The organism is Hydrogenophaga sp., assembly GCF_965657535.1.
GTDB lineage: Bacteria > Pseudomonadota > Gammaproteobacteria > Burkholderiales > Burkholderiaceae_C > Hydrogenophaga.
This window is the reverse complement of sequence record NZ_CBFHOP010000004.1, coordinates 336,437-392,686: the sequence shown is the minus strand read 5'-3', so window position 1 is coordinate 392,686 and position 56,250 is coordinate 336,437. Positions and strand designations below refer to the sequence as shown.

Sequence of the window (56,250 nt, the reverse complement as noted above, 5' to 3'; positions counted from 1 at the left end):
CGACCACGGTCTTGGTCGGGTCTGCCGCAGCCACACCGAGCGCGGCGGGAATGGTCCAGCCCAGCGGGCCGGCCTGGCCGCAGTTGATCCACTGACGCGGGCCGTATACGTGCAGGAACTGAGCGCCGGCGATCTGGGACAGGCCGATGGTGGACACGTAGACGGTGTCGCGCCCAAAGGCGGTGTTCATCTCTTCGTAAACACGCTGCGGCTTGATCGGGACGTTGTCGTAATGCGTCTTGCGCTGCATGAGCTTCTTGCGCTCGGCGCAGCGCTCGGCCCAGGTGCTGTAGTCCTTCAGGGCACCAGCGGCCTTGCGCTCGCGCGCCACCTGCACAAACAGCTCCAGCGCGATCTTCGCGTCCGAGACGATGCCAAGCTCGGGGTTGAACACGCGGCCAATCTGCGTGGGCTCAATGTCCACATGCACAAAGGTGCGGCCCTGCGTGTACACCTCCACCGAGCCGGTGTGGCGGTTCGCCCAGCGGTTGCCGATGCCGAGCACGAAGTCGCTCGCCAGCATGGTGGCGTTGCCGTAGCGGTGGCTGGTCTGCAAGCCACACATGCCGGCCATGAGGGGGTGGTCGTCGGGGATCGCGCCCCAGGCCATGAGCGTGGGGATCACCGGCACGCCGGTGAGCTCGGCCAGCTCGACCAGCAGGTCGGACGCGTCGGCGTTGATGATTCCGCCACCGGCCACGATCAGCGGCTTTTCCGAGGCGGTGAGCAGGTCCAGCGCCTTTTCAATCTGCTTGCGCGTGGCGGCTGGCTTGTAGACCGGCAGTGGTTCGTAGGTATCGATATCGAACTCGATTTCGGCCATCTGCACGTCAATCGGCAGGTCGATCAGCACCGGGCCGGGGCGGCCCGAGCGCATGAGGTGAAAGGCCTGCTGGAACACACGGGGCACCAGCGCGGGTTCGCGCACCGTCACGCTCCATTTGGTCACCGGCTTGCTGATGGCCTCAATGTCCACCGCCTGGAAGTCTTCCTTGTACAGCCGGGCACGCGGCGCCTGGCCGGTGATGCAGAGAATCGGTATCGAATCGGCGCTGGCCGAATACAGGCCAGTGATCATGTCGGTACCGGCCGGGCCGCTGGTGCCGATGCACACCCCGATGTTGCCGGCGCGCGCCCGGGTGTAGCCCTCGGCCATGTGCGAAGCACCTTCCACATGCCGGGCCAGCACATGCGCAATCGTCTGGCGTTCACGCAGCTGGGCATACAGCGGGTTGATGGCGGCGCCGGGCACGCCGAAGGCTTGCGTGATGCCTTCTTTTTCCATCACGAGCACGGCGGCCATCGCGGCTTTCATCTTGGGCATGGGGGGTTCCTTGGTGGGTTGCAGTCACGGTTTGATGTCACTGGGTACGGATGCTAGGGAACCCCCGCCGGTTTGAGAATGGCACCCCGCGTACGTTGATTCGATACTTTGGATATGGAATCCACCGGCATGGCTTAACATGCGCTCATGGACCGCTTCAAGGAAATAGAAGCCTTTGTGCAAGTGATGGAACACGGCAGCCTGGCTGCTGCGGCACTGCACGCAGGCATTACCCCGGTGATGATGGGAAGGCGCATGGACGCGCTGGAAAAACGCCTGGGCACGCGGCTGATTCACCGCTCCACGCGAAGGCTGGTGCTGACCGAACAGGGCGCCAGTTTTCTGGACGAGTGCCGCGCGCTGCTGGCGCAATGGGCACAGGCCGAGGCCAGTGTGTCGGCGCAGAAACACAGCGCCAGCGGGCACCTGATCGTGTCGGCACCCGCCGCCTTTGGTCGGCTGCACGTGGCGCCACACGCAGCGGGCTTCCTCAAGGCCAACCCGGAGGTCAAGCTGTCGTTCAACCTGACCGACCGCGTGGTCGACTTGGTTCGTGAGGGCTACGACATGGGCCTGCGCATCGGTGGCGTGATCGACCCGAACTTCGTGGCGATCAAGCTGGCGGTGAACCAGCGGGTGGTTTGCGGCACACCGGCCTACTTCCGCAAACACGGCAAGCCGCAGTCGCTGGAAGATCTGAAAACCCATAACTGCCTGGCCTTCAACTTGCAAGGCGGGCAGCAGCGCGGCTGGTACTTTCAGGACGGTGGCAAGACGGTGACGGTGCGTGTGGAAGGCAACCTGGACTGCAACGACGGCGAGTTGCTGCACCGCTGGGTGAGCGATGGGCTGGGCCTGGGCTGGCGCAGCACCTGGGAAATACAGGCGCAGCTGCAACGCGGCGAACTGGTGACCGTGCTGGATGAATACGCCCTGCCCGCCTACGACATATTGGCCGTGTACCCGCAGCAAAGGCACCTGCCGGCCAAGGTGCGGTTTTTCATTGAGCATCTGAAAAAGGTCTATTCCAAGCCCAACTATTGGTTGAAATGACATGAACTCCCTGCTGATCCACAACGCCACCTGCATCGCCACCTTCGACCACACCGACCCTTTGCTTGGCCGCGAACTAAAGGACGCCTCGCTATTCGTGCGCGACAACGTGATCGAGTGGATCGGCCCCACCGCCGAGCTGCCGCGTGCGCTGCTCGAATCGGCCGGCGAGACCATCGATGCGCGCGGCCATCTGGTCACGCCGGGCTTGGTGAACACGCACCACCATATGTACCAGTCGCTCACGCGGGCGATACCTGGCGTGCAGGACGCCGAGCTGTTCTCATGGCTGCAAGGGCTGTACCCGATCTGGGCCGGCCTCACACCCGAAATGGTGCAGGTCTCGACCCAGGTGGCCATGGCCGAGCTGCTGCTGAGCGGCTGCACCACCAGCAGCGATCACCTCTACATCTACCCCAACGGCGTGCAGCTGGAGGACAGCATCGAAGCGGCGCAGCAAATCGGCATGCGCTTTGTGGCCACGCGGGGCAGCATGAGCGTGGGGCAGTCGCAGGGTGGCCTGCCGCCCGACAGCGTGGTGGAGCGCGAAGACGCGATCCTGAAAGACAGCCAGCGCCTGATCGAGACCTGGCACAGCGCGGCGCACGGCGCCATGGTGCAGGTGGCGCTGGCGCCTTGCTCGCCGTTTTCGGTGAGCCCTGCGCTCATGAAACAGAGCGCCGAGCTGGCGCGCAGCTTCAAGGGGCAAGGCGTGCGCCTGCACACCCACCTGGCCGAAAACGACCACGACATCGCCTACAGCCGCGAAAAGTTCAACATGACCCCGGCGCAGTACGCCCAGGAGCTGGGCTGGCTGGGCGAGGACGTGTGGCATGCACACTGCGTAAAGCTGGACGACGAGGGCATTTCGCTCTTTGCCGCCAGCCGCACCGGCGTGGCGCACTGCCCCTGCAGCAACATGCGCCTGGCCTCCGGCATCGCTCCTATCCGCCGCATGCTCAGCGCCGGTGTGCCGGTGGGCCTGGGGGTGGACGGCAGCGCCAGCAACGACGCCGCGCACTTGGTGAACGAAGCGCGACAGGCGATGCTGCTGGCCCGAGTGGGCCGCGCGCTGATGCCGCCCGAAACGCGCCATGGAAAAACTTTCTTCGGCTGCGACCTCGGCCCGGCCGAGATGACCGCGCGCGATGCGCTGCACATCGCCACACGCGGCGGCGCGCAGGTGCTGGGGCGAAAGGACATCGGCCATCTGGCCGTGGGCATGTGCGCCGACCTGGCGCTGTTCGACCTGCGCACGCTGGGCTTTGCCGGCGGCGCGGTGCACGATCCGGTGGCCAGCCTGCTGCTGTGCGCCAGCCCGCAAGCCGCTTTCACCGTGGTCAACGGCCGGGTGGTGGTGCGTGAAGGGCAGCTCACCACCCAGGGCCTGGGCCCGCTGGTGGAGCGCCACAACCTGCTGGCGGTGCAACTGGCCGAAGGGGCGCGCAGCGCCTGACTCAAAGCGCCATCATGGCGTCAGCGGCTCCACCACCTGGCCCTGAATACGGGCGCGCTGGTGCTGACCGTCCAAGCCCAACGCCAACCAGTCCATGGTCTCCACGCGGGCCACCACCACCGCCAGGTGGTGCGCCGGCCGGTCACCCGGCAAATCGGGTGGTGCACCACCGCCAACCAGTGAGCGCCCCGGCGCTTGGTTGGTCAAATAATCTCCCGCCGACGCAGACTGCCCCACCCGCGCCCAGGCAGCGTCCACTTCCGGCCCGCTGGTCAGCACCTGCAGGCGCGCCGACACCCGCAACTGCCAACGCAGCTGGGGGCTCCAGAACACCAGCGTGGCTTGCGGCTGGGCCTGCAGCTCAGCCACCTTGGGGCTGCGCCCATCGGTGAAAAACACCAACTCGTCCGTTGGCTGGCGGGCCTGCCGCAGCACCACCGTGCGCGCGTTGGGGTGCTGGTCCAGGCCCAAGGTGGCCAGCACGGGGGTGCGCCAGGCGTGGTGCCGGTCTTGTGTGGCGCGGGCCAGTTCTTGCCAGATGCGGTGGACAAGCGGGTCGCCACGGGTCCTGTCGGTGCTGGGGGGAATGAACGGTTGGGGCATGGGGCGGGACATCGATTCTGCTGATCAGGTTCACGGCTTCACCGCCGGTTGTTGTGTTTTCGGGTGCGTTCCATGAAGTCGTTGGGTTTTGTCTTGACCCAGGCCACGAAACGCGCCACCTCGGGGTGTGCCAGCAGTGCTTCGGCGGTGTTGTAGGTTCGGGCCAGCTCTGTTTCGCTGAGCAAAGCATGCACCTGCCGGTGGCAGATGCGGTGCAAAAACAAGGTCTCGCGCCCGCCCTTGGACTTCGGTACCAGGTGGTGTGCGTCGCGCTGCGAAGCGGGTATGGCACGGCCGCACAAAGGACATGGCGGCTCGGCGGGCAAGGGCTGGTGCATGGCACGCGCGGCCATCAAAAGGCGGTTGATACGACCCATGGGGCGGTAAATTAGCGCAACGGCTGCGCGCCCGTGGGCTCGCCGCGCCAAAGCCCCACAGGTGGGCACTGAGCACCCCAGCGGCCGCACGCCGCCACCACCTTTGTGGCAACCTCAAAGCCATGAACGCTTTGCACCCCAAGAAACTGCTGCGCACCAAATGGACCGCTGTGCAGCCCGTGGCACGCAACAAGCATTTCTTGGTGGTGAAGGTGATTGAACCCGACCCACCCGCCACAGCAACCGAATGGGTGGAACTCGAAGCGGTGTATTCGGGCACGGTCACGCGCATCGCGTGGAAGACCTTGCGCGACACCACGCTGTGGCGCCAAGGCTGGGTATAGCCGCGTCTGGCGAGCGCAAGTTGGGCGTTTCAAACACCACCCAACCGGCGGCTCACCCAGCGCTGCAGCCGGGGCCGCAGCGGCAAAAAGGCCCGGTAAGCCAAGTCAAGCGCCCAGCGCATGGGCGGCCGTCCAAACAGCTGCCCGAGCCAGCGCCAACCCTGCAGCTCGCGCCACAAGCGGGCAAATGCCGCGCCACCTTCAAACAACTGCCCTGCAGCGTCGCGCACATGAAACCGCGCCATGGCCGCGGTGCAAGACAGGCCAGGCCCCAGGTCGGCGGGCGCGCTCACGTCCACCCAGCTCAGCCGGTCGCCACCGGGGCGCTGCTGGTAATAGGCAATTTCTCTGCGGCACAGCGGGCAACTGCCGTCGAAATACACGCGCAACGGCGCGTGGTCCGGGACCAGGGCGTGGGTGGTGGGCGAGACGAATGACATGGGGAGATGTTGCCCCACAAGCCATACCAGGGTGCAGCGCGTGGGCAAGCCTGGGGGCCAGTCAGCGTACCGCCAGCACTTTCAGCAGCCAGCCGTTCAAGTCCGCTATTTCCTGGGGGCACACCGCGTGCTCCATGCTGTAACTGAACCACTCTACGTGGTAGCCCAGGGCTTGCAGGGTGTCCCGGGCGGCCACTCCGCGCTCCATAGCGACCACCGGGTCGTGCTGACCGTGGGCCAGGAAAATGGGGGTGTTCTGGTTGGCCGGGCTACGCTCGGCAGCGGTCTGCTCGGCCAGCGGCAAATAGCCCGACAGCGCCACCAGGCCCGCCAGCCGCTGCGGCGCCCGCAAACCGCTGAGCAAGGTCATGGCGCAGCCCTGTGAAAAGCCCATCAGTACCGTGCGCTCGGACGGCACACCGCGTGCGGCCTCGCGGTCCAGCAGCTGCTGCACGATGCCCTGCGAAGCACGCAAACCGGCACCGTCTTCGCGCCGCGCCACGGCCGGGTTGGCGCTGGGCGGGTGGATGTCGTACCAGGCGCGCATGTCATAGCCGCCGTTGATGGTGACCGGGCGCACCGGTGCGCTCGGAAAAACAAAGCGCACCGGGCCCACGGCGCTCAGGTCGAGCTCCTGGGCAATGGGCACAAAGTCGCTGCCGTCGGCCCCCAGCCCGTGCAACACCACGATGCTGGCCACGGGCTGGGCGGTGGGGTCGCCACCGGCGACAAGTTCCATGATGTCGAGGGTTTGGGTATTCATGGCTGGCAGCATAGCGGCAACCGGCTTGCACCGGCACAAACTGCGGCGGGCACCTCTGCATTGCGCCCCTGCTGCACGCCGCCTGTATTGACTCCCATCAACGGACCCCACGGCTGGGCTGGGCTCTCTAACCCACGGCAGGAAAAACCCTCTGCCCCAACGGCCGCGATGTTGTTAGATTCGCGCCATATCACCACCGATCGAGACACATCCATGCCCACCGTGCCCAACGACCTCCTGGCCCTTCAGCGCCTCTACCACTGGGAAAAAGCAGCACCCAACAAAGTGGCTCTCACCCAGCCCATGGGCGATGGCGCGGTGCAAGACTTCACCTGGGCGCAGATTGGCGACCAGGTGCGCCGCATGGCCACTTACTTGCAATCCCAAGGCTGGGAGCCCGGCTCCAAGGTGGCGATCCTGTCCAAAAACTGCGCCTGGTGGATGATGAGCGACCTCGCCATCTGGATGGCGGGTTACGTGTCTGTTCCGCTGTATCCGACGCTGGCGCCCGACACGGTGCGCCAGATTCTGGAGCACAGCGGGTCTAAAGCCTGCTTCGTGGGCAAGCTTGACGGCTGGGAAGGCATGAAACCCGGCGTGCCGGCTGGCCTGCCTTGCATCAGTTACCCGCTGTCACCGCCAGATGCCCTGAAGTCTTACGAAAGCTGGGACGCCATATGTGCCCGTTGCCAGCCTTTGCGTGGCGACCCGGTACGCGCTGCCGACGACCTGGCCACCCTCATCTACACCTCGGGCACCACCGGCATGCCCAAAGGCGTGATGCATTCATTTGGCAACTTTGCCTGGGCACTCGACTCCGGCCTGAAGCGCATTCCCATGACCGGTGAAGACCGCATGCTGTCCTATTTGCCGCTGGCGCATGTGGTGGAACGCATGCTGGTCGAACACGGCTGGCTGCGCACCGGCATGCATGTGTATTTCGCCGAATCCCTGGACACGTTCACCGCCGACCTGCAGCGTGCGCGCCCCACCATCTTCTTCTCGGTGCCACGTCTGTGGGTCAAATTCCAGCAGGGTATCCACCACAAAATGCCGCCCGCCAAGCTCAACCGCCTGTTGGGCATCCCCATTCTGGGCGGCATCGTTCGCAAGAAGGTCATGAAGGCACTGGGCCTCGATCAGTGCAAGTTTGCAGCCGGCGGCGCCGCACCCATGCCGCTGGCGCTGCTGCAGTGGTACAGCAAACTGGGTTTGCACATCAACGAGGGCTACGGCATGACCGAAAACCTCGCGCTGTCGCACATCACCGAACCTGACAAAAACCAGCAAGGCTCGGTGGGCCCGGTGTACGACGGCGTGCAGCACCGCATCGATCCCGCAACCGGCGAGGTGCAAATGCACAGTGAGGCACTGATGCAGGGCTACTACAAGGAACCCGAAAAAACCCGGGAAACTTTCACCGAAGACGGCTGGCTCAAAACCGGTGACAAGGGCCACATCGACGCGCAGGGCAACCTGCACATCACCGGCCGGGTGAAAGACCTGTTCAAGACCGGCAAGGGCAAATATGTGGCGCCCGCGCCCATTGAAGACAAGCTCGTGATGCACGAAGCGGTGGAAGCCTGCGTGGTGTCGGGCGCCAACCTGGGCCAGCCCCTGGGCATCGTGATGCTCAACGCGGAATTTGTGGTCCGCGCGAGCGAACCGGCAGGTCGCAGCGAACTGGAAAGCTCGCTGGCGAGCCACCTGCAACAGATCAACGCCACGCTCGACCCGCACGAACGGCTGCAATGCCTGGTCGTGGTCACCACCGCCTGGACGGTAGACAACGACGTGATCACCCCAACCTTCAAGGTCAAGCGCAACCGCATTGAAGACCTGTACGCCAAAAACTACGAAAACTGGGAAGCCGCCGGCAAGCAGGTGATCTGGCAAAACGGCTGACCCGGAGAGCCAGCAACGCAGGGAAGCGCGAACGCATCTGGCCTTGCCCTACCTTGCCCTACCATTAGCGGCATGCACATACTTCTCACTGGTGCTGCCGGCTTCATCGGCATGCACACCGCCCAACGCCTGCTCGCACGCGGCGACACCGTAGTAGGTATTGACAACCTCAACGACTACTACGACGTCGCGCTCAAACAGGCCCGCCTGGCCACCTTGCAGCCCCAGCCAGGCTTTCAGTTCGTGCAAATCGATGTGGGTGACCGCGCCGCCATGGCGCAACTCTTCAACAGTCAGCGCTTTGACGGCGTGGTGCACCTCGCCGCCCAGGCGGGCGTGCGCTACTCCATCAGCCATCCCATGGCGTATCTGGACAGCAACCTGACCGGCTTTGGTCATGTGCTCGAAGGCTGCCGAGCGCAACAAGTGCAACACCTGGTCTACGCTTCAAGCTCCAGTGTGTACGGCGGTAACACCAAAATGCCATTCGCCGAAACCGACCCGGTGGACCATCCAGTGAGCCTGTACGCCGCCACGAAAAAGGCCAACGAGCTGATGGCGCACACCTACAGCCACCTGTACCGCGTGCCCACCACCGGCTTGCGGTTTTTCACCGTTTACGGCCCTTGGGGACGGCCGGACATGGCCTATTTTTCTTTCACACGCGCCGTGCTCGCGGGGCAGCCCATCCAGGTGTTCAACCACGGCCAGATGAAGCGTGATTTCACCTACATCGACGACATCGTCGAGGGCGTGCTGCGTGTGCTGGACAAGCCCGCCTCGCCCGAAACGCCGGGCGTTGCGCCTTACCGAATTTTCAATATCGGCAACAGCGGCCCCGTGCCCCTGCTCGACTTCATTGGCTGCATTGAGCAGGCCCTGGGACGAACGGCGACAAAGGAATTTTTGCCCATGCAGGACGGCGACGTACCGGCCACATACGCCGACACCAACGCCCTGCGGGAATGGGTGGGCTTTGCGCCCTCCACGCCCTTGGCGACCGGCATTGAGCGCTTTGTGCGCTGGTACCAAAGCTATTACAGCGCCTGACCGGCAGCCCGGCAGCTGTCAGCGTTCGGCTGGCGCTGATGTCAAGCGGTCCAGCACGCCGCTGGCGCCCTGTTCACACAACTGCATGACACGCTCGAAGCCCTCGTCGTTCCCGTAATACGGGTCGGGCACTTCGCCCGCCTCTGCAATGGCAGCGAATTCCAGGAAAAGATGCAATTTGTGTTGATGATCAGCCGGGCAAAGTCGCTGCAGATTGACCAGATTGCTGCGGTCCATGGCCAAAATCAGGTCGAACCGCTCAAAGTCCTTTGGCACGACACCCCGTGCCCGCTCGCGCGCAATGTGCGAATACCCCCGGGCTGTGGCCACCGCGATGGCGCGGCGGTCGGGCTTTTCGCCTTGATGCCCAGCGTAGGTGCCTGCGGAATCCACCGCAAAGGCGTGCTCCAAGCGCCGCTGCGCCAACAGCGCCTGCAACGCGCTGGAGGCCAACGGCGAGCGGCAAATGTTGCCCATGCAAACCACAAGAATTCGAAACATGCTTTTAAGGATAGCAAACGAGCCCAGAGCAGAAACCCTGTGACCCCATGCCAGGCTCGCATCAAAGGCGCCAACGACAAAGCCCGCCAGAGGCGGGCTTTGTCGTTTACCGAAGTGCCAGCCGAAGGGATGACACCACCGCAGTGCGCTCAGATCAGGAATTCTTCGATGCTTTTGCCCGAAGCCAGGACCGCACGCACCCACTCAGGCTTGCGGCCTGGACCACCAGCCCAGAGCTCACCAGCGGGGCCCCGGTATTTGGCCGGCGCGCTCGACTTGGATTTGGCAGCTTTTTTGCCGCTGGCACCTGCGCCGCCGAGATCGGCAACCGTGATGCCAAATTGCTTCATTTTTCCTTTGATATCGGCAATCACGGCGGAAAGCTCGTCTTTGCGTGCCTGTTCAGCTTGCGCCATCAGCGATTGCGCTTGCGCCATGAGTTCGGAGTAAGTTGCCATTGCGTGTCCTTTTTTGGTCGGATTGGTATCTATATTGCGTACATCCCAACGATGTAGCCAATATTCTAATACCTATACACAGATCCGTGACCAAGACTGAAGTTCCTCCGGCAATTCCGCATGTAATTCTATTGCATTACCTGTGATGGGGTGTGCCAATCGCAATCGCCAGGCGTGCAGGAACATCCGCCTCAAACCCAGCCGGGACAATTGGCGGTTGAGTTCAAAATCTCCATATTTATCATCCCCCGCGATCGGATAGCCAGCGCTGGAAAGATGGACACGAATTTGATGGGTTCGCCCAGTCTTGATGGTCACTTCCAGTAAACTAAAACTATCAGCCAGTCCCGCGGCCAAGCCCGCCGGGGCCGCAACCCTCCCTACCACACGCACCAGGGTCACCGAATGCATGCCATCCGGATCGTCTTTGCTGGTCACACGCACACGCCGCTCTCCATCCGGTAGCAGGTATTTATGAAGCGGCTGGTCCAGCACCTTGAGCTTGGCGGGCCAAGTGCCTTTGACCAGCGTCAAATAGGTTTTACCGGTTTCGCGCTCGCGAAATTGGTCTTGTAGCGCCTTGAGGGCACTCTTCTTTTTGGCAATCAGCAGCAACCCACTGGTTTCACGGTCAAGTCGGTGCACCAATTCGAGCAGCCGGGCCTGTGGCCGCGCTTGCCGCATTTGCTCGATCACCCCAAAACTCACGCCACTGCCACCGTGCACGGCCACACCTGCGGGTTTGTCGATGGCCATGAAAGCATCGTCTTCAAACACCACCGGAAATTCGCGCGGTGGCGCCGGGTTGGCGGCCTTTTCTTCGGCGCGCTCAGACAGGCGAATGGGCGGAATACGCAGCACATCACCCGAGGCAACACGGTCATCAGCCCCGACGCGGCCTTTGTTTCGGCGCACCTCACCCGATCGAATAATTCGGTAAATGTGGGTTTTGGGGACACCTTTGAGCTCGCGAATCAGAAAATTGTCGAGCCGCTGGCCGGCCGACTCTTCATCGACCGTGATGTGACGGACTGCCGCCGGGGGCAAGGCACTTGGCATGGGCAATGGAATAAGGCCACCACGGCGGCGGGAGCTGACTATAATGTCACGCACCCGTCGCGTGCTGTAAGTGATTGATTTCCCTTGATTTTAGGGCAGTCATGGCAAGCAGTCGCCCCAGCGCCCAGCGCCTGGAGCCCGATGGGTATAAGTTGCCACCCGCAGCACCCGGGTCCGGCGCCTGATGCCTGATGTATTCCCAAGCGAATCCAGGCACAGGACCGGTCAGGTTGAAGCTGTGGGAGAACACGCTACAGAAACTGCGAACCCGAATACGGAATACCCCAATCAGCCAGCCTGCAAAAAAGGCTGGTTGAGGACGAAGTGAAGTCAGAGAGACAACCGCCAGACCCATGTCATTGACAGCCACCTGGCCATCCCTGTTCACCCACCTCCACGCGCCTACGCCTTGACCCGGCGGTTCGACGTGGCACCTACTGGTGCCCGCTTGCGTTGAACGCCCTACCCGAATCGCGGGTCATCGGCTCTCCGGCAATTCCTCCCCTCGTTCGCTTTTCCCGCGTGTTCACGGCAGGTTGGCGCTACGGGCCTGGCCCGCAGCGTCCTTGTGTGTTTGAACGAAGGAAAACGCATCATGAAACGCATGCTGATCAATGCCACGCAGGCTGAAGAACGCCGATTGGCCATTGTGGACGGGCAAAAACTGCTCGACTACGAAATCGAAATCGAAGGGCGCGAACAGCGCAAGGGCAACATCTACAAGGCCGTGGTCACCCGCGTCGAGCCTTCGCTGGAAGCCTGTTTTGTGGACTATGGCGAAGAACGCCACGGCTTTTTGCCGTTCAAAGAAATCTCGCGCCAGTATTTCGCTGCTGGCGTACCGGTCAACCAAGCACGCATCAACGACGTGATCCGCGAAGGCCAGGAACTGCTGGTTCAGGTCGAAAAAGAAGAGCGCGGCAACAAGGGCGCGGCTCTGACCACCTTTGTGAGCCTGGCAGGCCGCTACGTGGTGTTGATGCCCAACAACCCACGCGGCGGCGGTGTGAGCCGTCGCATTGAGGGCGAAGACCGGCAAGACCTCAAAGCGGCCCTGGACCAGCTGGAATACCCCAACGGCATGAGCATCATTGCCCGTACCGCCGGCATTGGTCGCGATGCCCCTGAGCTGCAATGGGACTTGAATTACCTGCTCAAACTGTGGAACGCCATTGACGGCGCTGCGCAGGGTGGCAAGGGTGCCTACCTTATTTACCAGGAATCAAGCCTGGTGATACGCGCGATCCGTGACTACTTCAACGGCGACATCGGCGAGATCCTGATCGACACCGACGACATCTTTGAACAAGCTCACCAGTTCATGAGCCATGTGATGCCCGAGCACGGCCACCGCGTGAAACGCTACCGCGACGACGCACCGCTGTTCAGCCGTTTCCAGATCGAACACCAGATTGAAACCGCCTACAGCCGTACGGTGAACCTGCCTTCAGGCGGCGCCATCGTGATCGACCAGACCGAAGCACTGGTGGCCGTGGACGTGAACTCGGCGCGTGCCATTAAGGGCGGCGACATTGAAGAAACCGCCACCCGCACCAACCTGGAAGCTGCCGACGAAGTGGCCCGCCAGGCCCGTCTGCGCGACCTGGGCGGCCTGATCGTGATCGACTTCATCGACATGGATGAGTCAAAGAACCGCCGCGAAGTGGAAAACCGCCTGCGTGACGCGCTGCGCCAAGACCGCGCCCGCGTGCAGTTCGGCGCCATCAGCAAGTTCGGCCTGCTGGAAATGAGCCGTCAGCGCCTGAAACCCATGCTGAGCGAAGGCTCGTCCATCCCCTGCCCGCGCTGCGGGGGTTCCGGCCACATCCGCGACACGGAAAGCTCGGCACTGCAGATTCTGCGCATCATTCAGGAAGAGTCGCTCAAAGACAGCACGGCCGCCGTGCTGGTGCAGGTGCCGGTCGAAGTGGCCAGCTTCCTGCTGAACGAAAAGCGCACCGAGATCACCAAGATCGAACTCAAGCAGCGCATCAACGTGCTGCTGGTGCCCAACAAGTCGCTGGACACGCCGAACTACAAGCTCGAACGCCTGAAGCACGACGACCCTCGCCTGGACAACCTGGACGCCAGCTACAAACTGGCCGACGAAGCCGATGACGCCACGGGTTTCACCCGCCGCAGCCAGGAACGCACCAACAAGCAAGAACCCCTGATCAAGGGTGTACTGCCCGATGGTCCAGCGCCGGTGGCGGCTCCGCGCTCCGAAACCCTTGCGCCTGTTGCCGCGCCCGCCGCTGTGGCGCAGCCTGTGACCGCTGTACCGGCAGCCAAAGCACCCGTACCGGCTGAAAAAGGCTTCTTTGGATGGCTCAAGAGCCTGTTTGGCGGCGCTGAACCCGCTCCCGAGGTGGCAGCGCCCGCACCGACCGCACCCGCCGCCAAGACCGGCGCCCGCGAAGATCGCCCCGATGCACGCCGTGACGGCCGCAGCCGTGGTGGCCGCAATGGCACTGAAGGCCGCGCACCACGCGAAGGCCGTGAGGGCCGCGAAGGTGGTCGCAACCCGCGTGGCGAAGGCCGCAGCGTGGAAGGCCGGCCCGAAGGCCGTGGGGAACGCCGCAACGAAGGCCAGCCTGCGCGCGTGGATGGCCGCAGCGAAAACCGCGAAGGTCGTGAGGGCCGCGAAGCCCGCGAGCCGCGTGAACCCCGCGCCGATGGCCGCAACGGTGGCCGTCGCGACAACCGCCGCGATGCCGCGCCCGCCGATGCCAACGCAGCTGTCAACGCCCTGCTGGCGAACGCCGCACCCGAGGCAGCAGTGGACACGCCAGAGGCCGCAGAAGCCCAGCGCCGCGAACGCCGTCCACGCAACGACAACCGCCGTCGCCAGCCGGGTGCAGAAGCCGCCGAAGCAGGCACACAGGTTCAAAGCGCTGACGCCGAAGCAGCGTTGAACGCGCCGACTGAAGCAGGCGCAGAAGCCCCCCGCGAAGGCGAAGCCGACAACAGCGCACCACGCGCGCCGCGCGAACGCCGCAGCCGCGACCGCTATGGCCGTGACCGCCGCGAACGCGCACCGCGTGACGCGTCTGCAGCGCCAGCCGACGAAGGCGCGGCGGTCGAAGCCATGCCTGCCGAGCAGCCCGGTGGCGAAGCAGCCAACGAGGCGCCGGTGCGCAGCAGCTACTTCAGCCTGCCAGTGGAAAACGCACCCGCGCACCCCCCCGAATCGGCTCCCGCTGCAGAGGCGCCGATTGCTGTGCACGCTGCCGTCGTGGAACCCGTGGCCGTGGTCGTGCCTGCACCCCGCGCAGCGATGCCCGCACCGGTGGCCGAGCGCGCTTCGCTGGCACCCGCTGCAGCGCCCGCCGCCAGCGGCTTGCCCAAGGTACAGGCCTTCGAGCTCTCGCTCGAAGCCCTCAACCAAGTCGCACAAGGCAGCGGTCTGGAATGGGTGAACTCCAACGCGGACAAAGTGGCCCAGGTGCAAGCCGCCATTGCAGCGGAACCCAAGCCCATTCATGTGCCCCGCGAACCCAAAACCATGGTGCTGCCTGACGACGGCCCGCTGGTACTGGTGGAAACCCGCAAAGACCTGCGCAACATGCCCCTGCCCTTCGAGGCCCAGTAAGCGGCTCAGAGCACAAGCCCTCGGGCGTGTGCCGACTCACCAGAAAACGCCGGCCGGAATCGACCGGCGTTTTGCATTTCAGGCAGCCAAAGAACGCCCACATGCGCGCCGTCCCAGGCCCAGGGCGCACGGCACGCACGCGATGCCGGCGGGGTCTTGCGTGCGCATCGTCAGCTACTTGCCCGCGTTTCGCGCAAAAAATGGATGGAGTCTGGCCCTGCAGGCGTTGTGCGCTGCAGCTCAGCAGGCACGGCGCAGCACCACGCGTTGGCACGCACGCACCAAGTGTCTTGGCTTGCCACGCACAGTGCTACCCTTTTAGAACGCCCTGGAGGTCAAGACCGATGAGGCCCGTGCAAGCTCTGCAGCCAAGGTCGCCCCAGGGCGGTGCAGGCTGGCGGAGACCGGGCCACAGCCTCATTCGATCCGGGCCGCTTTTTTCCAAGCGGTTTGGGCAGCGGCTTCGTCACCGCGCTCCAGCGCCAGTTCGGCGAGCGCGCACCAGGTGCGGCGCAGCAAAGTGGGCTCTTGCAGGCTGTGGCTGGCTTGACCCAGCAACTGGGCAGCCTTGCCCCAGAGCTGGCGCTGCATGCACGCCTGGCCAGACAGGTATTGCAAAAACGAATTGTTGGGCAGCTGGCGCTGGGCCTGTTCCACCCGGGCCAGCCAGGCCGCATCCAGCTGCGGCAAGCAGGGCTCAAGCGCCTGCACACATTGGCTCTGCTGCACAGGGTCCAACGAAGCGAAGCCCTGCCACAGGGGCTCCAGCCAAACCCGAACCAGCGCTGCGGCGGCTACGCGATCGGCGTCGTTCGAGTCGGCGGCGATACCACCCGCTGGAGCCAGTTGGTTGGCGCGCTGTGCGGCCGCCAGGGCCAGCTCGGGCATGGTGCGCTCGGTGCCGTCGAGCTTGTGCCAAACCGCCTGCAGCTGCTGCAGATCGTGCGCCTGGCCCAGCGCGTCCAGCGCCAGACCACGCACGACACTGCGGGCCACCGAGGGTGTGAACGCGCGGTGCTTGGCCAGCACGCGGGCAGTCTCCAATGCCTCGGCCGTGGCACCGCCCAACCGGGCGATGCGAAGTTTCAAACGCAGGGACTGGATGCGGCGGGCGGCACCCTGTGGCAATTCGGCCAGCCGGTTGCGCGCTGCGTCAACGTCGCGATCTTCAACCGCCCAGCGCACCGCGCGCAACAAAGCGCCCTCGTAAGCTTCGGGTGCACTTTTCTTCAGCTGAGGCGACAAGGCCGCCTGCAGGTGCTGATCACGGCGTTCCCGGTTTTGCAGCGACTGGGCACTCTCAGCCAGCAGCAGGTGCGCCAGCAGCTGAAGCTGATCGCGGCGCGGCCATTGCGTCACCGCTGAGGACTTCAGCTGGTCCAGCGCATGCTGGGCCGCTGACTGGGCTCGCACGAAGCGCCCTGATAGCTGGTGCGACAACGCATCCATGACGGCACCGACGACCGCGCGCTCGACCTGCTGACCCCGCCAGCGCTGAGCCTGCGCCGGCAGCTCGCGCAGCACGGCAATGGCACGCAGCGCCAAGTGCAGCAGCACAAAGGCAGCCATCAGCGCAAACACGACAAAGTTGAATGAAACGTCGAATCGGTACGGTGGCCAGAACAGGGTCAGCGTGGCCGGGTTGCGCCCCACCAACAGGGCCAAAGCAACGGCCAGCGCCGCCAGGCCCAGCAACCAGAACACGCTGCGCATGGCACCGCGCTGCAGGCTGCGCATCAGCGACCTCCCGCCGCAGCCGCCAGCGCAGCCAAAGTTTCATCTGGCCGAGGCAAGTTGTTGTCTACCAAGTCTTTGCGCAAGCCCGCCAGCACGACCTGCGCACTGCTCACCGTGGGCGAGGTGGTGTCAAAGTAGCGATCCAGCGCCATTTCAACCGCCGCCACATCGGACTGGCTGGAGACCATGTGGCGCGCCAGCAAGCCCAGCCGGGCATTGAGCAACTTGAGCTTGAGGTTTTCCCGCAGGAAAAACGCCTGCTCGGGCGCCAACAGGGCCGCCTCGGGACGATCAATACGGCTCACCCGAACCAATTCACGCCCGCTGCGCGTCACGTCGGTCCAGATGCGGCCCCACAACCCCTGCCACCCGGCGGCAACGCGGCTCCAGCCCTGGCTTAAACCACTGTCGGCTGAGGCAGTTACCACCGCCTGGGCGCCGGTCGCGCCCTCTGGCAAGCTGTTGGGAGCTCGGGCCGCACCCGGCGCAGCGCCCGCCTCGGCCGCTGCATTGGCGGAAGGTTCCTGAACGGCTTGTGTTTTCGCAGCGGCTGCCACCGGGCCAGCGGCTGGCCCCACCGCATTGAGAACGGGCCAACCGTCCACCTGGCGGGCCAGCTCATCCAGCCGCAAAGCCAGCGCCGGTATGTCGGCCAATGCGGCCGCCTGGATTCGATCAATGTCGCGTGCAATGGCACGTTGAACAGGATTGAGCCGAGGTTGTGCCGCGCGGGCAATGCGTTGGTCGGCCGCCTGCAGGGCCGACACCAGGGGCTGGGCACTGCCGGTCAGCTGCGCCTGCTGCAGGGCCAGGCGCAGGGCGGACTCCAGATCTTGAACCAGATTGTCGTCCCGCGAGCGGGACATGGTGAGCATCAACTCTTCCAGTTGGCTGCGCTGCAGACTCACTTCGGAGAGCCGCACCTCGGCCACCGTCAGGCGTGCCTGCAGCTCTTGCGACAAAGCGTCGGCCTGCCCGGCGAGGGTGCGTGCTTCCAGGGCCTGGGTGGCGCTGTCCTGGCTGCGGCGGGCCAACTCTTGCTGCGTCAAACTGAGCTTTTGCCACAGCAGGCCGCTCATGACGAGGGCCAAAATCGCCACCACAAGACCCAGCAGGACCAGCCAGATGCCCGAACGTGGCCCCGCAGCAGACGGCGCAGCGCCGGTTGCACTGGCCACTGGCGGGGCGGTGATGGGGGTAGCGGGTGTGGTTTGACTCATGGACGGCTCCAGTTCGATTCTAGAGCGCGCAGCACGTCGGGCAACGCTGGCCGTGTTTCCACCACCGACCCAAAACCGGCGGCACGGGCCGTGGCCGCAATGCGGGGGTGCGTAGCCAGCGCAGTGGCCTGAACCCAATGGCATTGGGGTGCCATGCGGCGCAGGTGCGCCAGAGCCTCCGAACTGCTGAACAACCACACGCTGCCCGGCGCCGATGCAGCGTTCAACCCAGCTTGCACAGCCGGCGTGGCAGCTGGGGCGCGGCGCTCGTAGGCCACACAGGCATCGACCAGAGCGCCTGCGGCTTGGCATTGCCGGATCAGCCAGTCGCGCCCATTTCCTGCCAGCGCCTGTCCGGCTGGCTCGCTTGCGGAAACTTCAGAAGCACCGCGCACGATCAGGATGCGCTGACCCGGTCGCAACTGGGGCGCGACCACCGGCCACAAGGTTTCAGAATCGAATTGAACCGCATCGGCTGCGGGTGCATCAATGTGTTCGGGACCCAGACCGCGCGCAGCCAAGGCCAGCGCCAGCGCACGCGCCGTGCCCGGACCTGGCGCCCAGAAGCGAGGGCGAACGCTGGCCCCGGGCGGGGCTTGCACCGCATCTGAAAAAAAGTGCTGCACCGCTGCGGCGCTGACAAACATGATGGCGTCCGCGTCCAGCCAGTGCGCACGGGCTTGCTCAAGCCGCTCGCGCACCCCCTTGTCGGCCGGCTCGGCAATGGTGATCAGGGGCAGCGCTTGCGCCGGCCAGCCATCGGCCAGCAGCGCACGCACCCAGCTACCGGCCTCTGGCTCGGGCCGCGTCACGATCACGGACTGCAGGGGCGCCAGCGGGTGTCGGTCAGGCAGCACCGCGGGGTCGGCGGTCAAGATCAGCTCTCAACCGTGGCCACCGGCGGCTGGGCGCCAGCGGCACGCAGCGCATCGGCCACGCGCTGGCCCAGGGCTTCGGCTTGGGCCAGGTCTTGCACCAGCGCCTGCTGGCTCACGCGCACCACGCGCTGCTGGCCTTCGGGGTCGCCCCAGGCCGCGTCGAGCTGCAGGCGACTGGCATCGGCCGCGTCCCAATGCGCGTAAGCAGCCAGCGGCATGGAGCAACTGCCGCCCATGGCGCGCGACACAGTGCGCTCGGCCGCCACGCGGTGCCAGGTGGGCAGGTGCACCAGCGGTGCCAGGGCTGCCACCAGGTCGGCGCGGTCAGACCGCACCTCGATGCCCAGCGCGCCCTGCCCTGCGGCCGGCAGCGACTCAACCGGCTCAAAAATATGGCGAATGCGCTCGGCCAGCCCCAAGCGCTTGAGCCCTGCTGCTGCCAGCACGATGGCGTGGTACTGCCCTTCGTCCAGCTTGCGCAGCCGGGTGTCGAGGTTGCCACGCAGCGGCTCGATGCGCACGTCGGTTCGGCCCAGCGCGTCCAGCGCCTCGCGCAACAGCACCAAGCGGCGCAGGCTGGAAGTGCCGACCACGGCACCTGTGGGCAACTCGGACAGCGTGGCGCACACCGGCGACACCCAGGCGTCGCGCGGGTCTTCGCGCTCCATCACGCAGGCCAGCGCAAATCCCTCCGGCAGGTCCATCGGCACATCTTTGAGCGAATGCACCGCGATGTCGGCCCGGCCCTCTTCCAGCGCCACTTCCAGCTCTTTCACAAACAAGCCTTTCCCGCCCACCTTGGACAGGCTGCGGTCCAGGATCTGGTCCCCCTTGGTCGTCATGCCCAGCAGCCGAACGCTGTGACCCAATCGCTCCAGCAGCGCCTTGACGTGTTCGGCCTGCCACAGTGCCAAACGGCTTTCGCGGGTGGCGATGGTGATGGAGAGTGATGGGGTGGTGCTTGAAAGTGACACGTTGAAAGATCAAAAAAAGATCAAAGCCGAAGGGGTGTTTTCGTACCTGGTTGGTAACAAAAAGAGCAACTTTGAATGCTAGCATGCCCCTTGCCCGAAAAATCAGCACCACCCGAGCACGCCATGAGCCGACCGTCTGCCCGCACCACCCCGTCCACCAACCCGTCACGGACCGGCGCGCGCAGCAGCACCGCCAAACCCGCCGAACGCCCCGACAAAGAGCAACCGCTGATCGACGACATCCGCCTGCTCGGTCGCATTTTGGGTGACGTGATTCGAGAACAGGAAGGCCAGGCAGCCTTTGACCTGATTGAGCAGATTCGCCAGCTCTCGGTGGCATTTCGCCGCCACGCCGACCAGTCGGCCGACAAGGCCCTGAAGAAGTTGCTCAAAGGGCTCAGCGGTGACCAGACGGTCAGCGTCATCCGCGCCTTCACCTATTTCAGCCACCTGGCCAACCTGGCCGAAGACCGCCACCACATTCGCCGCCGCGCGGTGCACGAACGCGCGGGGGATCTGCAGGAAGGCAGTCTGGCCATGACGCTGCAGCGCCTGAAAAAGGCGGGCGTGGCCCCGGGCAAAGTGTTGCAGACGCTGGCGCACAGCCATATTTCACCGGTGCTCACGGCCCACCCGACCGAGGTTCAGCGCAAAAGTATTCTGGACGCCGAGCGCGCCATTGCCCACCTGCTGGCCGAACGCGACGCGCAACAACAACCCTTGCCCCGCGAACAGGCCGAGCTGGAAGCCCAGCTGCGCGCCCGTGTGACGCAGCTCTGGCAAACCCGCCTGCTGCGCTTCACCAAGCTGACCGTGGCCGACGAGATTGAAAACGCGCTGAGCTACTACGAAGCCACCTTCCTGGCGCAGATTCCCAAGCTCTACCGCGAGCTGGAAGAAGGCCTGAGCGAGCCCGGCGCGGCCACTGCGCCGGTGGCCACGTTTTTGCGCATGGGCCAGTGGATCGGCGGCGACCGCGACGGTAACCCCAACGTGACCGCACAAACCCTGGAACTGGCGCTGCAAAGCCAGGCCGACATGGTGCTGCGCCACCACCTGCGCCAGCTGCACCTGCTGGGTGCCGAGCTGTCGGTGTCGGCCATGTTGGCGAGCGTGAGCCCGGCCATGCAGGCCCTGGCCGAGCGCTCGCCCGACACCAACGCTCACCGCCAGGACGAGCCCTACCGCCGCGCGCTCACCGGCATGTACGCCCGCCTGGCGGCCACCCTGCACCAGCTCACCGGCGGCGAAGCGGCCCGCCACGCCGTGGCACCGCAAGACCCCTACGCTCACGCTGTCGAGCTGCTGGCCGATCTGCGCACCATCGAAGCCTCGCTGGTGGCGCACCACGGCGCGGCCATGGCGCGCGCACGGTTGCATCCGCTGATCCGTGCGGTCGAGGTGTTTGGCTTTCACTTGGCCACCATCGACCTGCGCCAGAGCTCGGACAAACACGAAGAGGTGGTGGCCGAGTTGCTGGCCACTGCCCGCATTGAGGCGCACTACAGCACGCTAGATGAAATGGGCAAGCGCGCCGTGCTGCTGCGCCAGCTCAACGACACCCGGCCCCTGCGGGTGCCCGGCGCGGCCTATTCGGCGCACACGCAAGACGAGCTGGCCATCTTTGACAATGCCCGCAGCGGGCGCGAACGCTTTGGCGCCCATGCCATCCGCCACGCCATCATCAGCCACACCGAAACGGTGAGCGATCTGCTGGAGGTGCTGCTGCTGCAAAAAGAAACGGGCCTGATGCATGGCTTGCTGCAAGAAGACGCCCGCTGCGACCTGATCGTGGTGCCGTTGTTTGAGACCATTGAAGACCTGCGCAACGCCGCGCCCATCATGCGCGACTACTACGCCCTGCCGGGCGTGCGCGCCATGGTGCAACGCGGGCACGCCACGGGTTACAGCGAGCAAGACATCATGCTCGGCTACTCCGACAGCAACAAAGACGGTGGCATTTTCACCAGCAACTGGGAACTCTACCGTGCTGAAATTGCGTTGGTGGACCTGTTTGACGCGATGAACGCAGAAGGTGAGAACAGTGAAGGCCACAGCTTCGCCGCCGGGCAGCCCCAAGGCGAAGCAGCCCCCTCGGGGGGCAGCGGACCTCGCGCAGCGGGGGAGCGTGGGGGCCACAGCTTCGCCGCCGGGCAGCCCCAAGGCGAAGCAGCCCCCTCGGGGGGCAGCGGACCTCGCGAAGCGGGGGAGCGTGGGGGCCAGATCCAGCTTCGAATGTTTCACGGCCGTGGCGGTACCGTGGGGCGAGGCGGTGGCCCCAGCTACCAGGCCATCCTGGCGCAGCCGCCTGGCACCGTGCGCGGCCAGATCCGCCTGACCGAACAGGGCGAGGTGATCGGCTCCAAATACGCCAACCCCGAGATTGGCCGGCGCAACCTGGAAACCCTGGTGGCCGCCACGCTCGAAGCCACGCTGCTGCAACCCACACGCAACGCACCAGCAGCGTTTCTGGCTGCGGCCGATGCGCTGTCTGCGCACAGCATGGCCTCGTACCGGGCGCTGGTGTACGACACCCCTCGCTTTGCCGAGTACTTTTTTGCGGCCACGCCCATCCGTGAAATTGCCGAACTCAACATCGGCTCGCGACCGGCCTCCCGCAAAGCCACTCAAAAAATCGAAGACCTTCGCGCCATCCCCTGGGGCTTCAGCTGGGGCCAGTGCCGCCTTACCCTGCCGGGCTGGTACGGTTTTGGCTCAGCGGTGCAAGCCTTTTTGAACCAGGAGGGCGAAGCCGGAGTGGCCAAACAGACCGCCCTGCTGCAAAAAATGGTGAAACAGTGGCCGTTCTTCAGCACGCTGCTGTCCAACATGGACATGGTTCTGGCCAAGAGCGACCTGGCATTGGCCACCCGCTACGCCGAGCTGGTGGAAGACAAGCGCCTGCGCACCAAGGTATTCAGCGCCATTGAAGCCGAGTGGCACCGCACCACCGAGGCGCTGGCGCTGATCACCGGTGAAGAGCAGCGCCTAGTGAACAACGCGGCGCTGCAGCGCTCCATTCGCCACCGCTTCCCCTACATTGACCCGCTGCATCACTTGCAAGTAGAGCTGGTGCGCCGCTACCGCGCCGGAGAAAACCAGGCCGACCGGGACGAAAAAGTTCGCCGAGGCATTCATATCTCCATCAACGGCATTGCAGCCGGGCTGCGCAATACCGGATAGCCCACCGCACCACCGGCGGGGCTCTCGGCTGACGCTGCCCCTCTCGTCGCGTATCTTTGCCTCGCGCCAGCGCGGTCAATCGGCAAAAACTAGAATGCGGTGGTGACCCACATACTCAACGCCGACCTCCACTGCCATTCCATCGTGTCTGACGGCACGCTCACGCCCGAGGCGCTGGCGCAACGCGCCAAAGCCAACGGCGTGGAATTGTGGGCTCTGACCGACCACGATGAGATTGGCGGCCAAGCCCGCGCTCTGCAAGCCGCCCGCGCGGTGGGCCTGCGCTACATCACCGGCACCGAAATCTCTGTCACGTTTGCCGGCATCACGGTGCACATCGTGGGCCTGGGTATGGACACCACCCACCCGGCCCTGGTGCAGGGCCTGCACGCCACCCGCGGCGGACGCGAACAGCGCGCCCGCGCCATGAGCGACGACCTGGCGCGCGTAGGCATTCCCGGCGTGTACGAAGGCGCCCTGAAATACGTGGACAACCCCGAGCTTATTTCGCGCACCCACTTTGCGCGGTACCTGGTGGAGGCCGGCATTTGCCGCGACACCAACGAGGTGTTCCGCAAGTACATCAACGACGGCAAACCCGGCTTCGTGCCGCACCGCTGGGCCACGCTGGGCGACGCGGTGGGCTGGATCACCCAGTCAGGCGGCATGGCGGTGATTGCGCACCCCGGCCGTTACAAACTATCGGCCAATGAAGAATATGCTTTGTTCACCGAGTTCAAGGCTCACGGCGGGCAAGGGGTTGAGGTGGTGACCGGCGCCCACGGCGCCGCCGATTACGTGAAATACGCCGAATACTGCAAGGAATTTGGCCTCGCCGCCTCGCGCGGCAGCGACTTTCACAGCCCCGAAGAAAGCCACACCGACCTGGGCAAACTGCCCGACCTGCCAGGCAGCGTCACGCCGGTATGGGAGCTGCTGCAGTCCCGAATCCAGTGAGCGGCCGCACGGCTCATCGACGATGCCCCATACCAGTGGGTGAGGCACGGCGCAGGGGTGGCGTGATGTGCCCTCTGGCTCAGTCCGTCGCACAATAAGCCTATGTCCCAGTTATTTGAAGTTCACCCCGACAACCCGCAACCCCGGCTGCTCAAGCAAGCGGTGCAACTGCTGGAGCGCGGCGGCGTGCTGGCGGTACCCACCGACTCCAGCTACGCGCTGGTCTGCCACCTCGACGACAAAGCCGCAGCCGACCGGCTGCGCCGCATTCGCCAGGTGGACGACAAGCACCACCTGACGCTCCTGTGCCGCGACCTGAGCGAACTCGCCAGCTACGCCCGGGTGGACAACCGACAGTACCGCCTGCTGAAGCAGGCCACACCGGGGCCTTACACCTTCATCCTCGAAGCCAGCAAAGAAGTGCCCCGGCGCTTGAGCCACCCATCGCGAAAAACCATTGGCCTGCGTGTCCCCAGCCACAACGCTTTGCTGGCACTGCTTGCACTGCACAACGCACCGCTGCTGGCCACCACACTGATTCCGCCGGGGGAAACCGACCCCTTGAACGACGCACAAGAGATCCGTGAACGCTTTCAGCACGACCTGGCCGGCGTGATCGACGCGGGCGCTTGCGCCCTGGAACCCACCACCGTGGTCGACCTCACCCCCATGGGCACCGGCGGGGAACCCGAATTGATCCGCCAGGGACAAGGCGCGCTGGCACCGCTCGGCATGTAAATGCTGCGGACGGAACGTCTGAGCAAGCCCAGGTGTAACGACCAAGGCCATAGACCACCCTGAGCACCGCAATGCGTCATCTGGGACAATAGCGGTTTGCCCGACATTTCCGCCATGGATTTCGCCCAGATCGTTCAAACCATTGCCATCTACGCCATTCCCGTGCTGTTCGCCATCACGGTGCACGAGGCGGCGCATGGCTACGCGGCGCGGCACTATGGCGACAACACCGCCTACATGCTGGGGCGCATCACCCTGAACCCGATCAAGCACATTGACCCGGTGGGCACCATCGCGATGCCGCTGCTGCTGTACTTCGCCACCTCGGGGGCCTTCCTGTTTGGCTATGCGAAACCGGTGCCGGTCAACTTCAACCGCCTGCGCAACCCCAAGAAGGACATGGTCTGGGTTGCATTGGCCGGGCCAGGCGCCAACCTCGTCCAGGCCATTCTCTGGACTGTGCTGCTCTATGTGCTCGTCGCAAGCGGCGTCGAAGAGCGCTTCTTCTTGCAAATGTGCCGGGCAGGCATCCTGGTCAACCTGGTCATGTTTACCTTCAACCTGTTTCCGCTGCCACCGCTCGACGGAGGCCGTATTCTGGTTGGCCTGTTGCCCTGGAAGCAGGCCGCCCTGGTTTCGCGCATTGAGCCCTGGGGGTTTTTCATCGTCATGGCGCTCGTCATATCCGGCGTGGTGGGCAACCTCTGGCTGCGCCCGCTCATGGCGCTCACCAACAGCGCCATTGAAGTGCTGCTTACCCCCCTGCGCATGTTGATTCTCTAACCGCTCCCGTTCATGAAAACCCTGCGCGTCCTCACCGGCATCACCACCTCCGGCACCCCCCATCTGGGCAACTATGTGGGCGCCGTGCGTCCCACTGTGCGCGCCAGCCGCCTGTCCGAGGTGGAAAGCTTCTACTTTCTGGCCGACTACCACGCCCTCATCAAAGTGGGCGACCCCGCCCGTGTGCAGCGCTCCACGCTGGAAATTGCGGCCACTTGGCTGGCTTGCGGTCTGGACCCCGAGCAGGTCACGTTCTACCGCCAGTCCGATATTCCGGAAATTCCCGAACTGACCTGGTTACTCACCTGCGTCACCGGCAAAGGCGTGCTCAACCGCGCCCACGCCTACAAAGCCTCGGTAGACAAAAATACCGCAGCGGGTGAAGAACCCGACGCCGGTGTCACGGCAGGCTTGTTCATGTACCCGGTGCTCATGGCGGCAGACATTTTGATGTTCAACGCGCACCAAGTGCCGGTGGGGCGTGACCAGATCCAGCACATCGAAATGGCGCGCGACATGGCGTCCAGCTTCAACCACCTGTATGGCGAGCATTTCACGCTGCCCGAGGCCGCCATTGAAGACCATGTGGCCACCTTGCCCGGGCTTGATGGCCGCAAGATGAGCAAGAGCTACGACAACACCATCCCGCTGTTTGCACCGCGCGACCAGCTGAAAAAACTCATCATGGGCATCGTGACCGACTCACGTGCCCCCGGTGAACCCAAGGACACCGAGGGCTCGGCCCTGTTTCAGCTGTACCAAGCCTTTGCCTCCACCGAGGAAACCGCAGCCCTGGCCAAGGCCTATGCAGACGGCATCGCGTGGGGTGACGCCAAACAGGTGCTGTTTGAGCGGCTGGACGCTGAAATAGCCCCCATGCGCTTGGTGTACGACGAACTGATACAAAACCCCGCCCAGATTGAGAAAACGCTGAAAATGGGTGCAGACAAAGCCCGAGCGGTTGCCACACCGTTCACAGCCCGGCTGCGCCATGCGGTGGGCCTGCGCCCCTTGGACAACCTGGCAGACACCCAAAAAACAGCCAAGGCGGCAAAAGCCGCGGCACCCAGCTTCAAACAATACCGTGAAGCCGACGGCCTGTTCTACTTCAAACTCATGGACGCCAAAGGCCAGCTGCTGCTGCAAAGCACAGGCTATGCCTCGCCCAAAGAAGCTGCAAAAACCATTGCAGAACTGCAAAAGAGTGGAACGAATGCCCTGGCTGAGGACCCAACTTCTGTGTTCTTCAAGGCTGATCCAGAAGCGGTGTCCTCTGCGTTACGCTATTTCAGCGAAGCCTCCAACTGATTTTTTGTCTGCTTGGAGCTGCGCGCACGCACACCTCCTGGACCGTTAAGCCCGAAACAGCCCCACAGGGCAGCGCCAATTTGGCGGCTTGGCACTATCGCCAAACCTCCACATTGTCGCTATGCTCTGCCCCTTCAAACAATTACGTACACCACTGCCGTCATGAGTATTTTTGTTATTGATGATCACCCGCTGATGCGCGAAGCCGTCGTGATGCTGTTGCGCCGGCTGCGTTCATCAACCCAGGTGATTGAGCTGGAACGACTGGCCTCTGTCAGCAAAGCGATCGCTGAACACGGTGAACCCGAACTGGTATGCCTGGACCTGAAATTGCCCGACACCAACGGTGTGTCGGGCGTGCGTGAAGTGCGCCAGATGCTGCCCGACACTTCGTTGATCGTGCTGTCGGCATCCCCCGCGTCAGACTACGAAGACCTGTCGCGTGAAGCAGGTGCTGACGCCTATGTTGAAAAATCGGCTGGTGCGGCGCAAATCGCCAAGGTGTTGCGCGAATTCCTCGCCGATGAGGTGGAAGACGAGAACGCCCCAACCATTCCCGAGAAGCTGTCCAAGCGCCAAAAACAACTGCTGGTGATGCTGGACCGTGGCTTGAGCAACCGGGACATCGCAGAACAGCTGCAAATCAGCGAACACACCGTCAAAGTTCACTTGTGGCGGCTGTTTCGCCGACTCAACGTCAAAAGCCGCTCGCAGGCAAGCCACCTGGCGCGCACCGCAGGTCTGCTCGACCTCTGAAATGCTCGGAACGAGGGTGGCCGCCCATGGCGGTCGGTCGCTCTTAAGTGGTTTTGCAACCCTAATCAGCGCAAGCCCCTCAGGGCAGCGTTCACCAACACGCTGGTCCCGTCAGTGATTGGGCCCTCTCTGCGCGTATAAGCCGGCAACATCAACCGAAACACGCTACCGCGGTTAGCAACCGAATTGAGCGCAAGCTGGTAGCCCATCATGGTGGTGAGCTTGGACACAATGGTCAGCCCAAGGCCCAAGCTGTCTTCGGTGCCCTGGTGCTGAGACACCCGAAAAAATTCTTGAAAAATGGCCTGCTGGTGCTCGCGGGCAATGCCCACACCCGTGTCCCACACCTCGAACACCAACACGTCCGAGCGGTGACGCAAACCCAGCAACACGCCACCCTTTTGGGTGTGCCGCAGCGCGTTAGACACCAGATTGCCCAAAATCCGCCGCAGCACCACAGGGTCTGCCCAAATGGTGGTGGGGCGGGCATGGGTGCGCAGCCTGAGCGACTTGCCCGCGGCCACCGGCTCAAACTGCAGCGCCATGTCGGCAAATAACTGCCGCACATCCACATGCTGCAGGCGGACCTTGTAGTTACCCGCGTCAATGCGGGTCAGGTCAAACAGCGAGTCAAACAGCTCATTGATCGCACGGGTTGACTGCAAAATGCGCGGCGCGATGTCCCGCGCCATTTCGGGCTCGGTCGCCAGCCAGTCGGCGTACAAACTCAGGGCATGCACCGGCTGCCGAAGATCATGAGCAGCCGACGCCAGAAAACGGTTTTTGGTGGCCACAGCGCGCAAAGAAGCACGGGTTTGCTGCGTCAGCGAATCGATCAGCTCCTGGTTGTAAAACTGCAACTCAAAACTGGCTCGATGCACCTGGTGCAAGCGCTCACCAGCCATGCGCAGCAACCACCAGAAAATCAGCAGCAATAAAACCAGCGACACAAGGTGCTTCACGCCCGTGGTTGGCACCACGCCCATCAGCATAGGCCCCATCAAGCCCACCAACACCGAGATCACCAAGGCATTGGTGTAGCTGCGAAATGCTGGCAAGTAAGCGCTGAAAGCCGTAAGCGACAACAAGCCGTGGCCCAGCACCACCAGGCCGCACACAAACTGCGTCTGCACGCTGGCTTGCAGGTAAGTCAAGCCGATGGAAGCACCCCAAAACACCCCCACAGCAGCCCAAGACCAGCCGTACCGGCGAACGAACTCCATCCGCAGTGGGCCTTCGGTGCTGTCGTATCGCAGCCGGTAAGTGCCGATCATGCGGTAACGGTACAGAAGCACCCCCAGCAGCAAAACGGTCCAGCCCGTTAAAGCAACGCTGTGAACCTCACCCGCCATCAGGTAGATCATGATCGGCAAGGCCAGCGCAGCAGAGATGAGCGAGGGCATTGCATTGTCCATCAACACGCCGATCAACTTCGAGTCCACCCATTGGTCTCTGACCTCGGGCGACGCCGGCATGTGCTGGTGGGTGGCAGGTTGGGTGTCGACGAGCATGTTGGACCATTGAATCCGCGGTCAGGCATTGTCGCACCGGGCATGCGCTGTCGTGGCTGAAAATCCGCAGCCGCCTGCTGCTAGAATTTAAACGCAGACAGCGGCCACCCTTGGAAATGATCCAAAGGCCTGTTTCGCTGAAATTTCCCCTGACCCCGGAAATTTCTGAGCACAAGATTCCGCAAAAAGGCAGGCTCTCTGGGTCTGGTAAACTATGAGGCTTGTGACCTGAATTACACCCCGGAGAGGTGGCAGAGTGGTCGAATGTACCTGACTCGAAATCAGGCGTACCGCAAGGTACCGAGGGTTCGAATCCCTCCCTCTCCGCCAAGACAGTAGAAAACACGGGCCTTATGGCCCGTTTTTCTTTTGTACCCCACATCGCACCCATCATGGGAAAAGGTGCTTGTGACGCATTCATTTTCATTCAAGCCAGCCGCTTAAAATGGGCCAGCCTGTGCAGCATTGAGCAACGGTGGTTTACCCAGATGCGGCCTGGATTGTTCTAGCTCATGGAGCACAGTGGCTGGGCTGCCAATGCAAAACCGCACAGCCAACAGAATGTGCCGTTTGTAGAAATCTGCTCGGTGACTCAGGCAGAAATCGACTCTCGCCCCTGACACCGACTCTCAATGGCCATGCGAGCGATCATCCCGGAGCGTGATTCACCATTGGACTTGGCAAGGTCATCAAGTCGGTGCAGAACCCAGCGAGTCAGGCTGATGTTCACCCGCTCCACAGTGCTGTCGAGCACGGCCTCAATCCACGCCGTGACCGCCTCTTCGACACCGAGAATGGCCTATTCCTGGGTTTCACCGGCAGAGAAACAGCCGGCCATGTCGGGAGCAGCACGCCCCAGGCGGTGGTGCCGCTTCCGGGCTCAATGGCGATGGCGTAACGCATGTTCATGCGCCCTTCAAAGACCTTTTGCAGTGCGGATGGCCCTCACCAGGCCGATGCCCAAGTCCTTTTTCGGTTGGGGCACCATAACGTGGCCGGGCCGACCCGAGTGGCAGAACACGGGGTGTGAACCGTTGACCGGATCAAGCTCCCAACCAGCGCTTCTGGGTTCCTTGATCAGCACTGCGCTTTTCATCGCTTGTGTATGGCACACACCACCAAAGGTAGCAACAAGCCACGGGCTTTGCAGCCCCATACGGCCACCCAAAACACCCAAACGAGAGGCCCCCGAATTGCCCGTCGCCCACAGCCGGCAGCTGCTGGCTTGTGGCGCCTGCCCGAACGGGCTTCAAGCCGAGGTGAGTCGCTCCAGACCACCCATGTAGGGCCGCAGCACCTCGGGCACGGTCACACTGCCGTCAGCATTTTGACCATTTTCCAGCACCGCCACCAGGGCGCGGCCCACCGCCAGCCCGGAGCCGTTGAGCGTGTGCACCAATTCGTTTTTACCCTGAGCATTTTTAAAGCGCGCCTGCAAGCGCCGGGCCTGAAAAGCTTCGCAGTTGGACACCGAACTGATCTCGCGGTAGGTGCCTTGTGCGGGCACCCACACTTCCAGGTCGTACGTTTTACTGGCGCCAAAGCCCATGTCGCCGGTGCACAGGCTCATGACGCGGTACGGCAAGCCCAGCTTCTGAAGCACCGCTTCGGCGTGGCCGGTCATCGCTTCGAGTGCTTCGTCGCTTTTCTCGGGATGCACGATCTGCACCATTTCGACCTTGTCGAACTGGTGCTGGCGGATCATGCCGCGGGTGTCGCGCCCAGCGCTGCCGGCCTCCGAGCGAAAGCACGGTGTGTGCGCGGTCATCTTGATGGGCAGCTCGGACTCGGCCAGCACAGTGTCGCGAACCACGTTGGTCAGCGTGACTTCGGAGGTCGGGATCAAGTACAGCGCCTGTGTATCGGGCACGACTTCACCTTCCTGCCCGCCCTTTTTCACAGCGAACAGGTCGGCCTCGAACTTGGGCAACTGCCCGGTTCCTTTGAGGGTTTCGGCGTTGACGATGTAGGGCGTGTAGCACTCGGTGTAGCCGTGTTCCTGGGTTTGAACGTCCAGCATGAACTGCGCCAGTGCACGGTGCAGGCGGGCGATGGGGCCGCGCATGAAAGTGAAGCGCGAGCCAGCCAGTTTGGCGCCGGTGTCAAAGTCCAGGCCCAGCTTTTCGCCGATGTCCACATGGTCGCGCACGGGAAAGTCAAATGCGCGCGGGCTGCCCCAGCGGCGCACTTCCACGTTGCCGTCTTCGCCCGCGCCCACAGGCACGCTCTGGTGCGGCAGGTTGGGCACGGCCAGCAACAGGCTTTGAAGTTCGGCCTGCAGCGTGTCTAGCCGCGCGGCAGAGGCTTCCAGCTCGGTCTTGATGGCACCGACTTGGGCCATTACGCCGTCGGCGCTTTCGCCCTTGGCTTTGAGCATGCCAATTTGCTTGGACAGGCTGTTGCGTTGGCTTTGCAACTCTTCGGTGCGGGTCTGCAGCGTTTTGCGCTCGGTTTCCAGTGAGCGGAAAACCGCCACATTCAGAAATACCTGGGGTTGTTTGCGGGTCTCGAGCCGTGCGATCACGGCATCGAGGTCTTTTCTCAGTTGGACGATATCTAGCATGGTGCCATTGTAGTTTTTGGGCGCAGGCACCCGACGGGATGAAGCCTCAACGCAGGTGTTCGAGCGCGGCACCCTCTTCGCCGTCGATCTTCAGGCCCTTGGGCAGGGGGAATTTGATGGTTTCGGTCAACCCGTCCATGGTGCGAACCGAAATGGCGCCCAGCGCCTTGATGCGGTCGATCACCTGGCGCACCAGAATTTCAGGCGCCGAGGCGCCTGCGGTCAAACCAACACGGGCTTTGCCTTCAAACCACTCGGCGCGCAGTTCATCAGCACTGTCCACCATGTGGCTTTCGGTGCCGAGTTTGATGGCCACTTCGCGCAATCGGTTGCTGTTGGAGCTGGTGGGGCTGCCCACCACGATCACGATGTCAACCTGCGGGCTGAGCAACTTGACGGCGTCCTGCCGGTTTTGTGTGGCGTAACAAATATCTTGCTGCTTGGGCTCACGCACCAGTGGAAAGCGGGCTTTCACCGCCGCGAGAATCACGGCCGCGTCATCCACCGACAGCGTGGTTTGCGTCACCACCGCCAGCCGGGTTTCTTGCGTGGGAACGACTCGCGATACATCGGCCGCGTCTTCGACCAGGTGGATGCCACTGTCAAGCTGGCCCATGGTGCCCTCCACCTCGGGATGGCCCTTGTGACCGATCATGATGAACTCGTAACCCTCTCGGTGCAGCTTGGCCACCTCCACATGCACCTTGGTCACCAGCGGGCAGGTGGCATCAAACACATGAAACCCGCGCTGCTGCGCTTCCTGCTGCACCGCCTTGCTCACGCCATGGGCCGAAAACACCAAGGTGGCGCCAGGGGGCACATCAGACAGCTCTTCGATGAAGATCGCGCCCTTGGCTTTCAAGTCGTTCACCACATAGGTGTTGTGCACGATCTCATGGCGCACATAAATGGGCCGACCAAACTTGGCCAGCGCACGCTCAACGATTTCGATGGCGCGGTCCACGCCGGCGCAAAAGCCGCGCGGCTCGGCCAGCAAAATCTCAACGTCACCAGCGGCATTTGATGTTTCGGAGCCGGCCGCAAAGTTGCTGGGTTGCACGGTCATCACAGCACCCCGATCAGTTGCACTTCAAACTGCACCGGCTGCCCGGCCAACGGGTGGTTGAAGTCAAACAATACCGCGCCGTCTTCACGCACCTCCACGGCCGAGCCGGCGTAGCTGCTCAGGCCGTCCGGGGTGGGGAACTGCACCACGTCACCGGGCACGTACTGCTCGTGCGGGTCACCCAGTTCGTTGAGCAGCCTACGCGCCACCCATTGCACCATCTCGGGCTGGCGCTCGCCAAAGGCCTCGCCATCGTCGAGTTCGATCACGTGCCGGCTGCCCTCTTCCAGCCCGATCAAGCGCTGTTCGATCGCCGGGGACAACTGTCCGGACCCCAGGCTGATCGTGGCCGGTTGGCCATCAAACGTGTCGATGATGACCTGCCCCCCAGGCCCCGACATGCGGTAGTGCAGAGTAAGAAAAGAGCCTTCTTGAACGTGTGACATGCGAAGCCAGTGTGGTGAATTCGGGGATCTGCCGTGCAAAGCGCCACAAGGGCCACCGATAGCGCGCGACAGGAAAGTGGCCCTATTGTAAAAAGTGGACTGGTTCAGGGAGAAAAATACATGGATAGCCTTTTAACGTCCGGGCTGAAGAGCCTGCCCAGCGACGCGCGTCCGCGCGAAAAGCTGCTGGCCCGCGGCCCCGCCGCGCTCAGCGATGCCGAGTTGCTGGCGCTGCTGTTGCGCACCGGCATACAGGGCAAACACGTGGTGCAACTCGCGCAAGAGCTGCTGGACCGGTTTGGCGGCGTGGGCGGTCTGCTGCACACCGGCGCCGAAGCGCTGAAGGTGATCAAAGGGCTGGGGCCAGCCAAACGCGCCGAGGTGGTCGCCGTGCTGGAACTGGCGCGGCGCGCATTGGCGCAAGAACTCAAGCTCAAACCGCTGTTTGACAGCCCGCAAGCGGTGCGCGATTACTTGCAACTGCAGTTGGGCGCGCGGGCACACGAAGTGTTCGCCGTGATGTTTCTGGACAGCCAGAACCGGCTGATTGAGCTGGAAGAGCTGTTTCGTGGGACGCTCACGCAAACCAGCGTGTACCCGCGCGAGGTGGTGTTGCGCGCCCTGCACCACCACGCTGCCGCCGTGGTGCTGGCGCACAACCACCCCAGCGGAACAGCCCAACCGTCCCGGGCCGACGAAGCATTGACACAGACCCTGAAGGCGGCGCTGTCACTGGTGGACGTGCGGGTGCTGGACCACTTCATCGTGACCCGCGAGCAAGCCGCGTCCATGGCCGAAATGGGCCTCATCTGACCGCAGACCCCTTCGCTGCGCGACAATGCAACGCATGAAAGTGCATGCGTTCGCCGACCTCAAAACGCTCCAACGCGTGATGACCGAGCGCGCTGCGGTGCAAGCCGCCGCGCTTGAAGCGGCGCGTGCAGCCCGCTTGAAACGGGAGCGCGAACAACGGTTGTTTGAACTGGCGGTGGGCCCGGTGCAGCCCATCGCACACAGCGGGCGCATCGCACCGCGCACTGTGGCGGTGCAGCCGCTGCCGGTGCAGCGGCTGCGGGACGAGGCGTCTGTCATGCGTGAAGCGCTGTCGGACGAATTTGACGTGGAAACCCTGCTGCACACCGACGACTTGCTGAGCTACCGCCTGCCTGGCCTGGGCGCGGACGTGGTGCGCAAGCTGCGCGAAGGCCGCTGGAGCATTCAGCGCCAGATCGACCTGCACGGCCTGCGCACAGACGAAGCACGCGAGGCTCTGGGCCTGTTTGTGCGGGAATCGCACCAGCTGGGGCTGCGCTGCGTACGCGTGGTGCACGGCAAGGGGCTGGGTTCACCCGGCCGCACACCGGTGCTCAAGGGCCGTGTGCTGCGCTGGCTGGTGCAAAAATCCGAGGTGATGGCTTTTGTGCAGGCCCGACCGGCCGAGGGAGGTGCAGGCGCTCTGGTGGTGCTGCTGCAGCCAGTGCAACAACACCACCGCCTTCCCGCACGCGCTGCGTCTACCTGATCTGCGCCAGCAGCCGCCGCACCGCGATACGGAACGGCACCAGGGCCAGCAAAGCCAGTGAGACTTTGACCATCCAGTCGGCCGCCGCCAGCGACACCCACAGCGGCGCCAACGGACCCATGCCCAGCATGGGGAGCACCTCGTTGGCCCAGCTCACGTCGTTAGCGGGCTCCAGCCACACCAGGGACGCTGAAAACGCAAGCGAGAAAAACAGCGCCGTGTCGATGGAAGCACCCACCAACGTCGACACCAGCGGCGCCCGCCACCAACTGCCCTGGCGCAAGCGGTCAAAAATGGACACGTCCAGCAACTGGGCCACCAGAAAAGCCACCCCGGAAGCCAGCGCGATACGCAGCGTGACCAGCGGGCCAGCCTCGCCCACGATCTGGCTGCCCACCAGGGAGCACAACAGCCCGATGACGAAGCCGGCCAGCACCACCTTGCGCGCGGCCTTGGGGCCGTGCACAAAGTTGACCAGATCGGTCACCAAAAAGGCCAGCGGGTAGGTGAAAGCGCCCCAGGTCAGCCATTGGCCAAACAGGAATTGCACCAGAATATTGGAAGCCAGCACGATGGCCGCCATGGCCAGAATGCCGGGGAGAAGAAACGTCATAGGGAACTTGCGATGGATGCCGTGGGTGCGGCCACCCACACAGCAAGCGGATTATGGCGTGTTGCGCATCCAATCTGCCGTCTGAAAAAAGCTGGTTTTCAGGCGCTCTCGCAGTACCGGGTCGACCTCGGTTTCCACCATGGCCTGATCCATGCAGGCCAGCCATTGGTCGCGCTCCTGGATGCCGATGGAGAATGGCATGTGCCGCATGCGCAGGCGCGGGTGACCAAAACGCTCGGTGTAGTGCTGCGGGCCGCCCAACCAGCCGCACAAAAACCAGAACAGCTTTTCCCTCGCGTCGTCCAGTGTGCTGCCGTGGGCCACACGCAGTTCGCGGTAGCCGGGCTCAATGTCCATCAGGTCGTAAAAGCGATCCACCAGCGCGCGCACGCGCGCTTCGCCTCCGATCCATTCAAACGGGGTCGCGGGAGCGGTGGTGCTGCTTGGTTCGGTAGATGGGGTGGTCATGGGGAATGATTGTCGTCCTTCAAACGCGTGCTCAGGCGGTCGCCTTGCGCAGAGTTTCCACCACCGGCGTGCGCAACACGCTGCGCAGGCCCCACCAGCCCGCGGCCAGCGCCAGCAGCGCGCCCGCCAGGCTGCCCACCAGCGGCACCCACAGCGAAGCAGTCCAGGCGAATTCAAAAACGAAGCGCACCAAGGCCCAGCCCACGATCACCGCGACCACCGAGGCCAGGAAGCCGGCGAGCAGGCCCACCCCCAGCAGTTCAATGCGCTGCACCTGGCGCAGCAGCGCGGAACCGGCACCCACCGCACGCAAAATGGCGAACTCGCGCTCGCGCTCGCCCCGCGTGGCGGTGATGGCCGCCAGCAACACCACCAGCCCAGCGGCCAGGGTGAAGGCAAACAAAAATTCCACCGCGCCGATGACCTGCCCCAGCACGCGCTGCACCTGCGCAATGGTCTGGCTCATGTCCACGTTGGTGATGTTGGGAAACTGCCGCACCAAGGTGTTGTCAAACTGGTCGTTGGCTTTGGGCGCCTGAAAAGCACTGATGTAGGTCACCGGTACGTTGGGTACCTGGGCCACGGGAAACACCACGAAGAAATTGACCCGCATGGAACCCCAGTCCACCTTGCGCAGGCTGGTGATGGTGCCTTCGCTCACCTGCCCGGCGATGTCAAACCCGAGGCGGTCACCGAGCTTGAGACCCAGCGTTTCGGCCAAGCCCTCCTCCACACTCAGGCCGTCGGCTTCGTTGTCGGTCCAGCGCCCAGCCACCACCGGGTTGTGCTCGGGCAGCGTGGCCGTGCTGGAGAGGTTGAATTCGCGGTCCACCAACCGCTGGGCGCGGTCGCCCACAAAGCTCTCGGGATTGACCGTCTCGCCGTTGATGCGCACCAGGCGCCCGCGGATCATGGGGTACCAGTCAAAGCGCTCCACCCCAGCCTGGCGCAGAGCCTGCTGAAAAGACTCGCCCTGCTCGGGCTGGACGTTGATGACAAAGCGGTTGGGCGCGTCGGGTGGTGTGGCGTTGCGCCAGCTGGCGATAAGGTCTGTGCGCAGCAGCACCAACAGCACCAGCGCCAGCAAACCCACCGCCAGCGCGCTGATTTGAACCACCGCGTAGGCCGGGCGGGCCGAGAGCTGGCGCGTGGCCATCACCAGCGCCCGCGGCGCGGTGGCCTCGTTCACGCTGGCTCGCAGCAAGCGCACCGCCGCGTAGCTGACCACGGCAAACAACAGCACCGCCGCCGCAAAACCACCCACCGCAATACCGCCTAGCAACAGGTCGCGGCTCGCGGCCAGCAGCAAGGCCGCGAATCCCGCCACACCCAGCCCCAGCACCGCCAGCGTAGCGGGCTTGAGCTGGCCCACATCGCGCCTGATCACGCGCAGCGGTGGCACCTGCGCCAGCTGCAACACGGGGGGCAGGCCAAAAGCCATCATCAGCGTGAGACCCATGCCCAGACCTAGGAACACCGGACTCAGGCTTGGCGCGGGCAGCGCGGCGTCTACCAGACCGGCCAACAACAGCACAAAGGCGTGGTGCACGCCGTAACCCAGCGCCACGCCCACCGCGCTGGCCATGAGCCCCACCAACGCAAATTCCAATGTGTAGGCACGAGCCATGGTGGCTTGCGACAGCCCCAACACACGCAACATGGCGCAGTCGTCCAGGTGGCGCTGGGCAAAACCACGCGCTGCAATGGCCACAGCCACCGCACACAGCAGCGCGGCCAGCAAGGCCACCAGGTTCAGAAACTTCTCGGCCCGGGCCAGGGTTTGCTGCATTTCAGGGCGCCCGCCCTCGAGCGACTCCAGCCGCAGCCCGCGCACGCCAGGTTTTTCAACCTCGGCCTCGGCCCATCGCACAAACTGCGCCACCCCCGCATCGGGCCCCGCCACCGCCAGCCGGTAGGTCAGGCGGCTGGCGGGCTGCACCAGGCCGGTGGCCGGTAAATCGGCGCTGTTGATCATGACGCGCGGCGCAAAGCTCATGAAACCAGCGCCTCGGTCGGGCTCGACCACGATCACGCGCGCCACGGTAAACGACGCGTCACCCAGCAACAGGGGCTGGCCCATTTGCAGGTTCAGCGCCACCAGCAAGGCAGCGTCCACCCAGGCGGTGCCGGTTGCGGGAATGTCGCGGGTGGCCTCGTCGGTGGCTTGCGGAGCCGGCGCCACCCGCAGCGTGCCGCGCAGCGGGTAACCCTCACCCACCGCCTTCAAGGCCACCAGCCGCGCGGCGCCACCGGCTTCATCGGGCGCGCGGCCCATGGTGGGGAAGCCCAGCGTCTGGGTGGTTTGCAAGCCCAGCGCCAGCGCCTGTTGCTCAATGGTGGGGGGCGGCAGGTTGTCGCTGCTGATGACAGCATCACCACCAATCAGGGCGCTAGCGTCTCGGGCCAAACCGTTTTGCAGCCGGTCGGCGAAAAAACCCACCGCCGTCAAAGCCGCCACGGCCAGCGTGACCGCCAGCACCAACAGACGCAACTCGCCAGCGCGCCAGTCGCGCCACAGCGAGCGCCAGCCCAATTGAACAAATGAAGGAGGTCGAGATTCCATGCGCCAACCTTAACGCATAGGCGATGTCGGCATCACCCCCAACGGGCATTCCCGCAGTGAGCCACCTGTAAATCCATCCGAGTCAACCCGGCGCGACATGCCCCAAAACCCAGAACGCAGTGGATCTGACTCCGCCAGTCCACACGCGTTGCCCCTTGAGGGGCGGAGCGGTTACGCGCAGCGAACAAGCGACCGGGGTGGCTCTACTTCGTCCCAAAGATGCGGTCACCGGCATCACCCAGGCCCGGCACGATGTAGCCGTGTTCGTTCAGGCCGCGGTCTACCGCTGGGGTGTAGATCGGTACATCGGGGTGGTGATCGTGAAAGTTTTTAATGCCTTCCGGACACGACACCAGACACACGAAACGGATCGAGCGCGGCTTGGTCTGCTTCAGCCGGTCCACTGCCCACACCGCCGAGTTGCCGGTGGCCAGCATCGGGTCCAACACGATCACATCGCGCTCATCCATGCCGCTGGGCATCTTGAAGTAGTACTCCACCGCCTTGAGCGTGACCGGGTCGCGGTACAAGCCAATGTGGCCCACACGCGCGGCGGGCAGCACCTGCAGCATGCCGTCCAGAAAGCCGTTGCCCGCCCGCAGGATAGAGGCCAGCACCACCTTTTTGCCATCGATGATGCGCGAGGTCATTTTCTCTAATGGCGTCTCGATCTCAACTTTCTGCATCGGCATGTCGCGCGTCAACTCGTAGGCCAGCAAGATGCTGATCTCGTGCGCCAGTTCGCGAAAACTCTTGGTGCTGGTGTCTTTGCGGCGCATCAGCGTGAGTTTGTGTTGTACCAGCGGGTGGTCAACCAGGTGGACGTCTCGGCTCATGGGGGTTCTTTCAAGAAACAGGGGGAAAACGCCAGCGACGGGCACAGCCCGCGCACGGCTGGCGCAATAAGGTGGCTGAAGTTTATGCCCGAACCTGGGCAGAGCCGCCACCTTGGGCGCCTGGTGCGGTACCCCGCGCCTGCGGCACGTGGGCGGCACCCTAAGGGATCAAGCGGCGCCGTGCTCCATTGCAGCAACAGCCGGCGCAGTGGGCGGTACCGCATCGAGCAGCAGGCGCTGGGCGTGCGCGTAACACAGGAAGCGCTTGTTGGTGGCACGGCCCACGGCGCACAAGCCCACCCGCTGGGCCACGTCGAGGCCCATTTGGGTGATGCCACTGCGCGACACCACCACCGCCACCCCCATCTGGGCGGACTTGATCACCATCTCGCTGGTCAGGCGACCCGTGGTGTAGAAAACATGGTCGACCCGCTCGGCCGCAGGACGCTGCTGCAAAGCCATCCAGCCTGCGATGGTGTCCACCGCATTGTGGCGGCCCACGTCTTCCACGAACAGTTGCAGCGCATCGCCCCGAAACAAAGCGCAGGCGTGCACCGATCCGGCCGACTTGTAGGTGCTCTCCTTCAGCCGGATCGCATTCAAAATGCCGTAAAGCTGAGACTGCCTCAACACCGCTTCAGGAGGCAAATGGATGAGATCAACCTCGTCCATCAGGTTGCCAAACACGCTGCCCTGCCCACAGCCGGTGGTCACCACGCGTTTGGAGGTGCGCTCCTCAATGCGGTCTATGCCATGGCGCGTCTTGACCGAAGCCGCGCCCACATCCCAGTCAACGGTGATGGACTCGATGTCTGAAACCGAGCCAATCAACCGCTGGTTGAGCAAATACCCCAACACCAGCCATTCGGGATGCGCGCCCAACGTCATGAGGGTGACGAGTTCGCGCTTGTCCACATACACGGTGAGATCGCGCTCAGCCGGAATGGACACGGTGCTGCTGAGCCCAAACTCGTTGAGCACGGCCACCTCCTGGGTCAGCGGCGCACAGGCCCTGGTGAGTGTGGGCAACAGCGCCGGGGGAGCCAGATTGCCGCGCTGGCCTGTGCTTGGGGGTTGGACGATGGGCATGGTTTCGTTCAGGCTCATGGAAATAGAAACGCCGTTCAGTATGAACCGCCTTGAGTAAGCCGAGAAAAAGTAGGCGAAGGCACGATTCCGCCCAGTTCACATCCCGCAACAAAAAAGGCCCAAAGGGCCTTTTTTGAGTGCGCCTGTGTGACCGAAAAATCGTCAGGACTTTGCTGCAGCAGCTGGCGGAACGAAAGGACCTGGGTCCACGCAAGCGGGGGCTGCCTGGGCCGCCTTAACGGACTTGCCCGACGCCGAGGCGGTTTTGAAGTAGTGGCTGGCAGCACGGTCCATGGAGCGACACAACTGGAACGACGCTACCTTGTTACCGTGCGCGGTTTTGGCCGCAGCCTCTGCCGCCTTGGCTTTGGCTTCGTCGGTCAACACCGGCACGGGCAACTTGGCGTGTGCAGCAAAGGCCAGCAACAACGATGTACAGATCAAAAAACGTTTCATGGTCTTCCTTGACAAATGAGGTCGTTCAGGCCTTGACGGGCTGGCTAGCTACCGCACCGGCGGGGCTGTTGGCACTGCGCTGGGCGGGAATCTTCCCAGCCTTGATGTCGTCATACCAAAGCTCATGGTGTTCCTTGGCCCAGGTTTCGTCCACGTAGCCCGTTTTCATGGCCTTGTAGGCGCCGTCCATACCCAGGGTACCCATATAAATGTGGCCCATGAACATAGCCATCATCAACACAGCAGCCGCGGCGTGAATCATGTGCGCCACCTGCATATTGGCCCGGGTGTACTCCACCGCAGGAACAATCTTGTCCAGGAACACGCCAGAGCCCACCACCAGCAAGCCGAACAGGAACACGCCGGACCAAAACAGCACCTTTTCACCAGCATTGAACCGGTGCGAAGGCACTTCATGCCCGCCGAACAGACCACCACCCTTGAGCAGCCAGGTGATGTCTTCTTTGCTCGGCAGGTTGTCCCGTGCGAAGGTCACGATCACCACCACGAGCGACACGGCAAACAGCGGCCCAACGAAGTTGTGTACGTTCTTGAGCGCGTAGGCGAGCCAGCCAAACAACGTGGTACCAATAACGGGCAGCAAGAAAAACTTGCCAAACGCCATGATGATGCCCGACACCGCCAGCACCACGAAGGCAATGGCGTTGACCCAGTGGGCGGCACGTTCGACATAGGTGAAGCGCTCGATCACACGGCCAGTTTCTTTGCCGTGCAACGGAATGCTGCCCTTGCCCATGTAAAACAGGCCAATCGCGACCGCCACAATGATCAGCAACGAACCACCGTAGGGAATCAGCCAGTCGTTGCGCACCTGCCGCCAGGCTTCACCCGCGTTGGTCAAGCGAGAACCGGGGTACTGCACGAAACCCTGAATCAGGTTGCCCGACTCAAGGTAAGGCAGGCTGGTGTAGCCGGTGACACCCTTGCCAACATCGCGCCACATGGGCGCGTTGTTTCCAGGCTGTACCTGCTTGCGCTCGGCATTGGTCTGGCCGGCGTAGTTGGGGTCGGTGCTCGCATCGGGTGCAATTTCAAAGATATTTGCACTGCGAATACCGCCGGTTTGAGCCGGCGCCACCACCGCAGCCGGCGGCGCCGGGTCATCGGGTACAGGCTCTACCTTGAGCGCCTGTGCGCTGGCCCAGCTGCTGCTCAGGGCCAACAACGCCACCGCCCAGGTGCGCGGTGCCGCCAGGCGGCGGATCATGGAATTCGGGAACCATTGCATAAGGCGCTCCCTTTATTGATTGCTCATGCGGGTGTAGTCGTTTTGACCGTACTGGGCACGGGTCTTCAGCTGCTGTTCCCAGCTGTTGCGATCGCCCGCTTTCCAGCCGCCCTGAGCGTACTGGCTGGAGCCCACGCCCGTATAGGGCGCCCCGTCCTGTTTGACGCCAGAACCGCTGCTTTCCTGCGGCTGATCGCCGCAGGCCGACAAGGCCACCACAGCCGCCGCCAAGGCGGCCAGAGTCAGGGTGCGTTTGATCATGATTTGGCTCCTTGTGCCGTGCCGTATGCGGTGCCCCAGCCCCACACTTCAGCGCCTTTGCCGCGGCGCAGCACACGGCTGCGGAAAATATCGGCCACTACGTCGCCATCACCAGCAAGCAAAGCCTTGGTCGAGCACATTTCGGCGCAAGCGGGCAGCTTGCCCTCAGCCAAGCGGTTGCGGCCGTATTTCTCAAACTCGTCCTGGCTGCCGTGGGCTTCGGGGCCACCGGCGCAGAAGGTGCACTTGTCCATCTTGCCGCGCACACCAAAGGTGCCCTGAGACGGGAACTGTGGTGCGCCAAACGGGCATGCGTAAGAGCAATAGCCGCAGCCAATGCAGACATCTTTGTCGTGCAGCACCACACCCTCATCGGTGCGGTAGAAGCAGTTGACCGGGCAAACCGCCATGCAGGGCGCATCGCTGCAATGCATGCACGCCACCGAGATCGACTTTTCGCCAGGCACGCCGTCGTTGAGGGTAACCACGCGGCGGCGGTTCACACCCCAAGGGACTTCGTGTTCGTTTTTGCAAGCTGTGACGCAACCGTTGCACTCAATGCAGCGCTCGGCGTCACAAATAAATTTCATTCGTGCCATTTGTCAGCTCCTCAAGCGCGTTCGACGTTACAGACCGTGGTCTTGGTTTCCTGCATCATGGTCACGATGTCGTAACCATAGGTGGTGGCGGTATTGACCGCCTCGCCACGCACGACCGGCATGGCGCCGTCGGGGTAGTAGGGCTTCATGTCTTCACCTTGCCAGCGGCCCGAGAAGTGGAATGGCAAGAACACCGTGTCGGGCGCCACGCGCTCGGTCACCAGTGCCTGCACGTTGAGGCGTGCACCGGTGGGGCTGCTCACCCAGACGCGCTCGCCATTTCGAATACCGCGTTCGGCCGCTGCTTTCGGGTTGAGCTCGACAAACATCTCCTGCTGCAGCTCGGCCAGCCAGGGGTTGGACCGGGTTTCTTCGCCGCCACCTTCGTACTCCACCAGACGGCCGGAGGTCATGATCAGCGGGAATTTCTCGTAGACCTTGTCGTCCACGTTCTTCTGCTGCAACGACTTGTACAAGATAGGCAGGCGCCAGCGCGTCTTCTGGTCGTCATGGCTGGGGTATTTCGCCACCAGGTCGGGACGCGTGCCATAGACCGGCTCGCGGTGCTGAGGGATCGCGTCGGGGAAGTTCCACACCACGGCACGGGCCTTGGCGTTGCCAAACGGATGGCAGCCGTGGGCCATGGTCACGCGCTGGATGCCACCCGACAAGTCGGTCTTCCAGTTCTTGCCCTCAGCCGCCGTTTTCTCGGCGTCGGTGAGGTCGTCCCACCAGCCCAGCTTTTTCAGCAACACGTGGTCGAACTCGGGGTAACCGGTGGTGATCTCTGAGCCCACCGAATGCGAACCGTCTTCCGCCAACAGGGAGGCACCCTCGCGCTCCACGCCGAAGTTGGCGCGGAAGTTGCCGCCGCCGTCCATGACGTGCTTGGAGGTGTCGTACAGGTTGGGCGAGCCCGGGTGCTTGATGGCGGCGGTGCCGTAGCAAGGCCAGGGCAGGCCAAAGTAGTCACCGCTCATGTCGTAGCCGGTTTCCTTGTCCACCACTTTGCCCTTGCATTTGAGCGTCTTCACGTCAAAGGCGTTCATGTTGCGCATGTGGGCCTTGAGGCGCTCAGGGCTCTGGCCGGTGTAGCCAATGGTCCACACCGAGGCGTTGATTTCACGCAAGATGTCTTCAACCACGGGCTCGTCCATGCCCTTGACCTTCTGCATCTTGTAGTTTTTGGACAGCTCAGCGCCAAAGCCGAGCTTTTCGGCGAACTGGTGCATGATCATGTGGTCGCTGCGGCTCTCCCACAGCGGCTCGATCACTTTTTCGCGCCACTGCAGCGAGCGGTTGGACGCCGTGCAGGAACCACTGGTTTCGAACTGCGTGGCCGCGGGCAACAAATACACCGCGCGGTTGGGGTTCTGGTCTTCCGGCTTGCCGGGCATGGCCGCCATAGAAGCCGTGGCCGACGGATAAGGGTCCACCACCACCAGCAGGTCGAGCTTGTCCATGGCCCGCTTCATCTCCAGACCACGGGTCTGAGAGTTGGGCGCATGGCCCCAGAAGAACACACCGCGCAGGTTGGACTCTTGATCGATCAGCTCGTTGTTTTCCAGTACACCGTCGATCCAACGCGACACCGTGATACCGGGCTTCTCCATGTTGCCACCGGTGTACTTGGACTTGATCCACTCGTAGTCCACACCCCACACCTTGGCGAAGTGCTTCCACGAACCCGCAGCCAGGCCGTAGTAACCGGGCAGTGAGTCGGGGTTGGGGCCGACGTCGGTCGCGCCCTGCACGTTGTCGTGGCCACGGAAGATGTTGGTGCCGCCACCGCTCTTGCCCACGTTGCCCAGCGCCAGCTGCAAGATGCAAGATGCACGCACCATGGCGTTGCCGATGGTGTGCTGCGTCTGGCCCATGCACCAAACGATGGTGGCGGGCTTGGCCTCGGCCAGCATCTTGGCCACTTTGAACATTTGCGCTTCGGGCACGCCGCAGGCTTCTTCCACCTTGTCGGGCGTCCACTTGGTCAGCACGTCTTCACGCACTTTTTCCATGCCGTAGACACGGTCGTTCACGTACTGCTTGTCTTCCCAGCCATTTTTGAAGATGTGGTGCAGCAGACCGAACAGGAAAGGAATGTCGGTGCCGGAACGGATGCGCACGTACTCGTCGGCTTTGGCCGCTGTGCGGGTGAAGCGCGGGTCCACCACAATCATCTTGCAGCCGTTTTCCTTGGCGTGCAGCATGTGCAGCATGGACACCGGGTGCGCCTCGGCGGCGTTGGAGCCGATGTACAACGCGCACTTGCTGTTCTGCATGTCGTTGTACGAGTTGGTCATGGCACCGTAACCCCAGGTGTTCGCCACGCCAGCCACCGTGGTGGAGTGGCAGATGCGCGCCTGGTGGTCGCAGTTGTTGGTGCCCCAGAAGCTCACAAACTTGCGCAGCAGGTACGCCTGCTCGTTGTTGTGCTTGGATGAACCGACGAAGTACACCGAATCGGGGCCGCTGGCCTCTTTCAGCTCGTTCATCTTGGCGGTGATCTCGGTCAGCGCGGTATCCCAGCTGATGCGCTGGTACTTGCCGTTGACCAGCTTCATGGGGTAGCGCAGGCGGTATTCGCCGTGGCCGTGTTCGCGCAGCGCGGCACCCTTGGCGCAATGCGCACCCAGGTTGATGGGGGAATCGAACACCGGTTCCTGGCGCACCCAGACACCGTTTTCAACGATCGCGTCGGTCGCACAGCCCACCGAGCAGTGGGTACAGATGGTGCGCTTGACTTCGATCTTGCCGGTGCCGTCAATGGAACCACCGGTGGCGGCCTTGGCCTTTTTGACCAGCGTCAACTGGGTGGCGGCCAAGCCGACGCCTACACCGAGACCCGAGCGGCGCAAAAAGCCGCGGCGATCCATGGTGGGCAGCGCAGCAGACAAGCCGCGCTGCAGGCTGTGGACAAAGGAGGTGTGGGCGCGGGCGCTTTGAGCGCCGGTGCCAGACGTTTTTTTGGTCAGCAACATGGTGGTCTCCTGCCTGCTCAGATCAGGGTGGTTTTGTAGTACTGCTTGACGTGGTCAGACAGGCTGTAGCCGCCGCCCTTTTCAGGATTGGGGCGGGGCACTGCAGCCGCTGCTTCTTCGGTTTTCACGCGGGGAATAAGGACGGCGGCTGCGGCCAGCGCGCCAACGGTGCTGGCGCCGGCGAACAAGGTACGGCGGCTCAGGCTGGTGCGGCCTTCGGTGGATTCAGAAAGGGGCTTTCGCATGCGTGTCTCCTGGTTGAACAAACGCCCTTTGCGTGCCAGTCGGCGGCGCATGTGGGCTTTTTGCATACGTGGAATCTAACCGGCGCACCGACTCCGTGCAAGCCGTGAATGGCCGCATTGATTGGGGTTTGTACCGATAGAGCCCCCGCGCAGCGAGCCAGCGGCTGCACAGCCTGGCGCGCTTGCATTTTGATAGCCAGAAGCGTGCCATAAGACGCCACTTATAGAGCCCAATCAGGTGCCCGAGCGGCGCAAGCCTTGTCAGCATAGGCTCGCAGGGCAGAAGCCCATGCACCACGGCTGCATGGGTTACGGGATAACCCTGACGGCGGTTCCGTGAAGGCACCAACGACCCACCCAGCCTGGCGCCAAGCGTGCGACAACTTGTCGCACGCTTGGCGGTTTGTCGCACCGGTCAAACACGGGACACCCGATCGGAAATACGGCAATACCCAAGTAATTTTGTAGGCTTCGTCCGTAGAATGCCGCCGGGTGGAACCCACCTTTTTTCCCTCTTCCCCCGAAAAACAGCTGGAAGGCTGGCCCGACTGGTCGATCCTGATCGTGGACGACGAGCAAGGCATGCTCAACTTTTTGGTGAAAACACTGGCCCCGCGCTGCCAACTGGTGATGAGCGCCGGCAGCGCCGAAGATGGCGCGCAATGGCTGCGGGCACACCATGTGGACCTGGTCATTCTCGATATCTCGCTGCCCGGTAAAAACGGCGTGACCTGGCTGAAAGAACTGCGTGAACAGGGCTTCAGTGGCGAGGTGATTCTGATCACCGCCTTTGCCGACCTGGACACCGCCATCGAAGCCTTGCGCGCCGGTGCTTCGGACTTCATCTTGAAACCATTTCGGGTGCCGCAAATCCTGAACGCCATCAAGCACTGCTACGAGCGCTCGCGCCTGCGGCGCGAAAATTTCGTGTTGCGCCGCGCGGTGGCCAGCGCGCCGGGGCGCGGCCCGGCACTGGTGGGTGCCTCCCCGGCCATGCAGCGCCTGCGCGAGTCCATCAGCCGCGTGGCGCCCGTCAACAGCACGGTGCTGCTGCAGGGCGAGTCGGGCACAGGCAAAGAACTGGTGGCACGCGAACTGCACGCCCAAAGCGCCCGCGCGCTTGGGCCATTTGTGCCGGTGAACTGCGCCGCCGTGTCGCCCGAGCTGATCGAGAGCGAGCTGTTTGGCCACGCCAAAGGCGCCTTCACCGGCGCCACGCGCGCACGCGACGGCTTGTTTCACTACGCCCAGGGCGGCACGCTGTTTCTGGACGAAATTGCCGAGCTGCCGCTGCCCATCCAGGCCACACTGCTGCGGGCCATTGAAGACTTGAAAATTCGCCCGGTGGGCAGTGAGCAGCTGATGCCAGTGAACCTGCGCATCATGGCCGCCACCAACCGACGCCTGGCCGACGAAGTGGCCGCTGGGCGCTTTCGCAAAGACCTGTACTTTCGCTTGCAGGTGGTGGATTTGAGCCTGCCGCCCTTGCGCGAACACAAAGAAGACATTGCCGAGCTTGTCGGGCATTTCATGGCGCAGCTGGCGCCTTCACTGGGCGTGGAGCCCTTGCAGATCAGCCCCGAAGAGATGCGCTTTCTGGAGCAATACGATTGGCCTGGAAACGTGCGCGAGTTGCGCAACCTGATCGAGCGCTCGCTGATCCTGGGTGTGCTCAATGTGTCGGCCCTGTACCCCAGCACCACCACGCCGCGCAGCGACCCACCGGGTGCCAGTGGCCTACCCACCGACCTGCACACGCTGGAAAAGCAACACATCCTCTCGGTCCTGGAGTCGGTGCAGGGCGACAAGACCCGCGCCGCGCAGCTGCTGGGCGTGTCGCGCCGCACGCTGGAGCGCCGGGTGGCCGAGTGGGCGAGCGCGTGAAGGCGCCCCCGCCGCGCTGCGCACGACCACCGCTAGGTAGCGAAGCCTGCGGCCCGGCGACGCCGGTTTCGCGGCATATCCGGGCCAACACACCTCACGCCCAACGGGGCTCGACATGATCCGCTTCACACCCCGCTGGCTGGCTACCTCGGTGCGAAACAAGCTGCTGGCCATGGCGCTGCTGCCGCTGCTGGTGGCGTTTCCCCTGCTCGTGCTGGCGCTGGCCGTCTGGGGCAACCTGGCCTACGACCGGCTGCTGATCACGAAGGTGCGCAGCGACCTGGCCGTGGCCCATGGGTATTTTGACCAGGTGCTTACCGAGGTGGGCGCCGGCGCGCAGAGCGTGGCGAACTCGCAGGCCCTGTTTGCCGCCCTCCAGCAACCCGCCGCCGCAAGCAGCGACCTGCAGGCCCAGCTGACGGCGGCACGCGAGCGCCTGGGCCTGGACTTTCTGGTGCTTTACAGCCCGCAGGGCACAGCCCTTGCGCGCTCAGCACCCACCGCCACGAACGCCTTCGCCCCGGCAGAAGAGCCCCGCATGCCGCGCGAAGTGCAGCAAGCGCTGCAAGACGACGGCTCACCCAGCAAGGCCTTGCTGATGGTGATGGCACCGGCTGCGCTGGAAGCCTTGGCGCCCCACCTGCTGCCCCGCGTGCAGCTGCCCGTGGTGCCCACCCGCAACGCCGCACCCACCGACCGCACCCGGGAAGACCGGGCCATGGTGATGGTGTCCACCCTACCCGTTCGCGACGCCTCCGGCCGCACGCTGGCCCTGCTCACCGGCGGTCTGCTGCTCAACCAGAACCTCGGCTTCATCGACCACATCAACCGCATCGTCTACCCCGACGGCTCGCTGCCCTTTGGCAGCCAGGGCACAGCCACCCTGTTTCTGGACGACGTGCGCATCACCACCAACGTGCGGCTGTTTCAAGACCAGCGCGCCATCGGCACCCGCGTGTCGCAAACCGTGCGCGACACGGTGCTGGGCCAGGGCAACACCTGGCTGGACCGCGCGTTTGTGGTGAACGACTGGTATGTGTCGGCCTACGAACCGCTGCTGGACGCCAATGCCCAGCGCGTGGGCATGCTGTATGTGGGCTACCTCGAAGCGCCTTTCCGGCAAGTGCGCTACGCCGTGCTGGCGGCCATGGGGCTCATTTTTCTGCTGGTCATGGCGCTCTCTGCCTGGTTTTCAGTGCGCTGGGCACGCAGCATTTTCCAGCCGGTCGAGCGCATGAACGGCACCATGCAGCGGGTGGAAGAGGGCCAGGCAGAAGCCCGCGTAGGCGCCCTGCCCGCCCGCGACGAACTCGGCGCGCTCGCCGCGCACCTGGACCAGCTGCTCGACGTGATCGACGACAAGACCCGCACCCTGCAGCGCTGGGGCGACGAGCTCGACCACAAAGTGGCCGAGCGCACCCGCGAACTGGAGGCCAGCAACGCGTCGCTGCAGCTGGCGCAGCAACAACTGGTGAAGAGCGAAAAACTCGCTGCCATCGGCCAGCTCACCGCCAGCATTGCCCACGAAATCAACAACCCCATTGCGGTCATGCAGGGCAACCTCGACCTGATCCGCGAAACACTGGGCACCAGCAGCCAGCCGGTGCGCGCCGAACTGCGGCTGCTGGACGAACAAGTCGAGCGCATGCGCCTGATCGTGACGCAGCTGTTGCAATACGCCCGTCCCACCGAATACGCTGGCTACGTGGAAACGCTCGACCTGAACCGTACCGTGGACGACTGCCTGGTGCTGGTGGCGCACCTGCTGGCGCAGACCCGCATTGAAGTGTTGCGCGACCTGCAAGCCACCCAGCGCGTGGGCTTCAACCGCCAGGAACTGCAGCAAGTCATCATCAACCTGCTGATCAACGCCATCCAGGCCATGCCGCAGGGCGGCACGCTGCAGCTGGAAACACGCAACTGGCTATCTGCCGGAGGCGACACACCCAAACCGGGCGCACAGCTGCGCGTGGTGGACAGCGGCCCCGGCCTGGCCCCAGACGTGCAAGAGCGCCTGTTTCGCCCCTTCTTCACCACGAAGAACGACGGCAACGGCCTCGGTCTGTGGATCAGCATGGGCCTGCTGGAACGCTACGGCGGCCACATAGAAGCCACCAACCGCAGCGACGCCACCGGCGCCACCTTTGCGGTGCAACTGCTGACCGAACCGCAAGCGCCTGCGGCGGTGAACACGCGGGATGGGCGGCCTGGGGGGTGAGTGCCATGGGTGCCAACCCTGTGCAGTTCGCACACCCCACACATCCGCGCATTGGCAGACAGCAATACAACAAACAACAAACCCGGCGGTTCAATAGGCTGAAAGGGCCAGCTCGTTCAGGCCCCATCGTGCTTCCCGCCATCCCGGGTAATGCCTGTCGAGCAGCTCAACAAAAACATCGCTGTGCGTCGGCACAAGCAGGTGCAGCATTTCATGCACCACCACGTACGCGAGCAAGTCCTTGGGTTTCTTAACCAGCTCAGTGTTGAGCCGGATGTTGCCGACCCGGTGGTTGCAGCTGCCCCATTGGGTCTTCATGCGCTGCAGGTAGTAACCGTTGACCTTCACCCCCAGCTTGCGCTCCCATTGGGCAATCAAGCCCGGCAGCTCCGCGTGCAGCAAGGCCTTGTGCCAGTCATGGATCACCTCCGCCTTCTTGGCCTGATCGGCTCCCGGCCGCACCACCAAATGGATGCGGCGGTGGTCCAGCTTCACATGGGGTTTTACATCGGCCTCGGTCACCGTCATCAGATAGCGTCGGCCCCAGAGGTGGTGGGTTTCCCGCGTCACAAACTGGCGAGCCTGTTCCCGTTCTTGGCCTGCAAAGCTTCGCTGCTGCTGGCAAATCCAGCCCACCCGTGAAATGGCATAGGCACGGGCAACCTCGGTGCGCGTAGCAAGCGGTGCCACCAGCGTCACCCGGCCATCGGGCGGGTGCACCGTCAGGTGCACGTTTTTCACCTGCTTGCGCGTCAGGCTGATGGCGATGTCGCCCAGCTCAATCACCTCGTTCATCGACACCGTCAGCGGCACGGTCATCAGTAACCCGGCTGGTTTTTGATGATCTCGAACATGGCCAGCGTGGCTGCCTTGTTCTTGCTCAGGATGGGCGCAATCGCGTTCAACACCTGGGCTTCGCGGGCCGGGTCGCCTTTCCAGCCTGCAGGTGCTTTCTCCCTGATCGCCTTGTCAAGTTTCAAGGCCAGTCCCAAGTATTCGTCGCCCCAAGGCGGGGTCGGCTCAGCCGCCGTGTTGGCCGGCACCGAAGCGGCCAGCACGTCCGGCAGGTTGTTGTAGAGCACCGTGGCCTCTTTGTTGCCGTGCAGCGCGGCGGGCACGCCTTGTTCGCCCTTGCCTTTCCCCAGCTGCTTGGCCAGCGCCTCGGCGTTTTTCAGGAACTGCTCGTAAGAAACGGTGTCGTCCCGCTTTTGTGCGATCAGGTCGTCCAGCAGCTTGGACATCTCCGCGTAAAACATCGGGTCCGTGAGTTGGTCACGAATGATGGTCTTGCGCACGTTGTTGATGATGCTTTCGGCCACCGCGTTGTTCGACAGCTTGCCCTTCTGGTTCAGCTTTTTGGCAATCGCATCGTGGATGCCGGTGTCAATGATCAGCTCCGTCAGCGACAGCTCGCTCAGGTCGCCCAGCAAGTCGGCCGGGTCGGCCTGGATGTAGGTGTTGATGAGGTGGCGCATGTCTGCCTCAAAAGGCTTGATGTCCAGCTCCTCGCCCGAGTGGTTCTTGATGGCCGCGCGCAGCTCGGTATAAAACTGCGTTTCCTCTTCAAAGGCCTTGATCTCTGCCGCGCCGTAGCCGGCCTCAGCCAGGTTGGGGGCCAGGTCGGCGTAGGCTCGCACAAAAGCCGCCACCGCCTTGTAGAAGGCAATGCGCAGCGGCTCGGTGTCGTTCAGGGCGGTGGGGCTGACGGCGTCGCCGCAGAAATACTGGATGTGTTGCTCAATGCCTTGCGGCTGCTTCACCGGGGCGCACAAATACATCAGCGCCTCGCGCGCGGCATCCAGCTGCGCCTTGCCCTCTTCGCGCCAGTCCTTCACGATCACGTTGCCATCGTCGCCCACGGTCTCGGTGTCCAGCTCGTCAGAGGTGTAGACCGCGATGGCGTCTTGCACCTTGCTGAACAGCTCTTTGTAGTCCACCACATGGCCGTAGTCCTTGTCGTCGCCGTCCAGCCGGTTGGTGCGGCAAATCGCCTGAAACAGGTTGTGGTCGCGCAGCTCGTTGTCCAGGTAAATGTAGGTGCAGCTCGGGGCGTCAAAGCCCGTCAGCAGCTTGCTCACCACGATCAGCAGCTTCAGGTTGGCCGGCTCTTCAATGAAGCGGCGCTTCATCTCGGTCTCGTATTGCGTGGTCGTCTGGTCCTTGGCCAACACGTGCTGGGTGTAGGTGTCGAACTTGTAGCGCTCGTCGCTGTGGGGCGGCTCCTGCGATATCGCGTTGTGGTTGGGCTCGTACGAGGTGATCAGCCCGCAGTGCGGCCCCAGCGGCGTGTGCTAAAACAGGCGGAAATAGTGGCAGGCGTCGTAGATGCTGGCCGCCACCAGAATGGCCGTGCCCCGCCCGTTGTTGAGCCGGGGCCGCACGCCAAAGTCGTGGTTGATGTTGGCGATGATGCGCTGCTTGCGCTCGCCCGAACTCATCAACTCTTCCATCGTGGCCCAGCGCTTGCGCAGCACCGACTTCTGGAAGTTGTTCAGCCCCTGGGTCTTGGTCTCGAACCAGTCGTCAATCGCCTGGCGCGAGGTCAGCCGCTGCGGCACATCGCGCGCTTCGTACTTCAAATCCAGCACCACCTTGTCGGCCACCGCCTCGTTGAACTTGTAGGTGTGAATAAAGCTGCCAAACACCTCGCGCGTGGTCTGCTTGTCGCGGCGCAGCAGCGGCGTGCCGGTAAAGCCAATGAAGATGGCGCTGGCCAGCCAGCGCTTCATCTGCTTGTTCATGTCGCCGCCCTGGGTGCGGTGGCATTCGTCCACAAACACGTAAAAGCGGCCCGCTAGCTTGGGCGGCTCGCCCTTCAGGTCGGACACGTCAATCTTGTGGATCAGCGCGCACATCAGGCGCGGCGCGGCCTGGCCCAGCTTGTCCACCAAGTCCCGGCGCGAGGTGATGCGCGGCGACGGTGCCTCGGCCCCGATCACCCCGGCGTTTTTCATCACGCCCTCGATCTGCTTGTCCAGCTCGTCGCGGTCGGTCACCACCAAAATGCGCGCGTCCGGGTCGTGCTCCAGCAGCCACTTGGCGATCAGCACCATCAAAATGCTCTTGCCGCTGCCCTGGGTGTGCCAGATCACGCCGCCCTCGTGCCGCTGGATGCGCTCTTGCGCCGCTTTCACGCCCTCAAACTGGTGCAGGCGTGGCACTTTCTTGAAGCCCGCATCAAAGATCACAAAGTTGCGCACCAGGTCCAGCAGGCGCTCGGGCGCCAGCATCTGGCCCAAGGGGCCGTCCAGCAGCTCGCCCACCGCCAGGTTTTCGCTGGCTTCGTCCGCCTTGTGGTGCTTCCACTCCACAAAAAACTTCTCGGGCGTGCCCGTGGTGCCGTAGCGCAGGCCCTGGCTGTCGCTGCCCGCCAGTACCAGTTGCACCGTGCTGAAAAAGCCCTGGTTAAAGATCGCTTCTTGGTTGCTGATGAGCTGGCGAATGCCATTGGCCACGTCCACCGAGCTGCGCTTGAGCTCCACCACCACCACCGCCATGCCGTTGATGTAGAGCACGATGTCGGGCCGCCGCTCGTGCCCGCCTGTGTTGCCACCTTTCAGCGTCACCTCTTCGGCCAGCGCAAAGTGGTTGTGGGCCGGCGTGGCCCAGTCGATCACATGCACCGTCTCGTGGGGTGCGCCTGCCGCCACTTGCACCGGCACGCCGTAGCGCAGCAACTGGTAGGTGCGCAAGTTGGCTTGGTAAAGGGTGATGCCGGTCGCGTCCGCCGCCGCCATCAGCTTTTGCAGCGCCTGGGCGATGTGCGCGGCGCTGTAGCCGCGCTGCAGCAGGTGGGCGCGCAACAGATCGGGCTCAATGCAGCGGTTGCCCTCGCGCTGGCTCCAGTCGCCCAGGTGAGCGAAGCCCAGGCCGCCTGCGCTGGCGGGGGCGGTCAGGCGGGCGACCACGCGGTTCTGGGTGACGCGTTCAGGGCGCAGGGCAGGTGGCATGGTTTATTCCTTGGGCGGGAGGTTGCGAAAGCAGGCCAGGCCGTCGGCGTTCGTGGCGTCGCGCTTGAACTGGTGGCAGCTTTCTTCGCCCCAGGACAGCAACTGCAGGAGTTCGGTTTCGGTCATGGCCATTGCCCCTTGGCTTTGGGCGCATCAAAATTCAACAACCTGCCAATGGCTAAACCAGACGCTCGCCAAATGGGCAAAACACCAACACCCCAATCTAAGAAACCCAGCCGAAAGGCTTTGCTGCGTGCCGTGGCCAGTTCCACGACATTGGAGACGGGCCAAAGTGTTGCGGAGATCGAGAAGCGGCTGCAGCAATCCCGCACGCGGTTCACGCACATCAAGCTGGCCCGCGAACAAGGGCGATGCTCAACCGTCACAGCACCGCCTGCACAGCGTGTTCAAACGCCACAGCCTGGCTGCAAAGCGCTTTGACATGCGTCCAATTCGCCGTTACCTGACCCGCGTGGGCTCGGTACTCGCGAGTCACCTTGCGGATTCGATGCGCCAGCGGCAACTGGGCAAGATGCGACTCCACCGTCACATTGCATTCGGCACCCACCAACAGAGCATGGCCTGCGGGCAATGTGGCTGCGGCGAGCCACGTGCCAGACGACTGTGCCGGAAGACACAACACGGTTCTGGCGCCTGCTTGAGCAGGGTTCAACCAACTGGACAACACAGCCTCCAATCGTGCGCAGGTGTCGGCCACAGGCGGACAAGGCATGTGGCAGGGCAGCGTGGCCCAGCCTTTCGCGGCAGCCTGTGCAGGCGCTTGGAGGCCACAGTCTGCGTACTGCGCCTGTGCCACATCCACGTCCAGGTGAATCACCAACAGGTCAAAGCCCTCCAGCGTGGGGTCCGTGTCCAGCGTGCCCGCATGACGCACTCCCACCGCGTCGCACCACTTCAACACGCCACCCCAACCGCCGCCCAAGGCGGGTCGGGTCGGCTCTGGCTGCAACAATGTCAGGGTGAACCGGTCCGGCAAGATCGCTTTCAGCGCGGCATGGATCACCTCAAAGTCGGTTGGCCCTTCAGCCAACAGCGCAATGCGCCGCTCAGACATTGGGCACCGCGCCCATGTGGCCCATCATCCACAGGCGCGACAACGGGAAGTCCTGGTTCATCGCCGCCAACTCGGGAGAAGGCTCAATGCGCCGCACCACGGTCATGCCGTCGCTGTTGCGCTCCACGGCAAACAAGCGCGTTTCGGGGTCCGACAAGTCCAGCCCGTCCAGCACCGCCGGGTTGTGCGCCGTGAACAGCAACTGCCGCTCGCTGTCGCCAAAGCGCAGCCAGCTAGACAAGCGCGCCGCCATCCGCGTCAACAAACGCGGGTTCAACGCCTGGTCCAGGTTGTCGATGGCCAGCATCTTGGGGGCTTGCGGCAGCAGGCACAGCGCCGCGCAAAAGAGGATGTAGAGCGCGCCCTCGCTCGCGTCGTAGGCGGTCAATTCATTGCGACTTTTGGCCATGAAGCGGTCGGTGAACTTGAGCATGAGCTTGGTGCGCGGCACCTTGCTGGAGATCAGCGACGCGCCGTGGCTCGTGGCCTGCACATCCACCACCCAGTCGATCAGCTCCAGCACCTGGTCCAGCATGGCCGCACCCGCATCGCCCTGGGCGTCCAGGTGGTGGCGCAGCGCTTCAAACGCTTCGGCAAGCTGTCCGCCACTCAGCCCCACCGGCGGGCGCGACTGCACATCGGGCGCCACGCCGCGCAAGGCGGGCGTGTTGGGGCAATAGATGGCGTAGTTCTGCAGGCGCTGCATCAGGCGCGCAGCGGCATTGGCGGGCTCCAGATCCACCAGCTTCAGCGCAGCCAGCCCGGCCTGCGGGTTCAGGTTCTTCTTGTTGCGCACCCCGTCCGACACGATGTCATCCGTGCCATCGGTCAACACCTCGGTTTTGTACGTCCACGCCGGTTCAGGGGACTCCAGCGGGTTCAGCAGCGAGACCCGGAATGCTTCACCTGGGCGCCCTCAACGCCAATGGCGATGTGGGCCGGTGTGCGCTCGGCCGCGAAGGAGCTTTTGTACAAGCGCGGCAAGCCCGCGCGCACCCCGCGCCGCAGCAGGCTTTCATCGTCCACCACGCCATTGGCCGCCGCGCCCAGCACGCCCAGCGCCTCCAGCACATTGCTTTTGCCCACGCCGTTGGCGCCAATGAAGCAGTTCAGGCGGCCCAATTCCACCTGCGCCTGCTGGATGGATTTGAAGCCGTGGATGTGGAGTTTGCGGATCATGTGAATGTCTCGGTGAGTTC

52 protein-coding genes and 1 tRNA gene (1 of these 53 running past the window's edge) are annotated in these 56,250 nt (G+C 63.6%); 17 read left to right on the top strand and 36 right to left on the bottom strand.

Annotated features, from left to right (window positions below; all coding sequences use genetic code 11):
• A protein-coding gene (gcl, locus tag ACTG4K_RS09415) for a glyoxylate carboligase (RefSeq protein WP_439113934.1) crosses the window boundary here: on the bottom strand, positions 1–1,324 show its 5' portion. 467 nt of this gene lie to the left of the window's left edge; only the first 1,324 of its 1,791 coding nucleotides appear in the window; its start codon is at positions 1,322–1,324; the stop codon falls past the left edge of the window.
• A 147-nt stretch (positions 1,325–1,471) separates the two neighbouring features.
• Between gcl and ACTG4K_RS09410 the strand changes: the two genes are divergently transcribed.
• Positions 1,472–2,377, top strand: a complete 906-nt coding sequence (locus tag ACTG4K_RS09410; RefSeq protein ID WP_439113933.1) for a LysR family transcriptional regulator — start codon at positions 1,472–1,474, stop codon at positions 2,375–2,377.
• Position 2,378: 1 nt separating this feature from the next.
• The gene (locus ACTG4K_RS09405) at positions 2,379–3,833 is read left to right on the top strand and encodes an 8-oxoguanine deaminase (protein ID WP_439113932.1); all 1,455 of its coding nucleotides are present in this window, start codon (positions 2,379–2,381) and stop codon (positions 3,831–3,833) included.
• Between the two features lie 12 nt (positions 3,834–3,845).
• Here ACTG4K_RS09405 and ACTG4K_RS09400 read toward each other — a convergent pair whose 3' ends face one another.
• Together ACTG4K_RS09400 and ACTG4K_RS09395 are read right to left on the bottom strand one after the other, a co-directional pair.
• Positions 3,846–4,436 (bottom strand): pyridoxamine 5'-phosphate oxidase family protein, encoded by a 591-nt coding sequence (locus ACTG4K_RS09400; protein ID WP_439113931.1) that lies wholly within the window; start codon positions 4,434–4,436, stop codon positions 3,846–3,848.
• A 38-nt stretch (positions 4,437–4,474) separates the two neighbouring features.
• Positions 4,475–4,813, bottom strand: a complete 339-nt coding sequence (locus ACTG4K_RS09395) for an HNH endonuclease (RefSeq protein ID WP_439113930.1) — start codon at positions 4,811–4,813, stop codon at positions 4,475–4,477.
• 122 nt (positions 4,814–4,935) lie between these two features.
• Here ACTG4K_RS09395 and ACTG4K_RS09390 point away from each other — a divergent pair, with 122 nt between their 5' ends.
• Positions 4,936–5,157 (top strand): TIGR02450 family Trp-rich protein, encoded by a 222-nt coding sequence (locus tag ACTG4K_RS09390; RefSeq protein ID WP_439113929.1) that lies wholly within the window; start codon positions 4,936–4,938, stop codon positions 5,155–5,157.
• Positions 5,158–5,186: 29 nt separating this feature from the next.
• Here ACTG4K_RS09390 and ACTG4K_RS09385 read toward each other — a convergent pair whose 3' ends face one another.
• Positions 5,187–5,597 (bottom strand): thiol-disulfide oxidoreductase DCC family protein, encoded by a 411-nt coding sequence (locus tag ACTG4K_RS09385; protein ID WP_439113928.1) that lies wholly within the window; start codon positions 5,595–5,597, stop codon positions 5,187–5,189.
• 61 nt (positions 5,598–5,658) lie between these two features.
• Positions 5,659–6,360 (bottom strand): alpha/beta hydrolase, encoded by a 702-nt coding sequence (locus ACTG4K_RS09380; protein WP_439113927.1) that lies wholly within the window; start codon positions 6,358–6,360, stop codon positions 5,659–5,661.
• A gap of 213 nt (positions 6,361–6,573) precedes the next feature.
• Between ACTG4K_RS09380 and ACTG4K_RS09375 the strand changes: the two genes are divergently transcribed.
• Both ACTG4K_RS09375 and ACTG4K_RS09370 read left to right on the top strand, forming a co-directional pair.
• Positions 6,574–8,265 carry an AMP-binding protein gene (locus ACTG4K_RS09375; protein ID WP_439113926.1) on the top strand — a complete coding sequence of 564 codons (1,692 nt, stop codon included), beginning with the start codon at positions 6,574–6,576 and terminating at the stop codon, positions 8,263–8,265.
• Between the two features lie 72 nt (positions 8,266–8,337).
• Positions 8,338–9,315 (top strand): NAD-dependent epimerase, encoded by a 978-nt coding sequence (locus ACTG4K_RS09370; protein WP_439113925.1) that lies wholly within the window; start codon positions 8,338–8,340, stop codon positions 9,313–9,315.
• Between the two features lie 18 nt (positions 9,316–9,333).
• Here ACTG4K_RS09370 and ACTG4K_RS09365 read toward each other — a convergent pair whose 3' ends face one another.
• The 3 genes from ACTG4K_RS09365 to ACTG4K_RS09355 all read right to left on the bottom strand — a co-directional run bounded on the left by ACTG4K_RS09365 (position 9,334) and on the right by ACTG4K_RS09355 (position 11,333).
• Complete coding sequence (locus ACTG4K_RS09365; protein ID WP_439113924.1) at positions 9,334–9,816, bottom strand: low molecular weight protein-tyrosine-phosphatase; 483 nt, start codon at positions 9,814–9,816, stop codon at positions 9,334–9,336.
• Between the two features lie 149 nt (positions 9,817–9,965).
• Entirely contained in the window at positions 9,966–10,274 is a 309-nt protein-coding gene (locus ACTG4K_RS09360) for an H-NS histone family protein (protein WP_439113923.1), read from the bottom strand.
• Positions 10,275–10,346: 72 nt separating this feature from the next.
• Positions 10,347–11,333 carry an RluA family pseudouridine synthase gene (locus tag ACTG4K_RS09355; protein ID WP_439113922.1) on the bottom strand — a complete coding sequence of 329 codons (987 nt, stop codon included), beginning with the start codon at positions 11,331–11,333 and terminating at the stop codon, positions 10,347–10,349.
• Positions 11,334–11,928: 595 nt separating this feature from the next.
• On the opposite strand from ACTG4K_RS09355, the gene ACTG4K_RS09350 reads away from it, so the two are divergent.
• Positions 11,929–14,925 (top strand): Rne/Rng family ribonuclease, encoded by a 2,997-nt coding sequence (locus tag ACTG4K_RS09350; RefSeq protein WP_439113921.1) that lies wholly within the window; start codon positions 11,929–11,931, stop codon positions 14,923–14,925.
• A gap of 417 nt (positions 14,926–15,342) precedes the next feature.
• Here the strand turns inward: ACTG4K_RS09350 and ACTG4K_RS09345 are convergent, their stop codons facing one another.
• From ACTG4K_RS09345 to hemC, 4 genes are read right to left on the bottom strand one after another with little or no spacing between them, the layout of a single operon-like run.
• Complete coding sequence (locus tag ACTG4K_RS09345; RefSeq protein WP_439113920.1) at positions 15,343–16,662, bottom strand: heme biosynthesis HemY N-terminal domain-containing protein; 1,320 nt, start codon at positions 16,660–16,662, stop codon at positions 15,343–15,345.
• Positions 16,662–17,882, bottom strand: a complete 1,221-nt coding sequence (locus tag ACTG4K_RS09340; protein ID WP_439113919.1) for a uroporphyrinogen-III C-methyltransferase — start codon at positions 17,880–17,882, stop codon at positions 16,662–16,664. The genes ACTG4K_RS09345 and ACTG4K_RS09340 overlap by 1 nt, the downstream gene beginning before the upstream one ends.
• The gene (locus ACTG4K_RS09335; protein WP_439113918.1) at positions 17,879–18,757 is read right to left on the bottom strand and encodes a uroporphyrinogen-III synthase; all 879 of its coding nucleotides are present in this window, start codon (positions 18,755–18,757) and stop codon (positions 17,879–17,881) included. Before ACTG4K_RS09335 ends, ACTG4K_RS09340 begins: the two co-directional genes overlap by 4 nt.
• A 2-nt stretch (positions 18,758–18,759) precedes the next feature.
• Positions 18,760–19,734: a hydroxymethylbilane synthase gene (gene hemC / locus ACTG4K_RS09330; protein ID WP_439113917.1), complete on the bottom strand. Its 975-nt coding sequence runs from the start codon at positions 19,732–19,734 to the stop codon at positions 18,760–18,762.
• A gap of 228 nt (positions 19,735–19,962) precedes the next feature.
• On the opposite strand from hemC, the gene ACTG4K_RS09325 reads away from it, so the two are divergent.
• From ACTG4K_RS09325 to ACTG4K_RS09300, 6 genes are all read left to right on the top strand, one after another.
• Complete coding sequence (locus tag ACTG4K_RS09325) at positions 19,963–22,917, top strand: phosphoenolpyruvate carboxylase (RefSeq protein WP_439114035.1); 2,955 nt, start codon at positions 19,963–19,965, stop codon at positions 22,915–22,917.
• Between the two features lie 102 nt (positions 22,918–23,019).
• A complete protein-coding gene (locus tag ACTG4K_RS09320) occupies positions 23,020–23,874 on the top strand; it encodes a 3',5'-nucleoside bisphosphate phosphatase (protein ID WP_439113916.1) in 855 nt (284 codons plus the stop codon).
• 102 nt (positions 23,875–23,976) lie between these two features.
• Complete coding sequence (locus ACTG4K_RS09315; protein ID WP_439113915.1) at positions 23,977–24,612, top strand: L-threonylcarbamoyladenylate synthase; 636 nt, start codon at positions 23,977–23,979, stop codon at positions 24,610–24,612.
• Between the two features lie 114 nt (positions 24,613–24,726).
• Entirely contained in the window at positions 24,727–25,395 is a 669-nt protein-coding gene (locus ACTG4K_RS09310) for a site-2 protease family protein (protein ID WP_439114034.1), read from the top strand.
• A 12-nt stretch (positions 25,396–25,407) separates the two neighbouring features.
• The gene (locus ACTG4K_RS09305; protein ID WP_439113914.1) at positions 25,408–26,703 is read left to right on the top strand and encodes a tryptophan--tRNA ligase; all 1,296 of its coding nucleotides are present in this window, start codon (positions 25,408–25,410) and stop codon (positions 26,701–26,703) included.
• A gap of 162 nt (positions 26,704–26,865) precedes the next feature.
• Positions 26,866–27,459 (top strand): LuxR C-terminal-related transcriptional regulator, encoded by a 594-nt coding sequence (locus ACTG4K_RS09300; protein ID WP_439113913.1) that lies wholly within the window; start codon positions 26,866–26,868, stop codon positions 27,457–27,459.
• 65 nt (positions 27,460–27,524) lie between these two features.
• On the opposite strand, the gene ACTG4K_RS09295 is transcribed toward ACTG4K_RS09300, so the two are convergent.
• The gene (locus tag ACTG4K_RS09295) at positions 27,525–28,970 is read right to left on the bottom strand and encodes a sensor histidine kinase (protein WP_439113912.1); all 1,446 of its coding nucleotides are present in this window, start codon (positions 28,968–28,970) and stop codon (positions 27,525–27,527) included.
• A 242-nt stretch (positions 28,971–29,212) separates the two neighbouring features.
• Here ACTG4K_RS09295 and ACTG4K_RS09290 point away from each other — a divergent pair.
• A tRNA-Ser gene (locus ACTG4K_RS09290) sits at positions 29,213–29,300 on the top strand.
• A 262-nt stretch (positions 29,301–29,562) separates the two neighbouring features.
• On the opposite strand, the gene ACTG4K_RS09285 is transcribed toward ACTG4K_RS09290, so the two are convergent.
• From ACTG4K_RS09285 to ACTG4K_RS09265, 5 genes are all read right to left on the bottom strand, one after another.
• Positions 29,563–29,700, bottom strand: a complete 138-nt coding sequence (locus ACTG4K_RS09285) for a type II toxin-antitoxin system HicB family antitoxin (protein WP_439114033.1) — start codon at positions 29,698–29,700, stop codon at positions 29,563–29,565.
• 186 nt (positions 29,701–29,886) lie between these two features.
• Positions 29,887–30,066, bottom strand: coding sequence for a type II toxin-antitoxin system HicA family toxin (locus ACTG4K_RS09280; RefSeq protein ID WP_439113911.1), 180 nt, complete (start codon positions 30,064–30,066; stop codon positions 29,887–29,889).
• A gap of 153 nt (positions 30,067–30,219) precedes the next feature.
• Positions 30,220–31,533: a serine--tRNA ligase gene (gene serS, locus ACTG4K_RS09275; RefSeq protein WP_439113910.1), complete on the bottom strand. Its 1,314-nt coding sequence runs from the start codon at positions 31,531–31,533 to the stop codon at positions 30,220–30,222.
• Between the two features lie 46 nt (positions 31,534–31,579).
• Positions 31,580–32,599: a 4-hydroxy-3-methylbut-2-enyl diphosphate reductase gene (gene ispH / locus ACTG4K_RS09270; RefSeq protein ID WP_439113909.1), complete on the bottom strand. Its 1,020-nt coding sequence runs from the start codon at positions 32,597–32,599 to the stop codon at positions 31,580–31,582.
• Positions 32,599–33,045, bottom strand: a complete 447-nt coding sequence (locus tag ACTG4K_RS09265) for an FKBP-type peptidyl-prolyl cis-trans isomerase (RefSeq protein WP_439113908.1) — start codon at positions 33,043–33,045, stop codon at positions 32,599–32,601. Before ACTG4K_RS09265 ends, ispH begins: the two co-directional genes overlap by 1 nt.
• A gap of 120 nt (positions 33,046–33,165) precedes the next feature.
• On the opposite strand from ACTG4K_RS09265, the gene radC reads away from it, so the two are divergent.
• Both radC and ACTG4K_RS09255 read left to right on the top strand, forming a co-directional pair.
• Complete coding sequence (gene radC, locus ACTG4K_RS09260; protein WP_439113907.1) at positions 33,166–33,858, top strand: RadC family protein; 693 nt, start codon at positions 33,166–33,168, stop codon at positions 33,856–33,858.
• A gap of 25 nt (positions 33,859–33,883) precedes the next feature.
• On the top strand, positions 33,884–34,567 hold the full coding sequence (locus ACTG4K_RS09255) for a Smr/MutS family protein (RefSeq protein ID WP_439113906.1): 684 nt from the start codon (positions 33,884–33,886) through the stop codon (positions 34,565–34,567).
• Here the strand turns inward: ACTG4K_RS09255 and ACTG4K_RS09250 are convergent.
• The 11 genes from ACTG4K_RS09250 to ACTG4K_RS09200 all read right to left on the bottom strand — a co-directional run bounded on the left by ACTG4K_RS09250 (position 34,560) and on the right by ACTG4K_RS09200 (position 45,924).
• A complete protein-coding gene (locus tag ACTG4K_RS09250; protein WP_439113905.1) occupies positions 34,560–35,180 on the bottom strand; it encodes a queuosine precursor transporter in 621 nt (206 codons plus the stop codon). The two genes, ACTG4K_RS09255 and ACTG4K_RS09250, sit on opposite strands and share 8 nt — an antisense overlap.
• A 51-nt stretch (positions 35,181–35,231) precedes the next feature.
• A complete protein-coding gene (locus ACTG4K_RS09245) occupies positions 35,232–35,648 on the bottom strand; it encodes a group II truncated hemoglobin (RefSeq protein WP_439113904.1) in 417 nt (138 codons plus the stop codon).
• Positions 35,649–35,679: 31 nt separating this feature from the next.
• Positions 35,680–38,211, bottom strand: coding sequence for an ABC transporter permease (locus tag ACTG4K_RS09240; RefSeq protein ID WP_439113903.1), 2,532 nt, complete (start codon positions 38,209–38,211; stop codon positions 35,680–35,682).
• A 203-nt stretch (positions 38,212–38,414) separates the two neighbouring features.
• Positions 38,415–39,047 (bottom strand): uracil phosphoribosyltransferase, encoded by a 633-nt coding sequence (upp, locus tag ACTG4K_RS09235; protein WP_439113902.1) that lies wholly within the window; start codon positions 39,045–39,047, stop codon positions 38,415–38,417.
• A gap of 168 nt (positions 39,048–39,215) precedes the next feature.
• Positions 39,216–40,136, bottom strand: a complete 921-nt coding sequence (locus ACTG4K_RS09230) for a formate dehydrogenase accessory sulfurtransferase FdhD (RefSeq protein WP_439114032.1) — start codon at positions 40,134–40,136, stop codon at positions 39,216–39,218.
• A gap of 162 nt (positions 40,137–40,298) precedes the next feature.
• The gene (locus ACTG4K_RS09225; protein WP_439113901.1) at positions 40,299–40,592 is read right to left on the bottom strand and encodes a hypothetical protein; all 294 of its coding nucleotides are present in this window, start codon (positions 40,590–40,592) and stop codon (positions 40,299–40,301) included.
• A gap of 25 nt (positions 40,593–40,617) precedes the next feature.
• Positions 40,618–41,841 carry a formate dehydrogenase subunit gamma gene (locus tag ACTG4K_RS09220; protein ID WP_439113900.1) on the bottom strand — a complete coding sequence of 408 codons (1,224 nt, stop codon included), beginning with the start codon at positions 41,839–41,841 and terminating at the stop codon, positions 40,618–40,620.
• A 12-nt stretch (positions 41,842–41,853) separates the two neighbouring features.
• Complete coding sequence (locus tag ACTG4K_RS09215; RefSeq protein ID WP_439113899.1) at positions 41,854–42,102, bottom strand: hypothetical protein; 249 nt, start codon at positions 42,100–42,102, stop codon at positions 41,854–41,856.
• Positions 42,099–42,701 (bottom strand): formate dehydrogenase FDH3 subunit beta, encoded by a 603-nt coding sequence (gene fdh3B, locus ACTG4K_RS09210; RefSeq protein ID WP_304831914.1) that lies wholly within the window; start codon positions 42,699–42,701, stop codon positions 42,099–42,101. The genes ACTG4K_RS09215 and fdh3B overlap by 4 nt, the downstream gene beginning before the upstream one ends.
• A gap of 11 nt (positions 42,702–42,712) precedes the next feature.
• Positions 42,713–45,679 (bottom strand): formate dehydrogenase subunit alpha, encoded by a 2,967-nt coding sequence (locus tag ACTG4K_RS09205; RefSeq protein WP_439113898.1) that lies wholly within the window; start codon positions 45,677–45,679, stop codon positions 42,713–42,715.
• A gap of 17 nt (positions 45,680–45,696) precedes the next feature.
• The gene (locus ACTG4K_RS09200) at positions 45,697–45,924 is read right to left on the bottom strand and encodes a formate dehydrogenase (RefSeq protein WP_439113897.1); all 228 of its coding nucleotides are present in this window, start codon (positions 45,922–45,924) and stop codon (positions 45,697–45,699) included.
• Positions 45,925–46,416: 492 nt separating this feature from the next.
• Between ACTG4K_RS09200 and ACTG4K_RS09195 the strand changes: the two genes are divergently transcribed.
• Together ACTG4K_RS09195 and ACTG4K_RS09190 are read left to right on the top strand one after the other, a co-directional pair.
• A complete protein-coding gene (locus tag ACTG4K_RS09195; RefSeq protein ID WP_439113896.1) occupies positions 46,417–47,808 on the top strand; it encodes a sigma-54-dependent transcriptional regulator in 1,392 nt (463 codons plus the stop codon).
• A gap of 115 nt (positions 47,809–47,923) precedes the next feature.
• Positions 47,924–50,026: a sensor histidine kinase gene (locus ACTG4K_RS09190; protein WP_439113895.1), complete on the top strand. Its 2,103-nt coding sequence runs from the start codon at positions 47,924–47,926 to the stop codon at positions 50,024–50,026.
• A 90-nt stretch (positions 50,027–50,116) separates the two neighbouring features.
• On the opposite strand, the gene ACTG4K_RS09185 is transcribed toward ACTG4K_RS09190, so the two are convergent.
• The 7 genes from ACTG4K_RS09185 to ACTG4K_RS09155 all read right to left on the bottom strand — a co-directional run bounded on the left by ACTG4K_RS09185 (position 50,117) and on the right by ACTG4K_RS09155 (position 56,230).
• Positions 50,117–50,845, bottom strand: a complete 729-nt coding sequence (locus ACTG4K_RS09185; RefSeq protein WP_439113894.1) for a M48 family metallopeptidase — start codon at positions 50,843–50,845, stop codon at positions 50,117–50,119.
• The gene (locus ACTG4K_RS09180) at positions 50,845–52,197 is read right to left on the bottom strand and encodes a type I restriction enzyme subunit R domain-containing protein (protein WP_439113893.1); all 1,353 of its coding nucleotides are present in this window, start codon (positions 52,195–52,197) and stop codon (positions 50,845–50,847) included. Before ACTG4K_RS09180 ends, ACTG4K_RS09185 begins: the two co-directional genes overlap by 1 nt.
• Before the next feature lie 120 nt (positions 52,198–52,317).
• Positions 52,318–53,976: a type I restriction endonuclease subunit R gene (locus ACTG4K_RS09175; RefSeq protein ID WP_439113892.1), complete on the bottom strand. Its 1,659-nt coding sequence runs from the start codon at positions 53,974–53,976 to the stop codon at positions 52,318–52,320.
• A gap of 3 nt (positions 53,977–53,979) precedes the next feature.
• Positions 53,980–54,102: a hypothetical protein gene (locus ACTG4K_RS09170; RefSeq protein ID WP_439113891.1), complete on the bottom strand. Its 123-nt coding sequence runs from the start codon at positions 54,100–54,102 to the stop codon at positions 53,980–53,982.
• A gap of 256 nt (positions 54,103–54,358) precedes the next feature.
• Entirely contained in the window at positions 54,359–55,051 is a 693-nt protein-coding gene (locus ACTG4K_RS09165) for a hypothetical protein (protein ID WP_439113890.1), read from the bottom strand.
• On the bottom strand, positions 55,044–55,883 hold the full coding sequence (locus tag ACTG4K_RS09160) for an AAA family ATPase (RefSeq protein WP_439113889.1): 840 nt from the start codon (positions 55,881–55,883) through the stop codon (positions 55,044–55,046). Before ACTG4K_RS09160 ends, ACTG4K_RS09165 begins: the two co-directional genes overlap by 8 nt.
• Before the next feature lie 47 nt (positions 55,884–55,930).
• A complete protein-coding gene (locus ACTG4K_RS09155; protein ID WP_439113888.1) occupies positions 55,931–56,230 on the bottom strand; it encodes an AAA family ATPase in 300 nt (99 codons plus the stop codon).
• Positions 56,231–56,250 lie beyond the last annotated feature (20 nt).

Bases quoted from the DNA above. Each gene is read 5' to 3' on its own strand.
- ACTG4K_RS09345 (WP_439113920.1), bottom strand. From the start codon at position 16,662: ATGCGCAGCCTGCAGCGCGGTGCCATGCGCAGCGTGTTCTGGTTGCTG.
- ACTG4K_RS09225 (WP_439113901.1), bottom strand. From the start codon at position 40,592: ATGAAACGTTTTTTGATCTGTACATCGTTGTTGCTGGCCTTTGCTGCA.
- ACTG4K_RS09310 (WP_439114034.1), top strand. From the start codon at position 24,727: ATGGATTTCGCCCAGATCGTTCAAACCATTGCCATCTACGCCATTCCC.
- ACTG4K_RS09400 (WP_439113931.1), bottom strand. From the start codon at position 4,436: ATGCCCCAACCGTTCATTCCCCCCAGCACCGACAGGACCCGTGGCGAC.
- ACTG4K_RS09215 (WP_439113899.1), bottom strand. From the start codon at position 42,102: ATGATCAAACGCACCCTGACTCTGGCCGCCTTGGCGGCGGCTGTGGTG.
- ACTG4K_RS09365 (WP_439113924.1), bottom strand. From the start codon at position 9,816: ATGTTTCGAATTCTTGTGGTTTGCATGGGCAACATTTGCCGCTCGCCG.
- ACTG4K_RS09220 (WP_439113900.1), bottom strand. From the start codon at position 41,841: ATGCAATGGTTCCCGAATTCCATGATCCGCCGCCTGGCGGCACCGCGC.
- ACTG4K_RS09230 (WP_439114032.1), bottom strand. From the start codon at position 40,136: ATGCCCATCGTCCAACCCCCAAGCACAGGCCAGCGCGGCAATCTGGCT.
- ACTG4K_RS09395 (WP_439113930.1), bottom strand. From the start codon at position 4,813: ATGGGTCGTATCAACCGCCTTTTGATGGCCGCGCGTGCCATGCACCAG.
- ACTG4K_RS09315 (WP_439113915.1), top strand. From the start codon at position 23,977: ATGTCCCAGTTATTTGAAGTTCACCCCGACAACCCGCAACCCCGGCTG.
- ACTG4K_RS09205 (WP_439113898.1), bottom strand. From the start codon at position 45,679: ATGTTGCTGACCAAAAAAACGTCTGGCACCGGCGCTCAAAGCGCCCGC.
- ACTG4K_RS09410 (WP_439113933.1), top strand. From the start codon at position 1,472: ATGGACCGCTTCAAGGAAATAGAAGCCTTTGTGCAAGTGATGGAACAC.
- ACTG4K_RS09165 (WP_439113890.1), bottom strand. From the start codon at position 55,051: ATGTCTGAGCGGCGCATTGCGCTGTTGGCTGAAGGGCCAACCGACTTT.
- ACTG4K_RS09280 (WP_439113911.1), bottom strand. From the start codon at position 30,066: ATGAAAAGCGCAGTGCTGATCAAGGAACCCAGAAGCGCTGGTTGGGAG.
- ACTG4K_RS09265 (WP_439113908.1), bottom strand. From the start codon at position 33,045: ATGTCACACGTTCAAGAAGGCTCTTTTCTTACTCTGCACTACCGCATG.
- upp (WP_439113902.1), bottom strand. From the start codon at position 39,047: ATGAGCCGAGACGTCCACCTGGTTGACCACCCGCTGGTACAACACAAA.
- ACTG4K_RS09380 (WP_439113927.1), bottom strand. From the start codon at position 6,360: ATGAATACCCAAACCCTCGACATCATGGAACTTGTCGCCGGTGGCGAC.
- ACTG4K_RS09240 (WP_439113903.1), bottom strand. From the start codon at position 38,211: ATGGAATCTCGACCTCCTTCATTTGTTCAATTGGGCTGGCGCTCGCTG.
- ACTG4K_RS09390 (WP_439113929.1), top strand. From the start codon at position 4,936: ATGAACGCTTTGCACCCCAAGAAACTGCTGCGCACCAAATGGACCGCT.
- ACTG4K_RS09360 (WP_439113923.1), bottom strand. From the start codon at position 10,274: ATGGCAACTTACTCCGAACTCATGGCGCAAGCGCAATCGCTGATGGCG.
- ACTG4K_RS09300 (WP_439113913.1), top strand. From the start codon at position 26,866: ATGAGTATTTTTGTTATTGATGATCACCCGCTGATGCGCGAAGCCGTC.
- ACTG4K_RS09170 (WP_439113891.1), bottom strand. From the start codon at position 54,102: ATGACCGAAACCGAACTCCTGCAGTTGCTGTCCTGGGGCGAAGAAAGC.
- ACTG4K_RS09175 (WP_439113892.1), bottom strand. From the start codon at position 53,976: ATGCCACCTGCCCTGCGCCCTGAACGCGTCACCCAGAACCGCGTGGTC.
- ispH (WP_439113909.1), bottom strand. From the start codon at position 32,599: ATGACCGTGCAACCCAGCAACTTTGCGGCCGGCTCCGAAACATCAAAT.
- ACTG4K_RS09250 (WP_439113905.1), bottom strand. From the start codon at position 35,180: ATGACGTTTCTTCTCCCCGGCATTCTGGCCATGGCGGCCATCGTGCTG.
- ACTG4K_RS09200 (WP_439113897.1), bottom strand. From the start codon at position 45,924: ATGCGAAAGCCCCTTTCTGAATCCACCGAAGGCCGCACCAGCCTGAGC.
- ACTG4K_RS09370 (WP_439113925.1), top strand. From the start codon at position 8,338: ATGCACATACTTCTCACTGGTGCTGCCGGCTTCATCGGCATGCACACC.
- fdh3B (WP_304831914.1), bottom strand. From the start codon at position 42,701: ATGGCACGAATGAAATTTATTTGTGACGCCGAGCGCTGCATTGAGTGC.
- ACTG4K_RS09185 (WP_439113894.1), bottom strand. From the start codon at position 50,845: ATGACCGTGCCGCTGACGGTGTCGATGAACGAGGTGATTGAGCTGGGC.
- ACTG4K_RS09350 (WP_439113921.1), top strand. From the start codon at position 11,929: ATGAAACGCATGCTGATCAATGCCACGCAGGCTGAAGAACGCCGATTG.
- ACTG4K_RS09295 (WP_439113912.1), bottom strand. From the start codon at position 28,970: ATGCTCGTCGACACCCAACCTGCCACCCACCAGCACATGCCGGCGTCG.
- ACTG4K_RS09305 (WP_439113914.1), top strand. From the start codon at position 25,408: ATGAAAACCCTGCGCGTCCTCACCGGCATCACCACCTCCGGCACCCCC.
- radC (WP_439113907.1), top strand. From the start codon at position 33,166: ATGGATAGCCTTTTAACGTCCGGGCTGAAGAGCCTGCCCAGCGACGCG.
- ACTG4K_RS09355 (WP_439113922.1), bottom strand. From the start codon at position 11,333: ATGCCAAGTGCCTTGCCCCCGGCGGCAGTCCGTCACATCACGGTCGAT.
- ACTG4K_RS09340 (WP_439113919.1), bottom strand. From the start codon at position 17,882: ATGAGTCAAACCACACCCGCTACCCCCATCACCGCCCCGCCAGTGGCC.
- ACTG4K_RS09375 (WP_439113926.1), top strand. From the start codon at position 6,574: ATGCCCACCGTGCCCAACGACCTCCTGGCCCTTCAGCGCCTCTACCAC.
- ACTG4K_RS09245 (WP_439113904.1), bottom strand. From the start codon at position 35,648: ATGACCACCCCATCTACCGAACCAAGCAGCACCACCGCTCCCGCGACC.
- ACTG4K_RS09155 (WP_439113888.1), bottom strand. From the start codon at position 56,230: ATGATCCGCAAACTCCACATCCACGGCTTCAAATCCATCCAGCAGGCG.
- ACTG4K_RS09405 (WP_439113932.1), top strand. From the start codon at position 2,379: ATGAACTCCCTGCTGATCCACAACGCCACCTGCATCGCCACCTTCGAC.
- serS (WP_439113910.1), bottom strand. From the start codon at position 31,533: ATGCTAGATATCGTCCAACTGAGAAAAGACCTCGATGCCGTGATCGCA.
- ACTG4K_RS09255 (WP_439113906.1), top strand. From the start codon at position 33,884: ATGCAACGCATGAAAGTGCATGCGTTCGCCGACCTCAAAACGCTCCAA.
- ACTG4K_RS09190 (WP_439113895.1), top strand. From the start codon at position 47,924: ATGATCCGCTTCACACCCCGCTGGCTGGCTACCTCGGTGCGAAACAAG.
- ACTG4K_RS09385 (WP_439113928.1), bottom strand. From the start codon at position 5,597: ATGTCATTCGTCTCGCCCACCACCCACGCCCTGGTCCCGGACCACGCG.